Raw genomic sequence first — 52172 nt, forward strand, 5'->3', positions numbered from 1 at the left:
GCTGTAGTGCCGACCTTATTCGGTCATTATCTGTTTAACTGGCTGATGAAGTACATTAGCGCGGCGGCTGTATCTATGGCGGTATTAGGTGAGCCGGTCTTCGCATCGTTACTGGCCTGGTTATTGCTTAAAGAGAGCCTTGGTTCCCTCCAGCTAGGAGCTGGATTCGTTATATTATGCGGTGTGGCGATCTTTATCCGCTATGGGAAGGACGCACCGTCCGATCAGGTGGATCAAGCGCGGCAGGAGAAGGCTGCTTAATCCTCAAGACATTTCCCTTGATTCGTTTATATCATTTTTCAATTAACGGTGATTGGCTTATACCAATGCTTCTTTCTCTTAATAGGATAGATTAGCAAAAGAGAAGGGAGCATCAATATGAAAAAACAAGTACATGTATCGCAAACTTATCCGAGATTAACAGTTTACAGCGAAGAGAACTTCCGGGGAGCGAGGCGGGTTTACACAGGGAATTTAGGAATCCGTAATACGGATAATATCCTTGATGGAATCGAGAGCCTGCGCTTCTTCTCTACGAGCAGCAATGCTACGCTGGTGCTGTTCACCAGAACGCGGTTCAGAGGCAACTTCCGCGTCATCCGCGGCAACCGCAGCCTTGCTGATCTGGATGATCTGATCAACGGCAATGATGTGGAATCGATTATCTCCACTAACCAGCGTCTGACTTTGCAGCAAATTCGGAATATCCGCAGCAGCGGCAATCTTCCTCCCGGCTATAGATTAATTTAACTTATCATCAAAATATTAAGCTAGTACCCTACCATCAGGCGATCCGGGAGAGGAGTTTCCTTACCTGGACGCCTGATTTTTACATAGAGAAAATCGCTGTGCCTACCGTTATGACTTCTTCAATTCAAAAAACTCACATTCCAGACGTGAATGATACGTTAAATCGCTGACGCTGGATTGGGTAATAATCTTGTCCTCTGTGAAGCGGATGATGGTCGCCCCGCTCTCCACCATATGGCTATTGTGAAATACACGAATCCGCAGCTGACGGTCCAGCGCATCCTGGAAATCTCGATCGGTGGTGAGGCGTCTATTGATCGGCATGATGTCCGTTCTCCTTCTTTTTCCGGAATGAATACTTGAAATAGCATAGCAATCCAACCAGGTCGTTGTCCAGTCCCGGGATAATCAGGAAGTCTCTCCACAATGAGAGGAAAAAGCCCAGTCCCTTCTATAGGTCATTTCCATACACTATAACAGTCTAGAAGCGCCATAAGAACATTTGGAATAACTGCTATAAGGGGATGATGATATGGGGAAGCATAGAGGTAAGCAGCGGCACACCGCTCTCGCCCCGACGGGAACGATACTGCAGCGGATTGCGCGGCAGATGCTGCCTTTCTACAAAGCGATTGCCTGTAATCGAAAATATGCCGCAGCCTGGAGCAGAGCGATCGTCGCGGCTGATCTCGATGCGATGATTAAGCTGCTGCGCAAGGTATCACCTGTCTTAGGCAAGCAGGGGCTGGGGACGAATGCGATTGGTTACTTTATCTCTTTTGAATTTTGCAAGTTGGGCTATTCGAATGGTGTAACGATTCCGCCGGGAACGGTGCAATTCAAGTTCGAGACCCGGGTAAATCAGGCGATGACGAGGGCTTTTCTGCCGCTATATCGCAAACTGGCTTTGAGTCGCTCCTTCGCTGATAAGCTGGCCCGGGCGATCCGCAAGAAGGATCAAGCGCGGGTTATTGCCATCATCCGCAGTGTTGTGAAGTCACCGGCACTGAAGGCGGTCAGAATCGAAGATGCGGGCTTCGTACTCGTGTTCAAATTCCCTTTCAGTAAATTCCGCTATCAAAACTTATTATTCCTTGAATTCGAGCCGTTCCAATTCCCATTGGTAGAGCAAAGGTAGTTCATGTGGCTGGGTTGGCAACGGACCCCTGTTTCTAGACAGGTGGTCCGTTTTTCTTTGGAATGAGCACGAAATGACCGTTCGTCCAAGCCAAGCTCGCAATTTCTTCATATTTTATAGTAATTTTCTTGGAATGTAGGAGTCTTATAGAATGATAGGAGGGAATTACATGTCTGTGATTAAAATGAATTTGAATGCGCAGAGCACTGTCAGTGGAAATGTTACGGTTACTACAGCTACGAACACGGTACCGACCGTTCATCGCTATACCGCAGGAATTGTTCTGGGGAACATTATCGGCAGCACGACCGTAGTTCAGGCGACGAGCTTCACCGATGATGCAGGCAGCACGGTTCCTGCGAACGGGCTCGTTGTTCCGCCCGCAAATGGTTATTTCAATCTATATGTAAATGGTGTTCTGCAGCGGAGTGGCATGAGCACTCTGTCTGCGGCCAATTTAACGATCAATACGGCATTGCTGGTTGGCGCCAGCGTCGTTGTCGAAGTTGTTATCCTTAATTCCACCTCAACCTCGAACTCCACGAACGGATTGTCTGTCACCACTTCAATTTACTATTAAGAGCAGCTACAGTTTATATTCCTGGAGGATGAGATGTTATAATGAGGGGAGGAAGGGAGTGCATCTTTAATAATATGAAGACACTGGTATTGGCGGAGAAGCCCTCGGTTGCGAGGGAGATCGCACGGGTTATGGGCAGCCGCGATAAGCATAAGAGCTATTTTGAAGGAAGTAAATATGTAGTAACCTGGGCGCTTGGCCACTTGGTGGGTCTTGCGGAGCCTGAGGATTATGATAAAAAATTCGCCAACTGGGCGCTGGAGGATCTCCCCATCCTTCCGGGCAAAATGAAGCTGAAGGTGCTTAGAGAGACCAGCCATCAGTATAAGGTCGTTCAGCAGCTCATGCGCAGACAGGACATCGGGGAACTGATCATCGCCACCGATGCGGCGCGTGAAGGAGAGCTTCTGGCCCGATGGATTATGGATATGGCGAAATGGAACAAGCCGTTCAAGCGGCTGTGGATTTCGTCGCAGACGGATAAGGCGATTAAGGAAGGCTTCGCGTCATTGAAGCCGGGAACCCAGTTCGAACGGTTGTATCAATCGGCGCGCTGCCGGGCGGAAGCGGATTGGATGGTGGGACTCAATGTGACAAGAGCTCTGACCTGTAAATTCGGTTCGCCATTGTCGGCGGGGCGTGTGCAGACGCCAACCTTGGGCATGATCATGCAGCGGGAGAATGAGATTCTCAAGTTCCGTTCGGAGGAGTACAGCATTCTGCGTGCCGATCTTGGCAGCTTTGAAGCGACATGGCGGGCGGGTCATGGGGATTCGCGTATTTTTGATCAGGATAAGGTTCAGAGCTTGCAAAGTAAGCTGAGTGGACAATCCGGCCGGATCGTCAAGCTGAAGAAGACGGAGAAGCATGTACCTCATCCGCTTGCTTATGATCTAACCGAGCTGCAGCGTGATGCGAACCGCCTGCTCGGATTTTCGGCGAAGCAGACCTCGAATGTATTGCAGCGTTTGTACGAACAGCATAAGCTAGTGACTTATCCGCGTACGGATTCGAGATATCTGTCCTCGGACATGACGGATACGTTAAAAGAAAGGCTGACGAGCGTAGCCATCGGCCCCTATGCGGCGATAGCCCGGCCTCTGCTCCGCAAGCCGCTGCCATTATCGAAGCGGATCGTGGATGACAGCAAGGTCACGGATCATCATGCGATTATTCCGACCGAGCAGACGGTGCTGTTGAACGCGCTAAGCTCGGAGGAGCGCAAGCTGTATGATCTGATCGTGCGCAGGTTCATCAGCTTGTTCTATCCACCTGCTCGCTATGATAATGTTGCCGTGGAGCTGGAGATTGCAGGGGAGACTCTGCATGCCAAAGGTATCACGATGAAGGAGAGCGGCTGGAGAGCGGCGTATGATGCAGGGCTGCTTGAAGGTGATGAAGATGATGATGAGCTGGAGAGCGAAACAGCGCTTCCGGAATTGAAGGAAGGGGAAACGGTAACCGTTAAGCGTTGCATGATCCAGAACGGCCGGACTCAGCCTCCGAAGCGGTATACCGAGGCAGCGCTCCTGACCCAAATGGAGAAGCACGGTCTTGGCACGCCGGCCACTCGCGCCGATATTATCGAGAAGCTGGTGAACTCGGATACGATCGAGCGGCAAGGGAATTTGCTGCATCCGACGGGCAAAGGGAAGCAATTGATCGAGCTGGCTCCAGCAGACTTACGCAGTCCGGATTTGACGGCGCGCTGGGAGGCGGAGCTGGAGCGGATCGCCCGCGGTCAAGGCAAGCCAGATCCGTTCCTCGGTGGGATTCGCGAGATGGCGCAGACTTTGGTGAGGGGCGTCAAGAATAGCGAAGCCTCATACAAACCGCATAATGTCTCGAACAGCCACTGTCCGGATTGCGGGACGAGATTGCTGGAGAAGAAGACGAAGCGCGGGCTGCTGCTTATCTGCCCGAACGAGGATTGCGGCTATAAGCGTTCCGGGGAGAAGCGGTTGTCCAATCGTCGTTGTCCGCAGTGCCATAAGAAGATGGAGATGAAGGAAGGCAAGGCGGGACTGTACGTGCAATGTCTGTCCTGCGGGATAACCGAAGTGGTCAATAAGGATTCGAAGCATATGAATAAGCGGGAGCAGCAGAAGCTGGTCAAGCAATATGCGAAGCAGGAGCCGGCAGGCAATAATCTGGGCGAATTGCTGAAGGCTGCGATGGAGAAGAAAAATCAATAATTTTATGAGTGCATAAATCCTATGCCATCCCGGGATGCTATGCCTGGAGGTGGTGTGTGAATGCCGCATAATAAAGCGCAGAAAATCAAAAATCAGCAAAACAAGTCAAGCATCATGGAGGCCGCTGATGAGCTTCAACCCAAGAAGCAGGCGGTCAAGCCCTCCAGCTTGAACAAGATTCCGAAGCAGGAATCATAGCTGATCGGCGAAGTGCGTATAAAGTAAGTATAACGAAGCTCCCCGCTGCGGGAGCTTTTTCATTTTCAAACTTTTAGGTTGGCGTTATAATAGTATTAAGGTAGAAATTCACTTCTATCTTGAATTCGAAGGGAGCAATCGGCATGAGAATGGGCCTGTTGGTCTGGCTGATCTTTATTAATGTGGTGGCCTATCTGGTCATGTCCGACGATAAGCGGCGTGCCAGACAGAGAAAGGAAAGAACACCCGAGAAGACATTATTTCTACTGGCCTTCATCGGTGGGGCTTTGGGTATATTGATCGCCATGAATACGAAGCGCCATAAGACCAAGCATATGAGCTTTCGGATCGGAATTCCGCTATTACTCCTTTTGAATGCTGTGTTGTATGGTTATTTTTTAACTTGATTCATGTTTTGTACTTCTATTTCTAGTGTTTGAGATTGGCTGGTTGACGGTTGATAGGGTTAATACTTAGATGAGAGAGGTGCTCTATATGTTATTCTCCAGAATAGTAGCAGCATATGACGGTTCCAAGGCAGGTACCAAGGCGTTGGAAAAAGCGATTGAACTTACCAAATTGAACCGGAATGCGACGCTTGTTGTACTGCATGTGTTCGATTTCCCACGGTTCTATGTAGCGGATGGATTTGCCCCTGTGCCGGCGTCCGTTAATGAGGAATTCTATGATCTTGCTGAGAAAACGGTGGAGGAAGCAAAGAAGCGCATCGAAGAGGCTGGGGTTAATGCTACCGTTGAACTGGTGCAGGGAGCACCTGCTGAAGTGATTCTTGAATATACGAAGAAGCATAATAATGATCTGATTGTGATTGGCAGCCGCGGTCTGGGCGGCATTCGCGAGTTCGTGCTCGGCAGTGTCAGTCATAATGTTGTCCAGCATGCCAGAATCCCGGTTCTGGTCGTTAAATAAATCACTTTTTGCATTGGGCAAGGGCTAGCTCTTAGTGAAGGAAGGTTCGCTGAGAGTTGGTCCTTGTTTTTGTTAACGGGGGTAGTGAGCAAGCGTCATATCCCAGGCGGAGCTCTAACGAAACACCATATCGTTATTTCGGCGAAATCAGCACCAACTCAGATCTAACGAAACACCATATCGTTATTTTGATGAAATCCTGGGGTTAAGGCCGAAAAATGCCTCAATAGCGATCCCCAGTTTCGTTACATTTTGAAATCGTCCTTTTTGATGCAAATAGCAATACCTTGTTTCGTTAAAATGTGGGATAAGCACGAATTCACATTTATTCTCGTAATCTAGCAATTTGTTGGATAGTTTCGGCGAATTTTGGAAGGAATTAATCTATCCATGTCGAATTAATAGAGCAAGACTATCGACGTTGGGAGAGAATGTATTTTGCCTCGTTTCAAAATGTGGAAAGTAATGGTATGCTCCATTCTATTGTTGGGAAGTGCTAATGTTGTATATGCGTCAGGCCAGGCTCATGCGTCTAAGTCGCCAAAGGGTGGCGCAATCCAAATTAAAGCGGATCAGAAGCAATCGAATAAACAAGCTAATAAACAAACTCAAAAACAAACCAAGGTTGAATATGCCAGAAGTACGGTCGATCGGCTAAATGTGCGCAAGGAGCCCAGCTTGAAGGCATCCGTTATCCAGATGATCGGTAAGCAGAATACATATCAGGTGCTGGATAAGAATGATAAATGGGTGAAGATTAAGCTAGCGAAGTCGAACGGCTGGGTGCATAACGACTATGTTGAATTTGTGCAGGACGGGAATAAAACAGCGGCCAATGCTGGTAAGAGTGATACCAAAGCCAGTGAGGACAAGACTAAGGTCGTCGAGGAAGAGCTGGTTAAGTTCGAGAGCGGCAAGGATGAAAAGCCTCAGGGCGTAAAGGCGGATGAGCAGGATAAGCAGGATCAAGCTGCTGCACCTGATCAGGAGCCTGCGGATTTGAATGCTGCTGTTGCTAGCATTGTCGATGTGACTAATCTACGTGTCGGACCTGGATTGGACTTTGAAATTGTCGGAAAAGCTCAGCCAGGAGAGACTTATCCCATTGTGGAGACAGAAGGGGAATGGCATAAGATTACGCTGCAGGACGGTAATACAGCTTATATAGCAAGCTGGGTTGTAGAGACCGGAGCGGTTAATGATGCTCAGGATCCAACAGAGCAGACCGACGCGGAAGAAGTGAATTATGAGAATAAAGTGTTCATCTATTCCTCCCATAATCGGGAGTCCTGGAGAAATGTAGCCCGGAACACGAAGGGTTCCTCTTTTGATGATCGTGATGTTAATATTTCGATGGTCGGCAAGTATTTAGGTGATGTTTTGCAGGAGAAGGGTGTACCAACGGTTGTCAATCATATCGATATCGCGAGGCGGCTGGAGGAGCAGAGACTGAGCTATTCCAAATCGTATGAAGAATCGCGTAGAGCGATTAATTCGGCGCTGAAGAAGAATCCTTCGCTTACTTATTTCCTCGACATTCATCGGGACAGCGACGTGCCGAAGCAGACGACCACCACGGTTATTAACGGGGAGTCTTATGCCCGAGTTCTTTTCGTTATTGGAACGAATCACAGCAACCATGCTAAGAACAAACAGTTCGCGGATGCCCTGAACGAGCTGTTGAAGCAGAAGTATCCGGGCTTATCACGCGGTGTATTATTGAAGGGATCAAAGCAGGGTAACGGTGAATACAATCAGTCGGTATCCCCAGGCAGTCTGTTAATTGAAGTCGGCGGTGTCAACAATACGCTACAGGAGAGCAAGCTGGCCGCTGAAGCTCTGGCGGATGTGTTTACTGAATATTTGAGTTCAATGGAATAATCGTTGATTATCTTCAACAAGAAGAGACCGTCCCGTAATTGATGCTATCGGGGCGGTCTTTGTCGTCCAGGGATAGATTCTGAAAATATGGAATTACGCTTGCATGGATCGCACAATAGGAGTGGTTAGAACAGATGTATGGTCGAAAAACGAACATTATTTTAAACGGATTTTACATTGTTCGTGTTTTAGTTGACATATGATGTTGGAGATTGTTAAACTAGACATAGAGAGGGCGAAGAATTCGCCCCGCACAATCGCTCGTATAACCTTGGGAATATGGCCCGGGAGTCTCTACCCGATTACCGTAAATTATCGGACTACGAGTGAATACGTCATCTAGGTAGGTCATACCATTCTCCTTACGGATCATTGGAACAACGACATGCAGCATGCCGAGAACGGGTCTTGAGGATCTGACGATCCTTGCATGGGTTAATGAAGATGGGAATACGCCTTTTATGGGCTGAACCGCGGTGTGGCAAGGCCTAAGGGACGAATTAGCCACATTAGACATCATCATTAACATCATCAAACCGAATGTTCTGGTTCCCGCAGACCGCAGAGGGGCGTATTCACTTTTGGTCCGGATTTCTTGGAAATACTTTGTTATTTCTTGGAGTTTCCTGGACTTTTTTTGTCTTTAAATATCTCTGGTGACGTGACACTAGTCGCATTACAGCAGAAAATATTACCTTATAAGAAGAAAGTAGGTTATAGAATGTCAGCACAGGTTGCAGTGATCATGGGCAGCAAATCGGATTGGGACACGATGTCTCATGCTTGCGTCATTCTGGAGGAGCTTGGAGTCCCGTATGAGAAGAAGGTCGTCTCGGCGCACCGCACTCCGGACTTGATGTTCGAGTTCGCGGAGCAGGCTGCGGGACGTGGTATCAAGGTCATTATAGCTGGTGCTGGCGGGGCGGCTCATTTGCCCGGCATGGTTGCGGCCAAGACGACATTGCCCGTCATCGGTGTTCCGGTGAAATCCGCTGCGCTTAATGGACTTGATTCATTGCTGTCGATCGTGCAGATGCCTGGAGGCATCCCTGTTGCGACGGTAGCGATCGGCAAGGCGGGGGCTACCAATGCAGGTTTACTGGCGGCACAAATCCTCGGCGCCTTTGATCCTGAGCTTGCGCAGCGTCTGGAGCAGCGGCGTGCCGCATTGCGCGATGCGGTCATCGAGACCAGCGATGAGCTGGTGTTGGAGGAACAGCAATAATGGATAAAATAATCTCGGAGCGTAAGGCCGCCACTGAACATGATACAGGACGGGTCATCCAGCCAGGTGCTACCATCGGCGTGCTTGGCGGAGGGCAGCTTGGCAGGATGATGGCACTCGCGGGAAGCAATCTGGGCTACCGCTTCATCGCGCTTGATCCGACGCCTGCTGCGCCGTGTGGTCAGGTCGCTGAGCAAATCGTAGCTTCCTATAGCGATAAGAAAGCGGCGAAGTTGCTCGCAGAACGATCGGATGTAATCACCTATGAATTCGAGAACGTCGATGCAGAAGTAGCGGCTCTGTTGGAAGAGCAATCGTATGTGCCACAAGGAGCTCATCTACTGTATACCACACAAAATCGTCTGCGAGAGAAGAAAGCGGTGGAAGCTGCGGGCGTGCGGGTGGCTCCCTATGCGGAGGTTAGAAGTGAAGCCGAACTGAGGATGGCTGTGAAGAAGCTCGGCTTGCCGAGCGTTCTGAAGACGGCGACCGGTGGTTATGACGGCAAAGGGCAGTGGGTGATTCGCTCGGAAGAGGAAATTGTCACGGCCTATGCGGAGTTGAGTAAAGCTGGCACCGAGCTGGTACTGGAGCAATTCATCTCCTTTGAGAAGGAACTGTCGGTCATTGCCGCACGCAGCCCATGGGGCGAGATTAAGACATTTCCTGTTGCCGAGAACATTCACGTCGATAATATCCTGCATGTATCGATCGTCCCGGCCCGAGTGGCCGAGTCAATCCAGCGCGAAGCGGAGCGGCTTGCCGCTCGTATCGCCGAATCGATGGGCGCAGTCGGCTTGCTGGCCGTGGAGATGTTCCTCACGAAGGACGGAGAGCTGTACGTGAATGAATTGGCGCCGCGGCCTCACAACTCCGGACATTATACGATGGAAGCCTGCAATACCTCGCAGTTCGAGCAGCATGTCCGGGCGATATGCAATCTTCCACTCGGCGATCCTTCACTACGAACTCCTGTCGTAATGGTGAACATACTTGGGGAACATATGGATAGTATCGTCCAGGCGATGACAACAGATCAGTGGCATAGTGAAGGTTCAGGTTCATCGAGCACGACTGGATTTGCCGTCATTCCGAAAGTACACTTATATGGGAAGAGCGGTGCGGCACCTAAACGGAAGATGGGGCATATCAATTTGCTCTGTGAAGAGGTGTCGAACGGGCTCGATTGGATAGAGAAAACCAAAATATGGAGGAATCAACATTCATGATTGAACGTTATAGCAGACCGGAAATGAGAGCGATCTGGACGGAGGAGAATAAATTCAAGGCCTGGCTGGAGGTTGAGCTATGCGCTTGTGAAGCTTGGTCCGAGCTAGGTGTCATTCCTAAGGAAGATGTAGAACAACTGCGGAAGAACGCTTCGTTTGATATGAACCGGATCTATGAAATTGAGCAGGAGACACGGCATGACGTCATTGCATTTACACGGGCTGTCTCTGAGACATTGGGTGCGGAGCGGAAATGGGTTCATTACGGGCTGACCTCGACGGACGTCGTTGACACAGCTCTCGGCTATTTGTTGAAGCAGGCCAATGAAATCCTGGAACGGGATATTGTTAACTTTATTGAGATTTTACGTGATAAGGCGCTGGCCTATAAAGATACGCCGATGATGGGACGGACGCATGGGGTGCATGCCGAACCAACGACCTTTGGATTAAAAATGGCGCTCTGGCACGAAGAGATGAAACGCAATCTGGAGCGCTTCCGCCACGCGGCAGACAATGTGCAATACGGCAAAATTTCCGGTGCTGTAGGAACCTATGCGAATATCGACCCTTCAGTTGAACAATTCGTCTGCAAGAAGCTGGGGACGAAGGCCGCTCCAATCTCGACACAGACACTGCAACGCGACCGCCATGCTGAATATATGGCAACGCTGGCTTTGATCGCGACCTCGCTCGACAAATTCGCTACCGAGATCCGCGCATTGCAGAAGAGTGAGTTCCGTGAGGTGGAGGAAGCCTTCGCCAAAGGGCAAAAGGGCTCCTCAGCGATGCCGCATAAGCGTAACCCGATCGGCTGCGAGAATATCTCCGGCTTGTCCCGTGTCATCCGCGGTCATATGATCTCCGCTTATGAGAACGTGACGCTCTGGCACGAACGCGACATCTCGCATTCCTCGGTCGAGCGGGTCATTCTTCCCGATGCGACGATGCTGCTAAACTACATGCTGAACCGCTTCGGTAATATTGTGAAGAATCTGACAGTATTCCCTGAGAATATGAAGCGCAACATGGAGCGGACTTATGGCGTACCGTTCTCCGGCCGCGTCATGACGAAGCTGATCGATAAAGGCTTTAGCCGCGAGCAGGCCTATGATACGGTTCAGCCGCGGGCGATGCAGGCTTGGGAGACGCAGCGTCATTTCCGCGACATTATCGAGGAGACGCCGGAGATTACTGCGGTGTTAAGCAAGGAAGAGATCGAGGATGCGTTCAACCCGGCTTGGCATTTGAAGCATGTCGATACGATCTTCCGCAAGCTCGGCTTAATTGAAGGTTAAGGGAAGCTCATCGCCTCGTACAGGGGCTTAATCGATAGCGCCGGTTGACTATAGATGTTGAACTAGAGGGTAAGGGACTTGGCTGCCTGCTCCCAAACCCTCATTGAGTTGGACGAATATGGACAGCGGGCGCGCCACTAAGGAGGACAGTGAATATGTCAGCAAGAGCTATTTCTACGGCGGAGGGCCTCGTAAATGCCCCACTGCTGTACAAAGGTAAGGTTCGCGAACTGTATGATCTGAGCGAGCACTACTTAATCGTTGTGACCGATCGAATTTCCGCTTTTGACTATGTGCTTGAACCGGCCGTGCCTGATAAGGGTAATGTTCTGAACCGGCTCAGCACCTTCTGGTTTGAACAGACTGCGGAATTGATGGAGAACCATGTCGTGCATACCGATATTGAATTGCTAGGTGATGTGATCAGCGAAGAGAATAAAGATATTTTGCGCAAAAGAGTGATGGTTACTCGCGAGGCACAGCGCATCGATATCGAATGTGTGGTGCGTGGTTATGTTACCGGCGGGGGCTGGCGGCAGTATCAGAAGAACGGGGAGATCAATGGCATCTCGCTTCCAGCAGGCTTGCGGATGAATGATCAATTGCCAGAGCCGATCTTTACGCCCGCAGCCAAGAATGATGTAGGCCATGATGAGGATATCTCGTTCGAGGTGATGGCGGATAAGGTCGGAGCCGAACTCGCAGAGCAATTGCGCAGCCGCAGTCTGGAACTGTATGCCTTCGCTCGCGACTTCTGCGAGCAGCGCGATATCATACTTGCCGATTGCAAGCTGGAATTCGGCTTGATCGACGGCAAGCTGATCTTGATCGACGAGATTTTCACGCCGGATGCCTCACGTTTCTGGGCCAAAGAGAAATATGCACTCGACGTTGATATCGACAGTATGGATAAAGAGCCGGTGCGCAATTATCTGGCCCATTCCGACTGGGATAAGAATAGTCAGCCCGATCCGTTGCCGGCGTCGGTTGTCGAGGAGACTTCGCGCCGCTATCGCGAGATATACTCTCGTATTACCGGGCAGGAGCTATAGAACTAATATTTTCTATCATCCTGTGTTTCAAGCTTTTGTATTCATAGAGCAGTTCAAAAAGTAACCCAATACAAACCCTTAGGAGGAACATGAGAGATATGTTGAAAGCGAAGGTCTATGTCACCATCAAGCAAAGCGTACTTGATCCGCAGGGAGTGGCCGTGCAAGGTGCACTGCATTCTATGGGATTCCACGAAGTGGGAAGCGTTCGTATCGGCAAGTATATGGAACTCCAGCTTGACACGGAAGATCGCTTCGAAGCCGAGGCTCGCGTAAAGGCGATGTGTGAGAAGCTTCTGGCGAATACAGTCGTAGAAGACTACCGCTTTGAATTGGAGGGCTAATTCATGAAATTCGCAGTACTCGTATTTCCCGGTTCCAACTGTGACATCGACTGCTACAAAGCGGTGGAGGATACATTAGGCGAACCTGTTGATTATGTATGGCATACCGCTACGGATTTATCCGCCTATGATTGTATTCTGGTTCCGGGCGGTTTCTCATATGGTGATTATCTGCGCTGCGGCGCGATTTCCCGCTTTGCTCCAGTAATGGCTGAGGTGGCCAAAGCGGCAGAGGCTGGCAAGTTCGTACTCGGTATTTGCAACGGATTCCAGATTTTGACGGAGGCGGGGCTGCTGCCAGGAACACTGCGCCGTAATATGTCGCTGAAGTTCCGCTGCCATGACACGCTGCTGCGGGTTGAGAATAATGGCAATCCGTTCACGAAGGAGTATGCGCTTGGCGAGGAGATTAACATTCCAATCGCTCATGGGGAAGGCAATTATTATTGTGATGAGACGACTCTCGCGAAGCTGCAGGCGAACGGGCAAATTATTTTCCGCTATGTGAATAATCCGAATGGCTCGCTGGATGATATCGCAGGTATTTCCAATGAACGCGGTAATGTGGTCGGCATGATGCCGCATCCAGAGCGTGCCGTTAGCAGTCTGCTTGGATCAGAGGATGGCAAGAAAATGTTCACATCGATATTGAAGACTTGGAGGGATCAGCATGAGTCAGCAAGTGTCCGCTAAGGAACCGAATGCAGAGCAAATCGCGGAGCAGCAAATTTATAAGCAAATGGGCGTTTCGGATAGCGAGTATGAACTGATCTGCGGGTTTCTCGGCCGTAAACCAAACTATACGGAGATCGGCGTGTTCAGCGTCATGTGGTCGGAGCACTGCGCGTACAAGAACTCCAAGCCGCTGCTGAGAAGATTTCCGACAAGCGGCCCGCGCGTATTGATGGGTCCCGGGGAAGGTGCAGGGATCGTTGATATCGGCGACAATCAGGCAGTTGTTTTCAAAATTGAAAGTCATAACCACCCTTCGGCTGTAGAACCTTATCAAGGTGCGGCAACTGGAGTGGGCGGCATTATTCGCGATATTTTCTCGATGGGGGCCAGACCGATCGCTTCTCTGAACTCTCTGCGGTTCGGTAAGCTGGAGAGTGACCGCGTTAAATATTTGTTCGAACACGTGGTATCCGGGATTGCTGGTTACGGCAACTGTATCGGGATTCCGACGGTTGGGGGCGAGGTCGTCTTCGACGAATCCTATGACGGCAATCCGCTCGTGAATGCGATGTGTGTCGGCTTGATCGATCATGATAAAATCCAGCGCGGTGTCGCCAAGGGCGTAGGTAACCCGGTGTTCTATGTGGGTCCGCCAACAGGCCGCGATGGGATTCATGGCGCGACCTTCGCCTCCGAGGAACTGACTGAGGAGTCAGAAGCGAAGCGGACGGCGGTACAGGTCGGCGATCCGTTCATGGAGAAGCTGGTAATGGAAGCTTGTCTGGAACTGATCGATACGGGCATCGTGCTCGGTATTCAGGATATGGGGGCGGCGGGCCTTACTTGCTCTAGCGCGGAGATGGCTAGTAAAGCCGGCAATGGTCTGGAGTTGTACCTGGACGCAGTCCCGCAGCGAGAGGAAGGCATGACGGCTTATGAAATGATGCTGTCGGAGTCGCAGGAACGGATGCTGTTCGTGGTAGAGCCGAAGGATGAAGCTCAGGCGCGAGAGATCTTTGAGCGCTGGGGCGTGATTTGCGCCAAGGTCGGTAAAGTTACCGATGACGGTCGTCTGAAGCTGATTCATCACGGCGAGGTTGTTGGTGATATGCCAGTGACAGCGCTGGTTGATGAATGTCCTATCTATAATAAACCATCTAGCGTACCTGCTTACTATGAAGAGAATGCAAATATAGATACTTTAAGATATGAAGAGGTTCGTGATTTGAACGGTGCCTTGGATCAAGTGTTATCTTCGCCTTCTGTAGCCAGCAAGGCTTGGGTTTATAACCAATACGACTACATGGTGCGTACGAGTACGGCGGTGCGTCCGGGTTCAGACGCTGCCGTCGTAACGGTGCATGGAACACGCAAGGCACTGGCTATGACGACGGACTGTAACGGACGGTTCGTGTATCTCGATCCTGAGATCGGCGGCAAGATCGCGGTGAGTGAAGCAGCGCGCAATATCGTCTGCTCCGGCGCAGAGCCGCTGGCGATTACGGATAACCTGAACTTCGGTAGCCCGGAGAAGCCGGATATTTTCTGGCAGATGGAGAAAGCGGTCGATGGGATGGCAGAAGCCTGCCGCGTATTGGATACTCCGGTCATCGGCGGGAATGTCAGTCTCTATAACGAGAATTCCAAAGGTGCGATTTATCCGACACCAGTGGTCGGCATGGTCGGTCTGGTACATGATACGGATCATATTACGACCCAAGGCTTCAAAAATGAGGGCGATGTTGTACTTCTGCTTGGTGACACTTACGGAGAACTGGGCGGCAGCGAATTCCAGGCGGTTGTGCATGGAGTTACGGAAGGACGTCCGCCGCAGCTTGATTTAAATAAGGAAAAATCACTGATTAACGCGGTTCTTAAGGCAACGCAGAGCGGGCTCGTTCAATCAGCTCATGACCTCTCTGAAGGCGGCCTTGCTGTCGCACTGGCAGAATCCTGCATCAGCGGCGGTTTGGGCGCTCAAGTGGAGCTGCATGCATCGGATCTGCGAGCCGATATCGCGCTATTCAGTGAGTCCCAATCACGCATCCTACTCTCGGCTTCGCCAAATCAAGCGGATGAGCTAGAACAGCTGATCATTCAGCACGGTGTGCCAGTGCGGGTAATCGGGCGCGTGGAAGGCAAGGATCTTGTCATTCATGCAGGCGGTGCTGCTGTGGTGAATAGACCTGTACAAGAGCTGAAGCAGGTCTGGGAGGATGTCATTCCATGTCTAATGAAATGATGCCTTTCTGGACAGGTGATTATTACAATGAGGGCAGCGGCCGTGACGGCATATTCGACAAATTAAAAGAGGAATGCGGCGTGTTCGGGGTGTTTGGTCATCCCGAGGCCGCTTCCTTATCTTATTACGGTTTGCACGCGCTGCAGCATCGTGGGGAAGAGAGCGCCGGGCTCTGTGTGACGAATGGAACAGAGTTCAATTATCACCGCGGGATGGGGCTAGTCAAGGAAGTATTTGACCGTGACAAGCTGTCTTCCTTGCAGGGAGAGTGCTCGATCGGCCATGTCCGCTATTCGACAAGCGGGGATAGCCGGCTGACGAATGCTCAGCCGCTTATTTTCAAGTATCGCGATGGCGATCTTGCGGTGGCGACGAACGGCAATATCGTCAACGCTCCGAAGATTCGCCGCGAGCTGGAGCAGTCCGGCTCGATCTTCCAGACAACAAGCGATACGGAAGTGATCGCTCATCTGATCGCCCGTTCCTCGAAGGAATTCGTGGAGGCGGCGAAGGATGCGCTCAGCCAGTTGGTCGGCGGGTTCGCCTTCCTGTTGATGACGAATGACAAGCTGCTCGTCGCCAGTGATCCGAACGGGCTGCGACCTATCTCGATGGCTCGCCTTGGCGATGCTTATCTGTTCTCGTCCGAGACCTGTGCCTTTGAGGTTGTCGGGGCTGAGATTATTCGCGACATCCGTCCTGGTGAATTGCTGGTGCTGGATGCGAAGGGTCTGCGTGAAGACCGATACGCTGAACCGCAGCGCAAAGCGCTGTGCGCGATGGAGTATATCTACTTCGCTCGACCGGATAGTGATCTGAACGGCTCGAATCTGCATTCTGCCCGCAAGCGGATGGGCCAGATGATGGCTCAGGAGTCTTTTGTCGATGCGGATGTCGTTACCGGCGTGCCGGATTCAAGCATCTCTGCGGCGATAGGCTATGCGGAGCAGACCGGGATTCCGTACGAGCTTGGCTTGATCAAGAATAAATATACGGGCCGGACCTTTATCCAGCCTAGTCAAGAGCTGCGCGAGCTTGGTGTAAAAATGAAGCTTAGCGCGGTACGCCGCGTTGTAGAGGGCAAGCGTGTCGTGATGATCGATGATTCGATTGTGCGCGGAACGACCTCTCGGCGGATTGTAAATTTGCTTCGCGAAGCGGGCGCAACCGAGGTTCATGTCCGCATTACCTCACCACCATTCAAGAATCCATGCTTCTATGGGATCGATACGCCGGATCGCGGCGAACTGATCGCTTCCTCTCGGTCCATCGAGGAGATGCGGCGGGAGATCAATGCTGATTCGCTGGAATTCCTCAGTGCGGAAGGCCTGATTCAGGCGGTTGGCGGCGACAATAAGGATGACTATAAAGGCGGCATGTGTATGGCCTGCTTCGACAATGACTACCCTACACGCACCGACTTTAATGGTGAAGAGAAGTACGGCTGTATTAGTTAGTAGTGTGATTAATGATGTGAAATATCAAATCAAGTTATAAGGAGTGTTTCCTTCGTGTCAGAAGCATATAAGAACGCCGGGGTGGACATCGCGGCCGGCAATGAAGCGGTAGAACGGATGAAGAAGCACGTCAAACGGACGTTCCGTCCGGAGGTCATGACCGATCTGGGTGGGTTCGGCGCTTTATTCGGCTTGAACAAGGATAAATATGAGGAGCCGGTGCTCGTCTCGGGAACCGATGGTGTGGGAACGAAGCTGAAGATTGCCTTTGCGATGGATAAGCATGACACGATTGGCATCGACGCGGTGGCGATGTGTGTGAACGACGTCGTTGTTCAAGGCGCGGAGCCGTTATTCTTCCTCGATTATCTGGCCTGCGATAAGGTGGTACCAGCCAAAATCGAAGCGATCGTTGCCGGAATTGCCGAGGGCTGTCATGAATCCGGCTGTGCGCTGATCGGCGGAGAAACCGCTGAGATGCCGGGCATGTACGCAGAAGGTGAATATGATATCGCTGGATTTACCGTAGGCGTTGTGGATAAAAGTAAAATTGTGAACGGCAGTCAGATCGCTTCTGGTGATGTAGTGCTCGGCCTCACTTCCAGTGGAGTTCACAGCAATGGCTTCTCGCTGGTGCGCAAGCTGTTATTAGAAGATGGCAGTTACGGTTTGCAGGATGAAGTGACGGAGCTAGGTGGTGCGAAGCTAGGTGATGTATTGCTTACGCCAACGAAGCTGTATGTGAAGCCTGTGCTTGCCTTACTGGAGAAGGTACAGGTGAAGGGCATGGCCCATATTACTGGCGGTGGCTTCATCGAGAATATTCCGCGCGTACTGCCGGAAGGAGTTAATGTAGAAGTCGATTACGGCTCCTGGCCGATTCAACCAATCTTCTCCCTGCTTCAGCAGCAAGGCAATGTCAGCAACCGTGATATGTTCACGACCTTCAATATGGGGATCGGTCTGGTGATTGTCGTTGCCGCGGATCAGGCAGAAGCTGCTCTTGCCGCACTTCGTGCTGCTGGAGAACAACCGTATACCATCGGCCGAGTTACTGAAGGCAATCGGGAAGTGACCTTCAAGGGAGTCGAAATCTGATGGCTTCAGCTCTTCGAATTGCCGTATTTGCTTCAGGTCAGGGAAGTAACTTTCAGACGCTGGTAGAGGCGACACAGAGCGGAAGGATCGATGCCGAGATCGTGTTGCTGGTCAGCGATAAGGCGAAGGCACCGGTTGTCGAACGAGCCCACAAGGCTGGCGTAGACAGCTATGTATTCAACCCGAAGGCTTATGCGAAGCGCGAGGATTATGAGCTGGAGATTGCCGCTGAGTTGGAGCGCAGGCAGGTCGATTTGGTGGTTCTGGCCGGTTATATGCGTCTGCTGACGCCGGTCATGGTCGATCGGTATGCGGGGAGAATGATTAATATTCATCCTTCGCTACTGCCAGCTTTTCCGGGTAAGGATGCGATTGGACAGGCTTGGAATTATGGGGTCAAAATAACCGGCATTACCGTCCATCTGGTAGACGGAGGCATGGATACTGGTGCTGTCATCGCCCAGAAAGCGGTTGAGATCAGGAACGAGGATAGTCGGGAATCCCTGGAAGAGAGGATTCACGCCGCCGAGAAGGAACTGTACCCAGAGGTCGTCTCATGGTTCGCCAAAGGACGGGTTCATGTTGAAGGCCGCAAGGTATCAATTTTACAGAAATAATGGTTGTCATCAATGTAATTTCGATATTTCCCGAGAAATATCGTGTCTATATTCGCCATTAAAGAGGAGGAAGCAATTCGTGGGTATCAAAAGAGCGTTGGTAAGTGTGTCGGATAAGACAGGCATCGTAGATTTTTGCCGGGAGCTGTCTCAGCTCGGCGTAGAGATTATTTCGACAGGAGGAACGAAGGGCCTGTTGTCGAAGGAAGGGGTTCCGGTCATCGGCATTTCCGATGTCACAGGCTTTCCAGAAATTCTGGACGGGCGTGTCAAGACGTTGCATCCGGCCGTTCATAGTGGATTGTTAGCGATTCGGGACAGTGCGGAGCACCAGACGCAAATGAAGGAGCTTGGTCTTGATTATATCGATCTGGTCGTTGTCAATCTGTATCCATTCCAAGAGACGATTGCTAAGCCCGATGTTGCTTATGAGGAAGCGATTGAGAATATCGATATCGGCGGTCCAACTATGCTGCGTTCAGCGGCCAAGAACCATGCCTTCGTCAGCGTAGTCGTTGACGCGAACGATTATCGTCAAGTGCTGGACGAGATCCGTGCTGGTGGAGACACAACGCTTGAAACCCGTAAACAGCTGGCGGCAAAAGTATTCCGTCATACCGCAGCCTATGATGCTCTTATTTCCGACTATTTGTCCAACAAGCTGGGAGATCCGCTTCCGGAACGTCTTACCGTTACCTATGAGAAGATCCAGGACCTTCGTTATGGCGAAAATCCGCATCAAAAAGCCGCTTTCTACCGTAAGCCGCTGGTAGCTGTCGATTCGTTGACGAATGCGGAGCAGCTCCACGGCAAGGAATTGTCCTATAACAATATCAATGACGCCAACGCGGCGCTGCAAATCGTGAAGGAATTTACGGAGCCAGCTGTCGTGGCGGTGAAGCATATGAATCCTTGCGGCGTAGGCATCGGCGCGAGCATCTATGAGGCTTACCGTAAAGCTTATGATGCCGATCCGGTGTCGATCTTCGGTGGTATTGTCGCTGCAAACCGCATGATCGATGAAGATACGGCCAATTTGCTAAAAGATATTTTCCTGGAGATCGTGCTTGCACCAGGCTTCACAGATGAAGCGCTGGCCTTGCTGACGAAGAAGAAGAATATCCGCCTTCTGAAGATCAGCGGTCTGGAGCTGGCTGCGGATCGCAAGAGTCAATACGTGGTCACTTCCATCGATGGCGGCATGATCGTGCAAGAGAGCGATATTCACTCTTTGACGGAGGCGGACTTGCAGGTTGTAACGGATCGTAAACCGACGGAAGAAGAGTTGAAGCAATTGCTATTCGGTTGGAAGGTTGTTAAGCATGTTAAATCTAATGCGATTGTTCTGGCGAAGGATGACATGACGGTTGGCGTTGGTGCGGGACAGATGAACCGCGTCGGCTCAGCCAGAATTGCCATCGAGCAAGCGGGTGAGAAAGCCAAGGGCAGCGTACTTGCTTCCGATGCATTCTTCCCGATGGGAGATACGCTTGAGGAAGCGGCCAAAGCGGGAATTACCGCGGTCATTCAGCCAGGCGGCTCAATTCGCGATGAGGAATCGATTAAGGTAGCTAATGAGTACGGAATCGCGATGGTATTTACCGGAGTGAGACATTTTAAACACTAAGAGGCCTGAAGACGGCAGACCGCTGCGGCGGCCTGTCGTTTTTGATAGATGTGCTCGAATGTAGCTGGTATGAGTACTGATAAATTCAGTGTTCCACCATTGATGCGGTACCTTTTCACGGCTCGTGGCTGTAAAAGCCTGCAAATATGCAGGCTTTTGGAATCAAATCGACTGTTTTTGTAGAATACCTGCAAATGTGCAGGCTTTTACCCTCGTTTCTGTGGAATCGGGCCAAAATCCGGAAAAAGGATGCATTATCGCAGGAATTTTCTAATATCGGTGGGTTGGACGCGCAAAAGCCTGCATTTTTGCAGGAATTGACGTATTGGCATGGCATAGGTGGAGAGGCGCGCCGGAGGTTTGCATCGGGAGGCTTTTGCCAAAGGTTACACGGTCTGCGCTTAAGGTTTACGCCAAAGGTTACTAGGAGGCATGCGGTTAAAGCTTACGCAAGGACTTAGACTAAATGCTTAAGCTTACATCAAGGTGCGCCAGCAGATGGCTTACGGAAAGAACGCAGTTGCGCACTAATTCACGTCTTTAGTGAACAAAATAAGCAGTGGTAGAGGAGGAATCGGAATGGATATTCTAGTGATCGGCGGCGGCGGTCGTGAGCATGCGATCTGCTGGGCGCTGGCTAAGAGCCCGAAGGCAGACCAGATCTATTGCGCACCGGGGAATGCTGGGATCGGACAAATTGCTGAGCTTGTGCCGATTCAGGTAGGAGAATTCGAGCGCCTGGTCGCTTTTGCGGAAGAGAAGAAGGTCGGCCTCGTTGTGGTAGGGCCGGATGATCCGTTGGCGGACGGGATCGTGGATGCCTTCGAAGCGAAAGATATCTCGGTCTTTGGACCGCGCAAGAATGCGGCACATATTGAAGGCAGCAAGACCTTCATGAAGGATTTGCTCCATAAATACAACATCCCTACCGCAGCCTACGAGAAATTCGACAGCTACGAAGCGGCCTTAAGTTACTTGCGCAGTCAGCCGGTGCCGATCGTCATCAAGGCGGACGGATTGGCAGCGGGCAAAGGGGTAACCGTAGCCTTTACACGTGAGGAAGCAGAGCAGGCCCTAAAGAACATTATGGTCGACAAGGTGTTCGGCGAATCGGGTAGCCAAGTCGTCATTGAAGAGTTCCTCTCCGGTCAGGAAATGTCAATCCTCTCTTTTGTCGACGGGGAAGTCGTACGTCCTATGGCGGCGGCCCAGGATCATAAGCAGGTCTATGACCATGATAAAGGGCCCAATACCGGCGGGATGGGCACGTATTCCCCGCTGCCGCATATCGCAGACAGTATCATTGAGGAAGCGATCGAGACGATCATCAAGCCTACAGCCAAGGCGATGGTAGCGGAGGGGCGTCCATTCCGTGGCGTACTGTTCGCGGGTCTGATGATCACGCCGGAGGGCAAGCCGAAGACGATTGAATTCAATGCGCGATTCGGTGATCCCGAGACTCAGGTCGTTCTGCCACGCTTGAAGAGCGATTTGCTCGATATTTTCTTGGCGGCGGTAAACGGTACATTGGATCAGGTGGAAATGGAATGGAGCGACGAGGCGGCGGTCTGTGTCGTGCTGGCTTCCGGCGGCTATCCCGCTTCTTATCCGAAGGGGCTACCGATTCATGGACTGGAGGATGCTGGGCAGGAGCAATCCCAATCTCTAGTCTTCCATGCCGGAACCTCAAAAAATGCCGCAGGGCAATGGGTCACGAATGGTGGTCGTGTGCTTGGAGTCGTGGGGCTAGGGAAAGATATCGCCGAAGCTCGCGAGAAGGCTTATGCCTCCGCCAAGCAGATTACTTTTGAAGGTAAGCATAACCGCAGTGATATTGCGATGAAGGCATTGCGATAAGTAGTAGATAACCATTTTATTACACACAGTTGAAAGGCTGAAATTGGCCCTTCAACTGTTTTTTTAACATGATATTTTGTCCCAGGAGTAGAAAAAAGAACGCCCCATCCTTATTAAGATGTATTATATTAAAAATATGCGGTTATATATTACGCATGATTTATTTATTGTGATATACTTTATTGTGGAAATAAACCAATTAGGGGTCTACTCTGAAGGAGGAATTCGACAATGGCTTTACCTGTTGCCATCAACGGCATGGGCCGCATCGGCCGTCTCGTACTGCGCCGCGCTATGGATGAAGCGCATTCCCCGTTTGCTATCCGGGCCGTGAACACTCTTTATCCCGCCGCTACCATCGCACATCTGCTCAAGTACGATTCCATTCACGGAAAATGGAAAGCGAACATCGCTGCTGAAGGCAATACGCTCCTTATTAATGACACGCCCATTCAAGTCGTCGCAGAAGCCGATCCGGCCCGGCTGCCTTGGCAGTCGCTCGGCGTTCATACCGTCATCGATGCCACTGGAAAGTTCAACGATCGTCCAGGCGCTTCCAAACATATTGAGGCTGGCGCGGAGAAAGTCGTCATTACCGCTCCAGGCAAGGATCTCGACCTGACGATCGTGATGGGCGTCAACGAGCATATGTACAACGATAACAGCCATCATCTTGTCTCGGCCGCATCCTGCACGACAAACTGTCTTGCGCCACTACTTCATCAGCTCGATCGCTCGTTCGGCGTCGTATCCGGCTGGATGACCACCATTCATTCCTACACCAATGATCAGAATCATCTCGATAATCCGCATAAAGATTTGCGCCGCGCGCGGGCGTGCACGCAGTCCATCGTCCCGACGACCACTGGCGTAGGCAAAGCGTTGGGCGGCATTCTGCCGCATCTGGCGAACTCGGTGCAAGGCATCTCGGTGCGTGTGCCGACGCCGGATGTCTCGCTCGTGGACTTGACGGCCGAAGTGAAAACTTCCGTGACCGCGGACGATGTCCGGCTCGCTTTCCTTGATGCGATCCGCGACGGGCATGATCGTTATCTCGAATGGTGCGACGAGCCGCTCGTCTCTACCGACTTCATCGGCAACGATAAATCGGCCATCGTCGATGGGATGTCGCTTATCGCCCATGATCGCCATATTAAGCTTCTCGCCTGGTATGACAACGAATGGGCCTACGCGGCCCGGGTCGTCGACTTGACCCGTCACGTTGCGCTGGAGGGAGTGAAAGGCTCACGTAAAACGGCAGTTGCCCAGTAATACTGGTCATGCCGGATGCGAAGGATAATTCTCAAACCTTTGGCAAATGTTAAAGCAGAAAGTTCTGCATTATTCCAAGCATTCTGTCAGGAGGCGACCTAGCGGATGAGTAAAGAGAAGAAGGATATGCTGCCGGTATCCCGAGAGCAGGTAGAGGTTGAGGGCGTCTATACAGATGAACTCGGCCGGGAGGAGTATCTGCATAAGGGGGAAGAGTTCCCTGCGGATCTGGTACATGGCACAGTGGAGTGGAAGCTGACCGAGCTGGCGCAGATCAAGCATGCGGAGGGGCAGACGAGTCCAGAGTTTGATCCTGAAGAAGATTAGAGTTGTGAAGTGTAATCGAACGTCCTTATGGTCCGGCGACCGGAGGGGCGTTCGATTTGTTTTCATCACGGACAGATGAATTAAGCACGGATGTTCCGTATAATGGATAATTGAGGAGAGGTAATAATCGGGAGGACAAGCGATGAGCGTTACGACAGGAATTCATCATATTACGGCTTTTGTAGGCGAGGTTCAGGAGATTGTTGATTTTTATGCCGGAGTTCTCGGCCTAAGGCTGGTGAAGAGAACGGTAAATTATGATACACCGGATTTATATCATCTATATTTCGGCAATGAGAACGGGGACCCGGGGACGATTATAGACTTCTATCCGCTGAATCAAGGCCAGCAGGGGATTCTGGGCGGCGGCCAGGTCGGAGTCATCGTCTTCGCGATTCCACCAGGGAGTATGCTCTTTTGGCGTCAGCGGTTGAAGGATTTCGGAATTACATATATGGATTTGATTCGATTCGAGGAGGAATATGTTCGGTTGGCCGATCCGTCCGGCTTGCTCATCGATTTGGTGGAACGCAGAGAAGGCCCGTTCAGCTTATGGCAATTCGGCGATATCCCGGAGGGTTATGCGATCAAGGGCTTGGCCGGTGCTCAGCTATTCAGCTGTAACAGTCTGAAGACGGTTGAGGTTTTGCAGGAGGTGCTGGGGCTGGATTATGTGGGCGAGGATGAAGGACTGCTGCGATTCAGAGCCTCGGATAGTCTCGGCAATATTGTCGATGTGAATGCGGAGAATATACATAAGGGCTACGGCGGGGCCGGAACGGTTCATCATCTGGCCTGGCGTACGAAGGACAAAGAGGAGCAGATGAAGTTCCATGAGCTGCTTGAAGCGAGTGGTCTGAACCCCGCTCCAGTCATTGACCGCCAGTATTATAAATCATTATATTTCCGCGAGCCGGGGGGAATCCTGTTCCAGATTGCTACAGATGGGCCGGGCTTCGATGAGGATGAGCCACCTGAGACGCTAGGGGAAGATCTGATGCTACCGGATATATATGAGGAGCAGAGAGAGAAGATCGAGAAGCGGCTGAAGCCGTTTCAGGTGAGAGTTGTGAAGCCGGCTGGGAAATAAGGCTTGATCGAATCGTTGTTCAGGTGTAATTTTATTAAAACGATAAGAAGAGATCGAGATAGAAGCGAGGAGAAGAGGATGAACCAAACGGAACGGCAAGCAGTAGGGATGGAGGATATCGTACGTGCACATCATGTACTGAAAGAGGTTGTCAAGCGCACCCCACTGCAGCTGGATGCGGCGCTGTCAGCCAAATATGAGTGCAATGTCTATTTGAAGCGTGAGGATTTACAGGTCGTTCGTTCTTTTAAAATTCGTGGTGCCTATAATATGATCCGCAGTCTGAGTCAGGAAGAGCTGAGCAAGGGCATTGTCTGTGCCAGTGCGGGTAATCATGCGCAGGGAGTAGCCTTCTCATGTAATGCGTTAGGAATTCAGGGGAAAATATATATGCCAAGCACAACGCCCAATCAGAAGATCAAGCAAGTGCAGCGCTTCGGCGGCCCTGCGGTAGAGATCATCTTGGTCGGCGATACTTACGACGATGCTTATGCAGAAGCGATCAAGGCCTGTGAGGAAGGCGGAATGACGTTCATCCATCCTTTCGATGACGCGAAGATCGTGGCCGGTAATGGCACGATTGGAATGGAGATCATGGAGAGTCTGGATGCGCCGGCGGATTACCTATTCGTGACGATCGGCGGCGGCGGGCTGATCTCGGGAGTGAGTACGTATATCAAGACAGTCAGCCCGGAGACCAAGGTCATCGGCGTAGAGCCGGCAGGGGCTGCGTCCATGTCCGAAGCGCTGCAGCAGAAGCAGGTCGTTACCCTGGAGTCGATTGAGAAATTCGTCGACGGAGCCGCGGTCAAGCGGGTTGGAGATCTGAATTATGCGATCTGCGCCGAGCTGCTCGATGATATTGTCAAAGTCCCTGAGGGAAAGGCCTGTACGACAATTCTCGAGCTGTATAATGATAGTGCGATCGTGGTAGAACCCGCCGGGGCCTTGCCTGTGTCCGCGCTGGATATGTACCGCGATCAAATCCGCGGCAGGACGGTGGTCTGTATCATTAGCGGTGGCAATAACGACATCGACCGGATGCAGGAAATGAAGGAGCGCTCGCTGATCTATGAGGGCCTCAAGCATTATTTCCTGATCAACTTCCCACAGCGTGCCGGAGCCCTGCGCGAGTTCCTGGAGGATGTGCTGGGGCCGAATGATGATATCGCCCGCTTCGAATATACGAAGAAGCACAACAAGGAGAACGGCCCGGCATTGGTCGGGATCGAGCTGAGCGACCCGGCGGATTATGAGTCGCTGATCAACCGGATGAAGGCGAAGAATATCGCTTATACCGAGCTGAACCGCGACTTGAATCTGTTTAATTTGCTGATTTGATGATAGTGAAGCTATAAAGAAGCGTATCAGAGCAGTTCATGGCATGAATGATGCCGGGACTGCTCTTTTTTGTGTTTGTGTATAAAAAGGGCTTTACAATACCTCTTAACTAGTGTACTATTCAACTATAACACTAATACAAATAAGGAGTGGCCGTTATGAACGAGGCTATGAACAAGGTTGCTACAGGACCTGTTAAGGGTGCGGGTCAAGTTGTTCTCCAAGTAAATGGAGTGACGAAGCAGATAGGACAGAAGAAGATTGTCGATCGTCTTTCTTTTGATATACAGCAAGGTGAAATCGTGGGTCTGCTCGGGCCGAACGGAGCCGGGAAGACGACGACGATCCGTATGATTGTCGGGTTGATCAGAATGTCTGAAGGAGATGTGCTGATTAAAGGGGAGAGCATCAAGCGAAACTTCGCCAAGGCGATCTCCCATGTCGGTGGGATTATCGAGAATCCGGAATTCTATCCTTATATGACAGGCTACGATAATCTGAAGCAGTATCAGCGGATGACCAAGGGCATCACAGAAGAGAGAATTGCCGAGGTTGTGAAGCTGGTCGGGCTGCAGGATGCGATGAAGAAGAGAGTGAAGGCCTATTCGCTCGGGATGCGTCAGCGTCTGGGGATTGCCCAAGCTCTCCTGCATAACCCGTCGATCCTGATCCTGGATGAGCCGACGAATGGGCTTGATCCAGCGGGGATTCGCGAGATGCGCGATTATCTGAAGCGGATTGCCCGTGAGGAAGGGATCGCTATTCTTGTCTCCAGTCACCTGTTAACCGAGATGGAATTGATGTGCAGCCGGGTTATCGTCATTCAGGAAGGCAAACTGGTTACGGTAAGAACGTTAGGCGAATCCACAGTGACGGAGAACAAGACCGAGCAGGTTCAAGTCATGCTCCGTGTTAATGATGCCGAGCAGGCGAAGCTCAGACTGGTGCGTATGGAGGAAATTCGCGTTATGGGGATGGCACCTGAGCGGGATCAAATTACGATTTCGGTCCGTGACAGCTATATCCCGCGGATGATTGACACTTTGCGCAATGAAGGGATTGCCATCTATCGGATCGAGGAACTGAAGGAATCGCTGGAGGATGAGTTCTTGAAATGGACAGGGGGAAACCGCAGTGCATAAATTAATCTTTAATGAGTGGTTGAAGTTGTTTAAGAAAAGAAGCTTTTTCATATCCTATCTGGTCATGATGGTCGTGATCGGTGGGGCGGCTTATTTTATGAAAATCCTGGCTGGAGGCGAGAAGTTCGCCATGCGGGACTTCGTATTTCTGGGCCTGTCCCCGAGCGGATTTGGGGCGCTTACAGCGTTGCTAGTCATGATCTCTACGGCGGGTGCGGTCTCCAAAGAGTTCAGTCAGGGTACGATCAAGCTGCTATTAATCCGTGCTCAGAGCCGTAGTAAAATACTGTTGTCCAAATATATTGTTATCTTTTTGTATACCGTATCGCTTATGCTTACCTCTTTTGTAGTATCCTTCATTGCCGGGAGTCTCGCGTTCGGGGCTGGAACCCCGAGTGCAAGCTGGCTTGATGTTGGCAAGGTGGCGCTTAGTACACTCGTCTATATCGAGATTTTTGCGACGATTACGTTCATGCTCGGAGTGCTTACTCGCTCTACGGGGATCACAGTCGGGATTACGATGCTGCTGATTATGATGAAGGATATGACGGTGGCTCTACTCTCGAAGTACGCTTTTACCAAGTATCTGATTTTTACAAATGTGGATCTATCCATATATGCGGGAGGCGGTTCGCCGCTGCCGGGGATGACGCTTGGCTTCTCATTGGCGGTTATTGCGGCATATATGGTGTTGTTTCTTCTGTTAAGCTTTGTTACGTTTAAAAAACGAGATGTTGCATAAGACCCTGATCACCCCCTTATGAACATCACGGAGGAAAGGAGCCAGCGGATCGTGAGCATAGAATTTGATAATAATCTGCCGATTTATCTACAGATCATGAATTATATCAAGAGAGAGATTGTGACTGGAAAGTTGAAGGCCGGGGATAAGATCCCTTCGGTTCGTGAGCTTGCGGCCGAGCTGCAAATCAATCCGAATACGGTACAACGAACATTTCAGGAACTGGAGCGTGAGGAAGTCGTGGAGACAAGACGCGGGCTTGGAAGATATGTAACGAGTGAGGAAGCGAAAATCATGTTGATCAAGAAGGAAATGGCAGGAGATCTGCTGGACCATTTCATTAATGGAATGCAGGAGCTAGGCTTCTCCAATCGAGATATAGCGAGCATTGTCGCGGAAGCGGTAGATGCTAACAATGAGTGAGAGGAGTGAGAGCATGGATAATCTGTTACAGTTCGAGAAAGTGTCCAAATCATATGGTTCCCGGAAGGCCTTGAATGATGTTACCTTCAGCATAGCCCCAGGTAAAATTGTCGGTCTGCTCGGTACGAACGGAAGCGGCAAAAGTACGCTGATGAAGATTACCGCCGGCCTGCTCCCGGTATATTCGGGAAATGTAAAGGTGAACGGTCATCCACTGGAATTGAACACCAAGTCGATCGTCTCGTTCATGCCGGATCGTCCGATGACAGAATCGTGGATGAGGGTCAGGGACGCGATAGACTTCTACAGTGACTTCTACCCGGACTTCGATCTGGATAAATCATTGCAAATGCTTGATTTCATGAATCTGAAGCGCGAGGAGCGGATCAGTTCTCTCTCCAAGGGGATGAATGAGCGCCTGCAATTAACGCTCGCCCTGTCACGGAATGCGAAGCTGTACTTGCTCGATGAACCGATCGGCGGGGTTGACCCGGTAGCCCGGGCGAAGATTCTGGACGCGATTGTTGAGTTCTATAGTGAGGAGAGCAGCTTGATCATATCCACGCATCTGGTGAAGGATATCGAACGGATTTTCGATGAGGTTATTTTTATCAAGGATGGGGAATTGGTGTTACAAGCGGAAGTGGAAGAGCTGCGACTCAAACATGGTAAAGGTGTCGATGAGATGTTCAGGGAGGTGTATGCGGAATGATGAGGCTGCTCAAATATGATTGGAAGAAGAATGGGACGATGCTGCTGAGCACAGCGGTCATCTTGATCCTGACAGAAGCAGCCCTCCTGATCGCCGGTTATTCCCGGGGGTGGGATGAAGCCTTCATCGTAGCTATGTCCATTATGTTGTACGTTTTCGCCTCTATGCTGGCGGTAATCATGTCCTATAAGACCTTCCACAGCAATATTAAATCGTACAGCCGCCGCCTGCTTCCGGTTCGCACGGTGTGGAGTGTACTCTCTCCAATGGCTTTGGGAATTCTTATATTGGTGGGGCTCTTGATTATCATCTGCCTCCATATCTTGATATTTAGCTGGCTCTATAGTGAACCGAATGTCTCGGAGTTGTTGAAATATTTCTTCACCACCGAATTGGCGATTGTGATATTCCAGCTGTTCTTTGCTTACATGTATTCTTATATGGCGGTTGCTCTGTCTATAGCCATTGCCTGCACCTTCCGTAAGTGGCGGGTATGGATCGGAATCCTGAGCTTCATCCTCATTCAGAATGTCATTAGCTGGCTGATCTTCAAGCTGTTCGACAGCGGCTTGGGGAAATCATCCTTCTTGAATGTCGGCGTTACTTCACATTTTGATATCAATGGCGAAGTGTTCATTCCGCCCGATGTTACGATCATCAATTGGGGAGAGACCCTGGTCGAATTAGCTATTGCCGGGCTGATGCTGGGGGCGACGGTTCTGCTGCTGAACCGTAGGGTAGAGGCTTAACGGAAGAAATTGGTAGTCATTTGCCAGGACGGGAAATCTATGTCAGTATAGTATAATATGTTGCTTCTACTGCTAGAGTTACATGTGCAACTGACAATGATGAATGGAGGACATGAAGCTATGCCTTTCCCGAATTGCCCGAAATGTAATTCTGAGTACACGTATGAGGACAGAGATATGCTAGTCTGCCCGGAATGCGGTCATGAGTGGTCACCTGACGCAGCTGCTGCGGGGGATGACAATGCCAAGGTTGTGAAGGATGCCCACGGTAATATTCTGAGTGACGGTGATACGATCACGGTCATTAAGGATCTCAAAGTAAAAGGAAGTTCATCAGTCATCAAAATCGGTACTAAAGTGAAGAACATCCGTTTGATTGATGGCGATCATGATATCGACTGCAGGATTGACGGTTTCGGTGCGATGAAATTGAAATCGGAATTTGTTAAGAAGGTATAATGAGATGTAAAAATACAGTCCGTTCCTTATAGGAATGGGCTGTATTTTTTGGTGCTGATTATTTGCTGCGCCGTCCGAAGATGAAGACCTGCCCCAGCAGACCGATGACGAAGATAATCAGGCTCTGCCATGGGGTTACGGTGAAGGATGGCATGATGCGATTAAGGAGCAAGCCTGCGGCAACTACGATTAGAGCAATGATTAGATAAAGACCGAAGGCTCTCATATCAAAAAACTTGCGCGGCTTCAACGGGTCTGGTGACTCTGCTGCTGCTGGTGTATCGTCATTGTTATTCTGGCCAGGGCCGAGAAACCGGGTGAGCGATTCTATCAATACGATGGCCAGGCCGGCGATAAGCAGCAGCGTACCGCTATTGATCGTCGTGTTCGCCAGCTTGTCCCCACCGAACCATTTGGCGAAGAAGCCGGTAATCATAAAGATGAAGAAGACCCAAGTGACCGTGGCCCATGGAATCATAATGTAATATTTGATCTTCTCCTTCAAAGTACGGGGGCGGCGCATCTTCACATCATCTATGAGCTGGACGCAATAGACGAACGGGCTTGCACCGAATAATTGCTCGGCACTGATACCTTTTCGCTCATTCTTGATGATTCTCTGGGCCAGCTCAAGCAGAAGCTCTTCCTTCCTGGCGGCGCTGATTTCATCCTCTTTGCGAATATACTGGCTCATTTCCTGGAAATAAGCTGTATTCCCCTGATTCATTTGCTGGCTGAGCTGTGTGACTCTAGCCGCTTTCTCCTGAGTGTTCAATCATGACCCTCCAAATATGCTGATATTGTTGAGTAGTATACTGCAAGATTTGATTGTACTGCAAGACGGTTGCTCGTTTAGCCAGCTCAATTTCAGAATAATTGTATACTATCATGGTTGTATGAGTATAAATATATATTGATTATATAATTATTAGGTATATAATGTACTCATAATTAATGTTGAGTACAATTGGAGGTTGGGGATATGGACGCGATCTCGGTATCTGGTCTGTCGAAGTTCTATGGTAAGAAGCTCGGTGTAGAGCAGGTCTCTTTTACAGTGTCTAAGGGGGAAAAGTTCGGTTTCATTGGCCCTAATGGCGCGGGCAAGTCTACTACGATCCGTATGCTGATGCAGCTGCTTCATCCGTCCGCGGGTGAGATTACACTGCTGGGCAAATCGCTTGGCCAGGAGGACCCGGAGCTACGCAGCAAGATCGGCTATTTGCCTTCAGAGGTGGAGTATGATGGGGATATGAATGGACATCAGGTGCTGAAATTTGCGGCTCACGCCTATGGGTTGGATCTGAAGGATACGATGGCGCAAGAGATCGCGGAACGGCTGCAGCTTGACCTGAGCCGCAAGGTTCGGGATTATTCGTTGGGGAACCGCAAGAAGCTGGGAATCGTCCAATGTCTCCAGCATCGTCCGGAGCTGGCGGTGTTGGATGAACCCACCTCCGGTCTTGATCCGCTCATCCAGCATGAATTCTTCCATCTGCTGAGTGAGCTGAACAGCGCAGGAATGACGATTTTCTTCTCAACGCATGTGTTATCCGAGGTGGAGAAGTTCTGTGACCGGGTTGCCTTTATTCGCGAGGGGCGTCTGTTAAGAGTATCCAGAGTAGATGAAATCGCAGAGCGGATGCTGCGTAAGTTCACAGTTACTTTCCGGGAATCCGGCGACTTGATCGAACGATTAACACTCAATAAGCTGGACCCGGAGGCCAGGTATGAGCATGGCGAGCATATTTTTCAGGTGTCGGGCCCGATTGAACCCGTGCTGCGGATGCTAGCTGATGCTGGGGTGAATGACCTTCGGGTCGAGCGGCCTTCACTGGAGGAAATATTCATGAAGGACTATTCGGAGCATACTGAGGGAGAGGAGTGAGAGTCATGATGGGAAATTTGATCAGGAACGAATGGTGGGTCAATCGCCGCAATTTCGTGATCGCTCTAGTCATTATCGTCGGCTTCCAGGTTCTGTTCGCAGGTGTGTCGGATATCTACCTTAATAATGAGGATATTGTAAAATTGCTGGAGACGATTCCTTCTGCGATGCTGGAAGCATTCGGCATGCATCCTGAGCAGATGACCAGCTTCGAAGGCTGGATGAGCAGTGAGCCGTTATTGTTCTATCTGATGTTGTTCGGCGGCTTTGCAGCGGTTTGGGGCAGCCAGACGATCGCACGTGAACGGGGAAATAAAACACAGGATTTCCTGTTCTCACTGCCCTATTCCCGCACACAGATATTCCTGTCCCGAGTGCTGGCGCAGTGGGTCATGATGGCTATCGTATTCCTCATCGTGCTAGGCTCCGTCTATCTGTTCGGTTCTCTATTCAGTACGATCGGCGATTCAGGAGCTATCTTCATCATGATGCTCTCCGGTATGCTGATTGCGATGGCCTTCGCTGGCATCGGTTATCTCTTCACGACACTGGTGCGGACAGAACGGGCGGCGATGACGATTAGCATCGGGATCGTGATGGTGTCCTTCCTGCTGAAGATGCTATCCGGGCTTGACGACTCTGTAGCCTGGTTGTCTGAATTGAGTTTATTTAATATATTTGACAGTGTGAGGATGGCCACGGAGGCCTCCCTATCCTGGACAGGGGTGGCGATCTGTCTGTTCATCTATGTGCTTGGAATTGCGGTCGGTGTACTCTCACTTCGCCGTCAGGACATCTAAGATTTAACGAAGCGCTTGCTATATAGTGTAATAGAAGAAAGATGAAGGGGGCGTACTGTCCATGGTTAACGGAAAAAAAGAGCAAATCATCCGGACGGCACGCGAGCTGTTCTATCGAAATGGGATTGTTAATACGAGTATGGATCAGATTGCCGAGGCTGTGCCTGTATCGAAAATGACCATTTACAAATATTTCGGCAGTAAGGATGGACTGATCGAGCAGGTGATCACAGCGATCAATGAGGGAACCCATGCCGACTTCGTCAGCATGATGGAGCAGTCCGACGACGCTATCGATCTGATGCATCACCTGCTTCGGTACCAGAATATGAATGATTACTCGGCGGAGTTCATCAATGATCTGGTCTCGGTATATCCCGAGCTGACTCGGCAGATGATAGAGTACAATGAGCAGCATAATATGCCGTTGTTCGAAGAGATGGTATTCCGCGGTCAACAGAACGGACAAATCCGCAAGGATATTTCGCCGCATTTGCTGGTGTTGTATTTATCCTCCATGAAGGAGTTCATGGCGAAGCCCGGTCGACTGGAGCCATTCACGAATATGAATGTGCTGGCCGATCAATTCATATCGCTGCTGATCCATGGGATTTCAAATACGCCCAGTTCCAGGCCGCCGATAGAATCGGATTTCTGATTTTATATTTGATTGTGTGGAAAGGTCGAGTTCGGTACATAGATGGTACCTGGAGCTCGGCCTTTTTTATGTAATTTTCGTGAACATCGCATAAAAGGGAGCCCTTCCAGACGAAACTACAACAACGCCTATATACGGTAAACAAACAATACACAGAAAGGAAGGGTAGTAGCTATGGAGAATGAGGCAGATTTAACGCGCCGTTATTTGCTGAACAGTCACTCTCGGGGAAGTCTGGAGGAGGTTATAAGCGTGGATGAGCCCGTTGAACTGGAGAGTGGACTGGTGGGGCTAGTAGATGGGGATTCCTCCGGAAATCAGCTTATGAATCTGTTCGAAGGGGAGCAGGCCGGCAAGGCGAAGACCGCCGAGTATCTGCGCCAATATTACAGCTAATAAATGAGTGATTGACACCCTGTGATCGGCGATGATAATATAAAACCAATAATTCTTATTAAAATTATCGGAATAATATTTTATCGCAGTACGGGGAGGAATTCGGATGGAACGGCAAATCATTATTCAGCATGGGGCGGAGGAAATCGCGGCAAGTGTTCACTACCCGGTCTCGGTAAAAGCAGGGGCGAGGTGCAAGCAGCGGATTCCGCTTGTTGTTATTTGCCATGGGTTCGTAGGCAGTCGGATCGGTGTGGACCGTTTGTTCGTCAAGACCGCGCGGGAGCTTGCGGAGGCAGGGGCGCTAGTCGTTCGGTTCGATTATCTCGGCTGCGGGGAGAGCAGCGGTAATTACGGGCAAGAGAGCGTGGATTCCATGATAGCCCAGACTAGATATGTGCTTGATTATGCGCTCGGATTGGGCGATATTGACCCAGAGCGGGTTACGCTGATCGGCCATAGTCTGGGCGGGATGATCGCTCTATTGACGGCAGCCCGGGATCGGCGCGTGAAGAATCTGGTGCTGTGGTCCGCTGTGGGCTATCCCTTCAATGATATCGTCAAGATTACGAGCCGCAGGCTGTATGATGAAGCGATGACACGCGGTGAAGCCGATTATTTGGGATACAGTCTTACGCCGCAGTTCTTCGAATCTCTGGGGGGATATCAGCCTTTCCAGGAAGCGAAGAAGTTCGCCGGGGATGTACTTGTCGTTCATGGCACATCTGATGATACCATTCCGGTCGATTATGCCTTTTTGTACCAGAAGGTATTCTGGTTACGCTCCGAGGGCCGCTGTGACAAGGAGATTATCTTTCAGGCGGATCATACGTATTCAAGCGGAGAGCACCAGCAGCAACTGATCCATAAGACCAGGGATTGGCTTGGCGGGCTTGAGAATGCACATCGCGAATGGCAGGATTGGATGATCTAATCCGCCTTATCCAGCCAGGGTCACTGGTAAATACCCGCATCTGGGGATACAATGAAGGTGTAACCATTTTGGAGCCCTGGAGGTATGTATGATGACTCAGCCTGCCATGTTTCTCGCGCACGGGTCCCCGACACTAGCTATCGAAGACAATGCTTACACCCGATTTCTGAAGCAATTAGCACAGCAATTGCCGCGTAGACCTAGAGCTGTCGCTGTGTTCTCAGCACATTATGACTCTCCTGTTCAGGCTGTAAGCGATGATGAAGTTCATGAGACGATTCATGATTTCTACGGGTTTCCTGAAGAGATGTATACAATAAGCTATCCTGCTCCCGGAGATCGGGAATTAAGCCGACAGATCGGAGATCTGTTCAGAGCGAATAACCTCCCGTTCGAGCTGTCAGCGGGTAGGGGATTGGATCATGGAGCCTGGGTTCTTCTGCGCGCGATGTTCCCTCAAGCGGATATGCCCATCGTAGAGCTATCGGTCGATTCCAGACGTACACCGGCAGAACAGTATGCGATCGGCAAGATGCTGACCGGGTTGCGCCAGGATAATGTACTCGTGATTGGAAGCGGCGGACTTGTGCACAATTTGCGTCTGCTGGAGGCGGAGGCCTCAGCGCCATCCAACTGGGCGGTGGAATTCGATAATTGGATCGGCGATCAGCTGAAGACCTGGAATTTGCGGATGCTGTTCGACTATAAGCAGAGAGCCCCGCATGTACGTGATGCAGTACCTTTCTACGCCAAGGAGCATTTCGCTCCGCTATTGTACGCGATGGGCGCGGCAGATGACGAACGAACGGCAAGCAAACCGTTCCAGGATTATCAATATGGTAGCATCAGTCTGAATTGCTGGATGTTCGGCGGAGCGGGGAACGGTCCGATCGATTAATTGGATATTTATACATTTAGGATTTGTCAAGGATTGTCGTTTTTGATCTATGGATCTTAAGCGACAGTCTTTTTTTGTCTTTTCCCGGCGAGTCTATTCAACGTATAATAGAGGGAACGAGAGCTAATTGATGAAAATAATGGAGGAATTATGAGACGATATCTATCCAGAATTAGTATGTCCCTACTGTTAGCCGCCTGCTTGCTGATCGTTCCTGCTTGCGGGAAGGAGCCTGCGTTGAACGGAGCGTCGAATCAAATCCCGAGCGGGAATGTTACCCAGGAACTGCCGGAAGAGGAGCCGCCGGAAAGCGTTGCTCCGTACAGATCCCCTCTGACAGGACTGCCTTTGGAAGAGCAGCCTACACAAAGGCCGCTTGCTATTATGATTAATAACGCTCCTGCGGCCAGGCCGCAATCGGGGCTGGGCGGAGCGGATATTGTGTATGAGGTGCTGGCGGAAGGCGGGATCACGAGGCTGGTGGCTATATACCAGAGCGGCGGAGAAGTAGCCAAGATCGGACCGATCCGCAGCATTCGCCCTTATATGATCGAGCTGGGTGAGAGCTATCATGGCATCACGGTGCATGCCGGTGCCAGCAATGCCGCCTTCGCGATTTTGCAGCGTCAGCATAAGGATGATCTGGACGAGATCACCAATGCAGGCCCTTATTTCTGGCGCGACAAGTCGCGGAAGGCACCGCATAATTTGTATTCTAATGTGGCGAAGCTGCTCGAAGGTGCTGAGAAGCGGAAGTATGCGATCGAGGATCTGGCGGTTCCATCCTACACCTTCCGTGATCCAGAGGATTCAGGGGAAGGCGATCTGGCCAAGTCTGTAGAAGTGAAGTTCCAGCTGGAGAAGTACAGGGTCTCATACGTTTATGATGAAGAGAGTAAGCTGTACAAGCGCTATATCAATGGTGAGCCGCATAAGGACCTGGATACTGGGGAACAGTTAGCCTGTACGAATGTTGTGGTGCTCGCTACTCAGCATAAGGTGCTGGATGATGTCGGGCGTCTCGCTGTAGACCTGGATATGGGGGGAGAGGCGATTCTGCTGCAGGGTGGCAAGGTGATTCGCGGCAATTGGATTCATAAATCGGGAGATGTGATCCGTTTTATTAAAGATAATGTCGAAGTACCATTCTATCCTGGTAAAACTTACTTTAATATTGTCCCTAATCACCCCGATTTCGAGAGCCATATCAAGGTCGAATAGACACTGGTGATGACAGTGCTTTCTTGGTTCGAAATGGTTATTCGATTGGAGGAATATGGGGCAATAAGGATAGAGTTGGGAACCGTGGGACAAAAATAATATATATAGTTGAAATGTTTTCGACAAAATGATCTAAACCCACCCGAGTTATGATAATATATTGTGGGTTAGTAATAGGAGTGTAAGGGGCATAAACAAACGTAAAAGAGAAGAGAGGCTACCAAATGCGAGTTAAGAAGAAGGATATCTTTTTCCAGACGTTGGAGAATATGGCGGATACGATTGTGCAATCAGCCGACTATTTCGCTCAGCAAGTTACAGAGTTTAAAGACGTAGATCAATTCGCGAAAAAAATGAAGGAGCTGGAGTCCCAGTGTGATAATTACACACATACGATCATCGTCGAGCTTAACAAGACGTTTATTACCCCGATCGAACGTGACGACATCATGGGACTTACGACTACTCTGGATGATGTAATCGACGGTCTTGAGGCGACGACATCCCGCTTCGTTATGTATCATTTGCATGAACCAGACAAGTATATTACCCAATTTGCTGAAATCATGCGTAATTCCGCTTATGAGATTCAGAAGGCGATTCACTTGCTCTCAGCGAAGAAGTTGCTGCCTATTCGCGAATATACAATTCGCTTGAATGATTTGGAGAATCAAGGTGATGAACTGTTGCGTATTTGCATTAAAGACTTATTCGCTACTGTCACTGACCCCATCACTTTGATCAAGAAAAAGGAAATCTACGAGCGGCTCGAGACGACAACGGATGCGTGCGAGCACGTTGCCAATATGCTTGAATCCATTATTATGCGCAATTCATAAGATTAAGCTATTCATTTGATATTCGGGAGGTTGGGAATTGCGCGGATTCCTGTAAAGAGAATACTCAATCTGTGCAATAATAAGAACAATGGATACGAGTCTACTAATAATTTTTGTCGTTATCATACTGGCGTTGGGCTTCGATTTTATTAACGGCTTCCATGATACAGCCAACGCGATTGCAACATCGGTCTCTACAAGAGCCTTGAAACCGCGGACGGCAATTATGATGGCTGCCGGGATGAACTTCCTCGGAGCCTTGTTATTTACTGGAGTAGCTGAGACGATCGGGGGCAGTGTGGCGAATCCTGCCGAACTGGATAATGGGCTAGAGATCCTGATTGCGACTCTGCTTGCTGCTATTATCTGGAACCTGATCACCTGGTGGTTCGGCATACCTTCATCTTCATCCCACGCCCTGATCGGTGCGTTGGCGGGTGCGGTGTTTGTCGGTGCAGGTTCGGACAAGCTGAATTGGGGCGGCTTCACGAAGATTGTCGAAGCGTTGATTATTTCCCCATTCCTGGCTTTCGGTATTGGTTACATCGTCATGACGGTCCTGAAATGGATCTTCGCCAAGAAAAGTCCACATACGGTCAATAAGGGATTCCGTTCTGTTCAAGTCTTGACGGCGGCGATTCAGAGCTTCTCTCACGGCACGAACGATGCTCAGAAAGCGATGGGGATCATTACTTTCGCGCTCGTGACGGCCAAGTTTCAGGATAACATGGAAGTACCGCTATGGGTTAAGATTGCTGCTGCATCAGCGATGGCTCTCGGAACATCTCTCGGGGGCTGGAAGATTATTAAGACGATGGGTACGAAAATATTCAAGATCGAGCCGATTAACGGTTTTGCAGCTGATATCTCGGCGGCCTCGGTTATCTTTGGGGCGACCCTGATTCACTTACCAGTCAGCACTACGCATGCTATTACGTCATCCATTCTTGGCGTTGGCGCTGCGAAACGGTTCTCTGCGGTTAGCTGGGGGCTAGCCGGTCGGATTGTTATCGCTTGGGTGATTACGATTCCTATCGTAGCTGTGCTTTCGGGTTTGATTTACGTTGTGTTGTTCTAGAGATGAATCCAATATCAATGATGCCAATCTGCAGAAAAGATTGGCTTTCTTTATAAGGAATAGACATTTGAACGTTATTACTTTATATGGTGGGGGGGCTAAAGTACATGATTCGGGTGATGGGAATTACGCATGATCACCAGGTCAGAACAGATATCGCACTGGACGACATTCATAATCATCAGAACTATTTATGGAGCTGGGTCGATTTCAGCAGCCCTACGGAGGAGGAGGCTGAATTGCTTGGCTCCTTCTTTCAATTCCATCCGCTGGCGATTGAAGATTGCTTGCTGCATGTCATGCAGCGCCCTAAGATCGATTTCTATGATGACAATGACTTTCTCGTCCTGCATGCGCTGGACCCGGATACGCTGGAGTTGGTGGAGGTTAATCTGTTCATTGGCGAGAGCTGTTTGGTATCGTTCCACCACCGGGAACTGCAGGAGATTGATGTGGCCTGGGAGAGTATCCAGAAGCGGGCATTGAACCGGAAAATGTGGGAGCGTGGCCCTTTTACCGCTGCTTATCTAGTTATCGACAATCTGGTCGATCAATACTTCCCTTGCGTCTATGCGGTTGAGGATGAACTCGATGAGCTTGAAAAGCTGGGGGGCCGGGAATCGATCGAACAGCTGATGAACCAGGTTTTTGATCTGCGGAGCAGACTGCTTAAGCTGCGCCGCACCATTGTGCCGATGCGCGACCTCATGTACCATATTCTGAATTCCAAGCATATTCAGGCGCAGAAGGAAGCAGGAGCCTATTTTTCAGATATCTATGACCATCTACTGAAGCTGTCGGAGATGGTCGAGTCCGATCGCGAAATGACGGCCGATCTCCGCGACTCCTATCTCTCGCTCAATTCTAACCGGATGAACGGTATCATGAAGACCTTAACCGTCATCACCAGCGTATTCATGCCGCTGACCCTCATCGCTGGCATATATGGCATGAACTTCATCAATATGCCGGAGCTGCATTGGCGCTACGGTTATTTCGGCGTGCTTGGACTGATGGGCGTGCTCAGCATCTGGATGATTCTGAGCTTCATGCGGCGGGGCTGGTTCAAATAAAGAATATATCTGAGTCTACATATTCGTAATGTATTATTTATGCATATTACTGATTAAATTAGTCATCTGGATTAGGCGGCGTTCATTTCCCCATTTTCTTTGGGAGGGTGAGCGCCTTTTTTGCTGTCTAGATCGGACAAGTCATGAATTATTTTTTGCCCATTGGGATAGATGTCCACTATTCGCAGCTTCCTCTGGCATACGATGACATCATATACGACTGTATCATAAGGAGGAGGACCACTTGAAGATTCGTAAGGCGATCATACCGGCAGCAGGTTACGGAACGCGGCTTCTTCCAGCTACCAAAGTAATGCCCAAGGAAATGCTTCCGATTATTGATAAACCGACGATTCAATTTATTATCGAGGAAGCGGCGGCTTCTGGAATCGAAGAGATTCTGGTCGTCACTGGAAAGGGAAAAAAGGCCATCGAGGATCACTTCGACTCAGCGCATGATCTGGAATATTTCCTGGAGCAGAAGGGGAAATACGAGGAGCTGCGCAAGGTGACGGAATTCACCAGCCTCGCAGATATTCATTATATCCGCCAATCCGATCGCAAAGGACTTGGGCATGCCATAAATGTGGGCAGGAGATTTATCGGAGATGAGCCCTTTGCCGTTCTGCTTGGCGATACCTTCTTCGAGGCAGAGCCTCCGGCGCTGAAGCAGTTGATCGAAGGATTCGAGAGGTTCCACACTACGATTCTGGGGGTCCAGACGGTACCAGAGGACAAAGTATCCAGTTACGGGATCGTCGATGTCAAGCCGTTGATTGAGTCCTTTGCCTATGTAGATCAATTAGTTGAGAAGCCTCCGGTGGGTGCAGTACCTTCGCGCTTGGCTATGGTAGGGCGTTATATTTTGACGCCATCGATCTTCGATATTCTGGAGAATCAGCCACCCGGCGTAGGGGGTGAAATCCAGCTTACTGATGCGTTGAACCGGCTCTTGATCAAGGAAGCCGTCTATACTTGTGAAATTAACGGCCGCTGGCATGATGTAGGAGACCCGCTTGGTTATCTCAAAGCAATTCTGGCTATTACAGGCCATCGAGGAAATCTGAAGCACAATCTGCAAGAAGAAGTCACCATGCTATTACAACAAGAAGATAAGGATATCCCTAGTTCCGAGCAATAATGATGCTTGATCTACTATTTCTTAATAACCAGGGAGAGGTGTTATACGCAAATGATTGAATTAGCTTTGGGCTTTAGAGATAAGGATGGAAGCTATGCGGAGCATGCCGCTGTCGTTCTTACTTCAGTCTTTCGCAACACGAGCTCGCAGATTAATGTCCACATTCTTCATGATGAGACCTTGACCGATGATAATCGGCTGAAAATTACACAATTGGCTACCAGCTACAATCACACGGTTAATTTCTACTCTGTAGGATTGCCTGGCGATCTTGCCGAAGTATTGGAGGGCGCGAGTTCGGTAAATATTTGGACCTGGGGTAGTATGTACCGCCTGTTGCTGCCTTCGTTAGTCAGCTCCGACAAGATCATTTATCTGGATTGCGATGTGCTCGTCAATCTCGATATTAAGGAGCTGTGGGATATTGAGCTGAATGGCCGCTATCTGGCGGCAGCTCACGATCAAGGTGCGGTAGGGATCGCAGATGTGATCAGATCCTTCGGTATGAATCCGGATACTTACTTCAATTCGGGAGTTATCTTATTCGGACTAAATAATATCCGCCAACAGACGAACTGGTACGGCAAAATGCTGGAATTCCTGCGGCATCATCCCGGTACAACCTTGCCGGATCAGGATATTCTCAATCATATTTTTGGTCATAATTATATTCAGCTCGATGAGCGCTTTAACTCTTTTTGCTTATATAACCAGTCTCTCGACTTCAATAATCGCATTGTGCACTTCGCCGGAGAGTTGAAATGGTGGGAGCCCTCTTCTCCAGGCTATGCTCTGTATCAGGAGTATCTCAACCTAACCCCTTGGAGATTGCCGCTATCGCATTTCATGCCGCCTGCGCATACGGAACCGATCCAGCAGATAGAGCCGGCTGTTCCGCTGCAAGCTTTGCAGATTGTGGAGCCTGTGGAACCAGCCAAGCATGAGAAGCCATTGCCGTCCGTGGAGCCGGTGAAGCATCATGGGACACCGATGCATTTCGTGCTGCCTAAGGAGCCAGCAGAGGACGCTGTGCCAGTGAAGCACGCTCATCCTGTGAAGCGTAAATCGATAAGATTCAAGCGAGACAGGAAGCGCAGACGTATGGTGAAGCTTGTGAGACATCAGCATTCAATCCGGCATGCATGCCGGGTGAAGCCATTACGCTCCAGACGGAAATCCAGACACCACCTTTACAGAAGACATCTGCCCTCTGCTTCCTGCCGCTTCTTAATCCTCAGACGAAGGGTATGGGGCTATAACCCCGATAAAATATCGAGAATGAGAAGAAGCCGGCGAGTGGTCTTGCGGCACAGGAGGAAGATCGTCAGGAAGCCTTGGAGATTAGCGCATTGCCATACGAAGAGAAGAACGATCAGAAGAGTCGTTTACAGTGCTCCAAAGATATATAATCGTTCGATACCTATTAAATATATAAGCCAGCGTGTTCATAAACCATCTGTACTGTATATCAAGCCCAAGCTTAAGTGGACAGAGCGCTATCGGCCCTACGCGAGCGTTAAATAATAATCGCAAGTGGTTAGTCCCCATAAATTCACAGAGATAGAGCTGCCGAGATGTTCTCGACAGCTCTGCTGCACCTGCCTCTGCTTTAGCGGCGTTTTTTGGCAGGTGCTTTGCCATTGCGAGGGCGGGAGGATGGGCGTTTGCTGCCTTTCCTTCCGCTCTTCCTTCCGCTTCCTTTGCGGCGCGGTTTGTATTCGTCCAGATTGTCGTCGCTCTTGCCCTTGGCTCCTGGAAGCAGGCTGGTGAACATTTTGGCCATTGGCGCGAATTGCTGAACGGTTTGCATAATTTTTTGTACCTTGCCCATTGTGGCGACGATTCCGTCGATTCCACCCATGCGGTCGATCATGCCTTTCAGATCGCCCAGATTCGGAATGGAGAATCCGCCTCCAGCCTTGGCTGCCGAATTGGTAGCAGCGGGGAGCGGATCGGTCGGCTGTGAATAAGGAACAAGCGCAGAAGCCTCGACGATCTCGGATGGATCGGAATCATACGGCGTAATCCCTGGATAATTGTGCGAGTAGGGATACGAAGGGGGCGTCGCACTTCGCCGTGGAGGAGTGTAATGCGGCATCATATCACTTTCCTTTACATAGTATTGTGTCAGGAGGTGGGCAGCAGCCTCCGGCGCTTCTCCCATTCCTGGTTATGCATATAAACCGTTAGTGTGACTAGGATAATTCTTTAGTAAATAGGCATTTGCAATAATACAATGTATGTATCTACCCAGATTTTCGTCTGGACGAATGTCCCGGTTTTGTGGGCATTTGCGGAAAATGGGCGTTCTTTCTGTGATGCGTGAAATCGTTAATGCTTGAAAAAGGTGACCTTACTCGGGTACAATGGTGGTGTGGTACAGTAACGGTAGGGGATGATGATTCAGTGCAACTTAAGAAGTTGAATGATAAGACGATCGATCAATTGTTTGAAGCGATACTTTCTTTAAAGAATGTTGAGGAGTGCTACGTCTTCTTTGATGATCTTTGTACAGTTAACGAAATACAGTCGCTCTCCCAGCGTCTGGAAGTAGCGAGAATGCTTGGCAAAGGTTCTACATATAATCAGATCGAAGCTGAGACTGGAGCTAGTACGGCAACGATTTCACGCGTTAAGCGCTGTCTTAATTATGGCAATGACGGGTATAAAATGGCGCTTGAGCGCATCAACCTGTAATTGTGAAGACAGGGCCAGGGACATCACAGGATTGGATAGTCGGTCAGGGGGCATATGGCATAAAGAGTTCTCCGGGGAAGCCAGGGGTACTTGTTATTAGTCACGGGTCCCCTGATTCGGACTGGGTAGCCTTCGTTGACGAAGCGGTTGCAGGTGCGGCGGGTGAACTGCAGGCAAGTATTCCAATCGTATCCTCCTTCCTGGAGATTGTGGAAGGACGGCTGATCCAAGATGGAATCGATCAGCTGGAAGCCTGGGGAGTGACAGATATTATCGTCATTCCGTTATTTGTCTCGTCGGGCAGTACTCATATCGATGAGATTTCATATGCACTTGGCATGAAGAGCACGCCGGAGAAGGAAACGGATCTAGAGCCTTTTTCCTTATCTGCCCGCGTGTTTTTTGGCGATCCCATCGACGATGATCCGATCGTGGCCGAGATCGTCTGGGATAAGGTGAAGGAGCTATCTAGCAGGCCGGAGAGGGAGGTGCTGCTTCTCGTTGGTCATGGCAGCCGGCATGAGGGCTTCCGGCAGCGCTGGGAGCGGGGGATCGCGGGACTATCCGCGCGTGTTGGCCGCCTTGGCGGGCTGGCTCATGCGGATTATGCGCTTCTTAGTCCGGATAGCTTGCGCAGCAAGGTAAGCTATTGGCAGGAAGAGCGGGGCTATGAGGTGATCGTTGCTCCGCTTTTTTTGAGCAAGGGCTACTTCACCGGCACAGTGATTCCAACTCGTCTTGAGGGACTATCTTATCATTACCTGGGAGAGGCTTTGTTGCCGCATTCCAGGTTGTCCCGCTGGATATCTTATCAGATATTGAATATAATGGGATCATTGAAATTATGATAAACAGGTGGCGTTCAAGTAATGAAAAAAGCTAGGCTTATCTATAATCCTACTTCCGGAAGGGAAGAAATGCGGAGATTGCTCCCATCTATTCTGGATCGGTTGGACCAGGCCGGTATAGAGACGTCTTGTCATGCGACGACGGGAGACGGCGATGCTACACGTGAGGCCGCTGAATCCGTGCAGCGTGGCTATGACATTCTTATTGCTGCCGGCGGCGATGGGACGCTGAACGAGGTCGTGAACGGGATGGCAGGGTATGATGATTTGCCGCCATTAGGTATTTTTCCGCTTGGAACGACCAATGACTTCGCGCGGGCCATGAAAATTCCGAAGCGCTGGGAAGATTTCTGTGATCTGGTGATTGAGAACAAGACGAGACCGATTGATATCGGCAAGGTGAACGGACGACATTTTATAAATATTGCTGGCGGCGGCTCGCTGACGGAATTAACCTATGAGGTTCCAAGCCGCCTGAAGACGATGATCGGTCAATTGGCCTATTACATGAAGGGTATCGAGAAGATGATCAATCTCTCGCCAACGGAGCTGGTTATCCGTGCCGAAGGGATCGGCGAGGTAGAGGGCGAGTTCATGATGTTCCTGATCGCGAACAGCAACTCGGTTGGCGGCTTCGAGCGGCTGGCGCCGGACGCCAGAATCGATGACGGCTTGCTTGACGTCATTGCCGTGAAGAAATGCAATCTGGCAGAGTTTATCCGCCTGGTCAGCATGGCACTGCGAGGCGATCATTTCAATGATCCGCGGATTATGTACTTCAAGACCGAACGGATGGAGGTTACCTCCCCAGGACATGTCTTGCTTAACCTGGATGGTGAGCTCGGCGGCGAGCTCCCAGGCGTTTTCGAGATTTTGCCGCGGCATTTGCATATTTTTTCGCATGAGTAGAAGAAGATTTAGGCGTGGTTCGTTTGCGGATATGACCGTTAGGTAGTCGTTTGAAGCTCTAACGATGGATGCCAATCGTTTGGGGCTCTAACGAAGTTAGCCAATCGTTTGAAGCTCTAACGAAACTACAGATCGCTATTTCCGCATTAGTAGTGGCAATTTTAATCTAACGAAACTCTGGATCGTTATTAGGGAGAAATAGGGGCTTTAAGCTCCTGATTTGAGCGAATAGCGATACCTAGTTTCGTTAGAATTTGCCGAAGCTTTTTTGGGTCCAAATAACGATACCCAGTTTCGTTAGAAACGGGAATCAGCGTTCCCCTGCCTTATTGGCGGGGGTTTTGCATGAGGTGAGAGAGTGTACGTCGTAACATGAAATAGACTTAGACTTAAGTGGAAAGAAGTGAAGCGGTAGCCATGAGGAAACAGCGGGATCGGGCAAGAGGCAGGAAGGCAGCGGATACAGGTAATAAGGAAGCGCTAGCCGGATTGCCGGTTGCCAAGAACGACGAGGTAATGATCGACATCATCGGGATGAACCATGACGGTGAGGGTGTAGGCCGTGCCGAAGGCTACACGCTGTTCGTCGCAGGGGCGCTCCCGGGTGAACAAGCGCGGGTCAAGGTGCTGAAGACGAAGAAGCAGTATGGTTACGCCAAGCTGCTTGAGCTGCTTCAGACCAGTCCGCAGCGTGTAGCAGCGCCTTGCCCGATCTATCATCAATGCGGCGGCTGCCAGCTTCAACATTTGAGCTATTCTGGCCAATTGGAGTGGAAGCGTCAGCATGTTGTAGATGCCCTGGAGCGGATCGGGAAACTGACGGTGGTGAAGGAAGCCGGGAGCTCTGGAGTGCCAGATGAGCGAAAGAATGCTTGGAACTCTGAAGGAGCGGACCTGGCCAAGCAAGTTGATTCAGTTCCTATTAAGGTGCTTCCGACCTTGGGGATGTCCGAACCATGGCGTTATCGCAACAAAGCTCAAGTACCTGTTGGTGTGACGGATGGGGCTTTAGTCGGCGGTTTTTATGCCCGTGGCAGCCATCGCATCATCGACATGGAGACCTGTCTCATCCAGCATGAGAGTAATGACGATGTAGTGGCTAGGGTGAAGGAGATCGCTCGTCGTCTTGGTATCACAGCCTACGATGAGGAATCCGGACAAGGTTTGCTTCGCCATGTTGTCGTGAAGGTAGGCTTCCGTACGGGCGAAATGATGCTCGTCCTTGTGACGAACGGGGACAAGATCCCCCATGTTAAGGAGTGGATCGAAGCGATCCGCAATGAAATTCCAGCGGTCGCAAGCATTTGTCAGAACGTGAATAAGAGACAGACGAATGTCATCTTTGGCGATGTCACCCGCGTCCTGTGGGGGCTTGAGACGATCTATGATTATATCGGAGATGTGAAGTTCGCCATTTCGGCGCGTTCTTTTTATCAAGTGAACCCTGTGCAGACTGAGGTGTTGTACGGGAGAACTGTGGAATATGCCGGACTCACCGGCCAAGAGACGGTGATCGATGCTTATTGCGGAATTGGCACCATTTCCTTGTTCCTGGCGCAGCATGCCGCTAAAGTATATGGAGTCGAAATTGTACCGGAAGCGATTGAAGATGCGCGTCGCAATGCGGAGCTGAACGGCATGAATAACGTGACCTTTGAGGTCGGCGCTTCCGAGGATGTCATCCCGGCCTGGAAGGAACAAGGCGTCGAAGCTGACATCATCGTCGTCGACCCGCCGCGCAAAGGCTGTGATCCTCGCCTGTTAGAGACGATTCTCGAAATGAAGCCGAAGCGAGTGGTCTATGTATCGTGCAACCCTTCCACGTTGGCACGGGATTTGCGTGTACTGGAAGACGGCGGCTACCGCACCGTTGAGGTGCAGCCAGTGGATATGTTCCCGCATACGGTGCATGTGGAGAGCGTAGCATCACTGCACTTGAGTTAATCATTAACAAAGGTTCCATGCCGTTGTTATTATCAATAGCAATAGCCCATTTTTGCAGTTTTTATTTTTCGGGATGAAGATTTATCCTGGTATTGATAGAGAGGTTTTTGATATGACAGAACATTTTTGGCGTGATTTGCCACGGCCTTTTTTTATACTGGCGCCGATGGAAGATGTGACGGATGTTGTTTTTCGCCATGTCGTCAGTGAGGCGGGCAGACCGGATGTGTTTTTTACGGAGTTTGCGAATACAGAGAGTTATTGTCACCCGGAGGGAAACCAGGCTGTGCGCGGGCGTCTGACTTTTAAAGAGGATGAACAGCCCATTGTGGCTCACATCTGGGGAGATAAGCCGGAATACTTCCGTCAGATGAGCATCGGCATGGCGCAAGAAGGATTCAAGGGCATCGATATTAATATGGGTTGTCCTGTAGCAAATGTAGCAGAGAACGGGAAGGGAAGCGGGCTGATCTGCCGTCCCGAACTCGCAGCGGAGATCATCCAGGCTGCCAAAGCCGGGGGATTGCCCGTCAGTGTAAAAACCAGGCTCGGTTTCAGCAGTATAGACGAATGGTGCGGCTGGTTAACCCATATCCTGAAGCAAGACATTGTGAATCTGTCCATTCATCTGCGTACAAGAGAGGAAATGAGTAAAGTAGATGCTCACTGGGAACTGATACCGGAGATTAAAAAGCTTCGTGATGAGGTGGCCCCTGATACTCTGCTAACCATTAACGGGGACATCCCGGACCGTCAGACCGGACTGAGGCTCGCCGAGCAATATGGTGTGGATGGCATTATGATCGGGCGCGGTATTTTTCATAATCCATTTGCTTTTGAGAAGGAGCCGAAGGAACATAGCAGTGAGGAATTGCTGGGTCTGCTGCGGCTGCATCTGGATCTCTATGATGAGTATTCGGGACAGAAACCACGTTCGTTCAGCCCGCTTCAACGCTTCTTCAAAATCTATGTCCGCGGATTCCGAGGGGCAAGTGAATTAAGAAATAACCTAATGAATACAAAGTCAACAAATGAAGTGCGTGCGCTGCTTGATGAATTTGACAGCAAGGAGCATGATGGGGTGGAGGAACCCGAAAATTAAGTTCAGATTCTCTACTACAGCCTAGGTATTAAACGAGTATAGGCATCCCATTAGCTGTTATTGATCTATGTTGATTTTGCTTGTACGACATATGTAAAGGCTATAGCGTTGCTACCGGGACGAAATAGAAATTTAGCGTTATTGTTTGGCCAAGTCTGGTCTTGAAGTTGTCGGCAGACCCTTACTGTTCCACTGCACTTCTATAAGTCATGTCATGGTAAGTCTGAAGGTCGGAAGTTGATTTGGGATGGAAGAATTGGAGCTTTCGGAAGGAAGTAACATTGATATAGAGACAAATTCGTGATAGTTATGAACTAAGAACTAAGCATAGAACGGAAAGGACAAATCATGACCAAACATCGGATTTTCACAACAAGTGTTGCAAGTGTCTATCCCCATTATGTTACGAAGGCGGAGAGAAAAGGGCGTACGAAAGCAGAGGTTGATGAAATTATCCGTTGGTTGACAGGGTATAGCCAGGAAGAGTTTGAAGGGCAACTGGAACAAACGACGGACTTTGAGACTTTTTTTGCGAATGCTCCCCAACTAAATCCTTCGCGGGAGTTGATCAAAGGCGTGGTCTGTGGTGTCCGTGTGGAAGACATCGAAGAACCAACGATGCGGGAAATTCGTTATTTGGATAAGCTGATCGATGAGTTAGCCAAGGGAAAAGCAATGGAGAAGATTTTGCGGAAATAATATAAAGAAACCGAAGTGAATGCGCAAAGCTAAATAAATGAAGTCATTTTATCGAATGAAGCTAGTTAATCAAATATTTGTATTTAAGATGGACGTAGGAAACTGCGTCTTTTTTTATGTAGCAAAGGGATTTACGGCCATAACATGTTTTATTACAAATAAGTAATGTTAGTGTAAGTTGGGTAGATCGTAAGATTTTACATAGATCACTATAATCGATATAGAACAATAAGGAGGAAAGAGGGAGAAAGGAGATCAATATGCAAACAATGAGGCTTAACGGATTTCAAATTAAATTAATTATGGCGTGTTTAATGGTGCTGGATCATATCGCTTATTTTATACCTGGAATTTGGGTAATGATCTTCCATGTTGTCACAAGAGTGGTTGGAGTATGGTTTGCTTATATCGCTGTGGAAGGTTTCATGTATACTAGCAATCTGAGAAAGTATTTTACAAGATTGTTCTCATGGGCAGTCATGATGTTTGCAGGCAACTATGTGCTGAACTTAATGTTTGAGGATCGCGGTATTGCCATTCATAACAACATATTTTTAACCTTGGCTATCGGTGTATTCATGCTAACAGTACTAACCCGAATTAATAATAAAATATGGGGGTTCATCTGCTCCGTTGTTTTGCTGGCGGTCGGAATATTGATAGCTGAAGGCGGCATGGTCATTCTACCGTTTATGCTTATAACCTATTTCACCTACGGTAAAAACAAATACAGAAATATTGGTTATTTATGTTTATCGCTTATTTTGTTCTTGATGTCATTTGTAAATTACGGAGATGTGTTAACAACAATCGAAATGCTGGCATTTAATTCGGACTTCATGTTTATTTTCGTTATCCCGTTTTTGTATATATATAATGGTAAAAGAGGAAGCAACTCTAGATTTGCGAAGTATTTCTTCTATGTTTTCTATCCGGCTCATTTATGGATAATTACAACGATTGCGTATATCGTTTCGGATTAGCTGCCTTTCATTTGGTTTTTTCAAAATTTGATCCTTGGGGGGCGAATGTGTACTTAATCTTCCATCCCGTTGGTTCAACTCTTGCAATTGATCGGTTGACTCTATTAACGGGGCAAAATCCGGTGTCAGAATTCAAAGCAATGAGAGGTTATAGGTACGAAGCGGATAATTTTGGCGCCGCATGGCTAACCTCTCTTTCAACACAGCTAGTTCATGCATCACGTGTCAAAGAGTGCCTCGTCCATCTGGAAGCCAGGTTTGTGGAGATTACATCCATTCGAAGAACCAAGCTCGCTGGTTGCTATTGAAGTACGCATCGAAAAAGTTCATATAGAAGATTCCCTTCTTATGGATGTGAACTCGAATGATGTGGATCCTTCCAAATGGAGTCGGATCGTGAGTTTCTGTGAATACTTTGGCCTTAGTGAACAGTTAACTGTATCAAAATTAACACCAGGATTTGGGCCCTATTCTGTATAATAGAGTTATAATAACGAATATGGAATATTTTGTGTTTAAGAGAATTGAAAATAATCGAAGGGAGAGGAAGAATGAAAATAAGCTCACAAGCATATGTAAGGGGAAGTATCGAAGCGGTTGATATGTATTGTTCAGCATTTGGATTAGAGAAAAGCCTGGAGATTAAGGATGAAACACAGAACGCTTATGCGCATTGTGAATTGACTTTAAATGGCGAGCTGTTTATGGCAGTGAGTGAAGCGCCAAAAGATTGCGATGTTCATAAAAAAACAACTTGGCAGACCATGGCATTTAATGTATACGATATGGGAACTGAGGAAGCCGTCCGCAAAGCTTATAATGTACTGAGCAATGGAGGCACTGTCATTGATCCCATCGGCTCTTGTGATTGGAATCCGTGTTGTTCTAATCTCATCGATAAATTCGGTGTGTTTTGGTGGATAGCTATTTAGAGGAATTGGAATATTTTACGTGTTGTAATGGGCGGATAACCGTGGTACATTATTAGTCCGGTCGTTAATTTGAAGCGTTGTTGACAGCTTCTAAAAAGGAAAAGGAAAATAATGCTTGCATTGATGAACTGGACATGATATATTATAAGAGTTGCTGATGAGAACGCAGCGACGCTAAAAACGAAGTTGATCTTTGAAAACTGAACAACGAGTGAGCGGGTTTCACGTCAAGTGAAATCTAAGAAATAAGTCAGATTCAAAATGAGCTAATCGCTCTTTTCAATGAGTAACACTTTATTGGAGAGTTTGATCCTGGCTCAGGACGAACGCTGGCGGCGTGCCTAATACATGCAAGTCGAGCGGACTTGATGGAGAGCTTGCTCTCCAGAGAGTTAGCGGCGGACGGGTGAGTAACACGTAGGCAACCTGCCTGTAAGACTGGGATAACTAGCGGAAACGTTAGCTAATACCGGATAATTTAT

General features: G+C 49.7%; 54 protein-coding genes and 1 riboswitch. Of the genes, 51 read left to right on the forward strand and 3 right to left on the reverse strand.

Translation table 11 applies throughout. The features are described 5' to 3' along the window. Positions 1-261: EamA family transporter (locus tag BFJ94_RS23250; protein WP_162944421.1), on the forward strand; the 261-nt coding region annotated here is incomplete at its 5' end. 117 nt (positions 262-378) lie between these two features. Further along, a complete protein-coding gene (locus tag BFJ94_RS23255) occupies positions 379-750 on the forward strand; it encodes a hypothetical protein (protein WP_120464770.1) in 372 nt (123 codons plus the stop codon). Between the two features lie 108 nt (positions 751-858). On the opposite strand, the gene BFJ94_RS23260 is transcribed toward BFJ94_RS23255, so the two are convergent. Then, a complete protein-coding gene (locus BFJ94_RS23260) occupies positions 859-1074 on the reverse strand; it encodes a hypothetical protein (protein ID WP_120464771.1) in 216 nt (71 codons plus the stop codon). Between the two features lie 208 nt (positions 1075-1282). On the opposite strand from BFJ94_RS23260, the gene BFJ94_RS23265 reads away from it, so the two are divergent. The 29 genes from BFJ94_RS23265 to BFJ94_RS23405 all read left to right on the forward strand — a co-directional run bounded on the left by BFJ94_RS23265 (position 1283) and on the right by BFJ94_RS23405 (position 30650). Continuing rightward, positions 1283-1888 (forward strand): hypothetical protein, encoded by a 606-nt coding sequence (locus tag BFJ94_RS23265; RefSeq protein ID WP_120464773.1) that lies wholly within the window; start codon positions 1283-1285, stop codon positions 1886-1888. A gap of 169 nt (positions 1889-2057) precedes the next feature. Next, positions 2058-2468: a DUF4183 domain-containing protein gene (locus BFJ94_RS23270; protein ID WP_120464774.1), complete on the forward strand. Its 411-nt coding sequence runs from the start codon at positions 2058-2060 to the stop codon at positions 2466-2468. A 74-nt stretch (positions 2469-2542) separates the two neighbouring features. Continuing rightward, a complete protein-coding gene (locus tag BFJ94_RS23275; RefSeq protein WP_120464775.1) occupies positions 2543-4663 on the forward strand; it encodes a DNA topoisomerase III in 2121 nt (706 codons plus the stop codon). Between the two features lie 60 nt (positions 4664-4723). Further along, entirely contained in the window at positions 4724-4861 is a 138-nt protein-coding gene (locus BFJ94_RS25520; RefSeq protein ID WP_162944385.1) for a hypothetical protein, read from the forward strand. Between the two features lie 143 nt (positions 4862-5004). Beyond that, complete coding sequence (locus tag BFJ94_RS23280; RefSeq protein WP_120464776.1) at positions 5005-5268, forward strand: DUF1294 domain-containing protein; 264 nt, start codon at positions 5005-5007, stop codon at positions 5266-5268. 88 nt (positions 5269-5356) lie between these two features. After that, positions 5357-5791 carry a universal stress protein gene (locus BFJ94_RS23285; protein ID WP_120464777.1) on the forward strand — a complete coding sequence of 145 codons (435 nt, stop codon included), beginning with the start codon at positions 5357-5359 and terminating at the stop codon, positions 5789-5791. A gap of 438 nt (positions 5792-6229) precedes the next feature. Next, a complete protein-coding gene (spoIIP, locus tag BFJ94_RS23290) occupies positions 6230-7672 on the forward strand; it encodes a stage II sporulation protein P (protein ID WP_120464778.1) in 1443 nt (480 codons plus the stop codon). A gap of 241 nt (positions 7673-7913) precedes the next feature. Beyond that, a riboswitch (purine riboswitch) is annotated at positions 7914-8015 on the forward strand. A gap of 378 nt (positions 8016-8393) precedes the next feature. Next, positions 8394-8897 carry a 5-(carboxyamino)imidazole ribonucleotide mutase gene (gene purE / locus BFJ94_RS23295; RefSeq protein ID WP_120464779.1) on the forward strand — a complete coding sequence of 168 codons (504 nt, stop codon included), beginning with the start codon at positions 8394-8396 and terminating at the stop codon, positions 8895-8897. Beyond that, positions 8897-10126 carry a 5-(carboxyamino)imidazole ribonucleotide synthase gene (gene purK / locus BFJ94_RS23300; protein ID WP_120464780.1) on the forward strand — a complete coding sequence of 410 codons (1230 nt, stop codon included), beginning with the start codon at positions 8897-8899 and terminating at the stop codon, positions 10124-10126. Before purE ends, purK begins: the two co-directional genes overlap by 1 nt. After that, on the forward strand, positions 10123-11424 hold the full coding sequence (gene purB, locus BFJ94_RS23305) for an adenylosuccinate lyase (RefSeq protein WP_120464781.1): 1302 nt from the start codon (positions 10123-10125) through the stop codon (positions 11422-11424). Before purK ends, purB begins: the two co-directional genes overlap by 4 nt. A 155-nt stretch (positions 11425-11579) precedes the next feature. After that, complete coding sequence (locus BFJ94_RS23310) at positions 11580-12476, forward strand: phosphoribosylaminoimidazolesuccinocarboxamide synthase (RefSeq protein WP_120464782.1); 897 nt, start codon at positions 11580-11582, stop codon at positions 12474-12476. A gap of 98 nt (positions 12477-12574) precedes the next feature. Then, positions 12575-12820, forward strand: coding sequence for a phosphoribosylformylglycinamidine synthase subunit PurS (purS, locus tag BFJ94_RS23315; RefSeq protein ID WP_120464783.1), 246 nt, complete (start codon positions 12575-12577; stop codon positions 12818-12820). 3 nt (positions 12821-12823) lie between these two features. Next, positions 12824-13513: a phosphoribosylformylglycinamidine synthase subunit PurQ gene (gene purQ, locus BFJ94_RS23320; RefSeq protein ID WP_120464784.1), complete on the forward strand. Its 690-nt coding sequence runs from the start codon at positions 12824-12826 to the stop codon at positions 13511-13513. Beyond that, positions 13491-15737, forward strand: a complete 2247-nt coding sequence (gene purL / locus BFJ94_RS23325) for a phosphoribosylformylglycinamidine synthase subunit PurL (protein WP_120464785.1) — start codon at positions 13491-13493, stop codon at positions 15735-15737. The genes purQ and purL overlap by 23 nt, the downstream gene beginning before the upstream one ends. Beyond that, positions 15722-17194, forward strand: coding sequence for an amidophosphoribosyltransferase (gene purF / locus BFJ94_RS23330; RefSeq protein WP_120464786.1), 1473 nt, complete (start codon positions 15722-15724; stop codon positions 17192-17194). The genes purL and purF overlap by 16 nt, the downstream gene beginning before the upstream one ends. Positions 17195-17248: 54 nt before the next feature. Continuing rightward, positions 17249-18292: a phosphoribosylformylglycinamidine cyclo-ligase gene (gene purM, locus BFJ94_RS23335; RefSeq protein WP_120464787.1), complete on the forward strand. Its 1044-nt coding sequence runs from the start codon at positions 17249-17251 to the stop codon at positions 18290-18292. Continuing rightward, positions 18292-18909 carry a phosphoribosylglycinamide formyltransferase gene (purN, locus tag BFJ94_RS23340; RefSeq protein WP_120464788.1) on the forward strand — a complete coding sequence of 206 codons (618 nt, stop codon included), beginning with the start codon at positions 18292-18294 and terminating at the stop codon, positions 18907-18909. The genes purM and purN overlap by 1 nt, the downstream gene beginning before the upstream one ends. Before the next feature lie 79 nt (positions 18910-18988). Continuing rightward, positions 18989-20536, forward strand: coding sequence for a bifunctional phosphoribosylaminoimidazolecarboxamide formyltransferase/IMP cyclohydrolase (gene purH / locus BFJ94_RS23345; protein WP_120464789.1), 1548 nt, complete (start codon positions 18989-18991; stop codon positions 20534-20536). Positions 20537-21115: 579 nt separating this feature from the next. After that, positions 21116-22393: a phosphoribosylamine--glycine ligase gene (gene purD, locus BFJ94_RS23355; protein ID WP_120464791.1), complete on the forward strand. Its 1278-nt coding sequence runs from the start codon at positions 21116-21118 to the stop codon at positions 22391-22393. A 231-nt stretch (positions 22394-22624) separates the two neighbouring features. Next, positions 22625-23665 (forward strand): type I glyceraldehyde-3-phosphate dehydrogenase, encoded by a 1041-nt coding sequence (gene gap, locus BFJ94_RS23360; protein ID WP_120464792.1) that lies wholly within the window; start codon positions 22625-22627, stop codon positions 23663-23665. Positions 23666-23770: 105 nt separating this feature from the next. Then, positions 23771-23992, forward strand: coding sequence for a hypothetical protein (locus tag BFJ94_RS23365; RefSeq protein ID WP_120464793.1), 222 nt, complete (start codon positions 23771-23773; stop codon positions 23990-23992). A 142-nt stretch (positions 23993-24134) separates the two neighbouring features. After that, positions 24135-25082 (forward strand): ring-cleaving dioxygenase, encoded by a 948-nt coding sequence (locus BFJ94_RS23370; protein WP_120464794.1) that lies wholly within the window; start codon positions 24135-24137, stop codon positions 25080-25082. A gap of 78 nt (positions 25083-25160) precedes the next feature. Continuing rightward, the gene (gene ilvA, locus BFJ94_RS23375) at positions 25161-26423 is read left to right on the forward strand and encodes a threonine ammonia-lyase IlvA (protein WP_120464795.1); all 1263 of its coding nucleotides are present in this window, start codon (positions 25161-25163) and stop codon (positions 26421-26423) included. A 158-nt stretch (positions 26424-26581) separates the two neighbouring features. Then, positions 26582-27565, forward strand: a complete 984-nt coding sequence (locus tag BFJ94_RS23380) for an ABC transporter ATP-binding protein (protein WP_120464796.1) — start codon at positions 26582-26584, stop codon at positions 27563-27565. After that, a complete protein-coding gene (locus tag BFJ94_RS23385; RefSeq protein WP_120464797.1) occupies positions 27558-28307 on the forward strand; it encodes an ABC transporter permease in 750 nt (249 codons plus the stop codon). Before BFJ94_RS23380 ends, BFJ94_RS23385 begins: the two co-directional genes overlap by 8 nt. 51 nt (positions 28308-28358) lie before the next feature. Beyond that, on the forward strand, positions 28359-28730 hold the full coding sequence (locus tag BFJ94_RS23390) for a GntR family transcriptional regulator (RefSeq protein WP_120464798.1): 372 nt from the start codon (positions 28359-28361) through the stop codon (positions 28728-28730). Positions 28731-28743: 13 nt separating this feature from the next. After that, complete coding sequence (locus BFJ94_RS23395) at positions 28744-29442, forward strand: ABC transporter ATP-binding protein (protein ID WP_120464799.1); 699 nt, start codon at positions 28744-28746, stop codon at positions 29440-29442. Beyond that, positions 29439-30191, forward strand: a complete 753-nt coding sequence (locus BFJ94_RS23400) for a hypothetical protein (protein WP_120464800.1) — start codon at positions 29439-29441, stop codon at positions 30189-30191. The genes BFJ94_RS23395 and BFJ94_RS23400 overlap by 4 nt, the downstream gene beginning before the upstream one ends. A 120-nt stretch (positions 30192-30311) precedes the next feature. Further along, entirely contained in the window at positions 30312-30650 is a 339-nt protein-coding gene (locus tag BFJ94_RS23405; protein ID WP_162944386.1) for a zinc ribbon domain-containing protein YjdM, read from the forward strand. A 58-nt stretch (positions 30651-30708) separates the two neighbouring features. Here BFJ94_RS23405 and BFJ94_RS23410 read toward each other — a convergent pair whose 3' ends face one another. Beyond that, on the reverse strand, positions 30709-31425 hold the full coding sequence (locus tag BFJ94_RS23410) for a DUF1129 domain-containing protein (RefSeq protein WP_162944387.1): 717 nt from the start codon (positions 31423-31425) through the stop codon (positions 30709-30711). A 207-nt stretch (positions 31426-31632) separates the two neighbouring features. On the opposite strand from BFJ94_RS23410, the gene BFJ94_RS23415 reads away from it, so the two are divergent. The 12 genes from BFJ94_RS23415 (at position 31633) to BFJ94_RS23470 (ending at position 43100) form a co-directional block, all read left to right on the forward strand. Next, the gene (locus BFJ94_RS23415) at positions 31633-32538 is read left to right on the forward strand and encodes an ABC transporter ATP-binding protein (protein WP_120464801.1); all 906 of its coding nucleotides are present in this window, start codon (positions 31633-31635) and stop codon (positions 32536-32538) included. Between the two features lie 5 nt (positions 32539-32543). Continuing rightward, complete coding sequence (locus BFJ94_RS23420) at positions 32544-33338, forward strand: DUF2705 family protein (RefSeq protein ID WP_120464802.1); 795 nt, start codon at positions 32544-32546, stop codon at positions 33336-33338. Between the two features lie 61 nt (positions 33339-33399). Beyond that, positions 33400-33996, forward strand: a complete 597-nt coding sequence (locus BFJ94_RS23425; RefSeq protein ID WP_120464803.1) for a TetR/AcrR family transcriptional regulator — start codon at positions 33400-33402, stop codon at positions 33994-33996. Between the two features lie 174 nt (positions 33997-34170). Then, on the forward strand, positions 34171-34392 hold the full coding sequence (locus BFJ94_RS23430; protein WP_120464804.1) for a hypothetical protein: 222 nt from the start codon (positions 34171-34173) through the stop codon (positions 34390-34392). Positions 34393-34498: 106 nt separating this feature from the next. After that, positions 34499-35326 carry an alpha/beta hydrolase family protein gene (locus tag BFJ94_RS23435; RefSeq protein WP_120464805.1) on the forward strand — a complete coding sequence of 276 codons (828 nt, stop codon included), beginning with the start codon at positions 34499-34501 and terminating at the stop codon, positions 35324-35326. A 91-nt stretch (positions 35327-35417) separates the two neighbouring features. Next, positions 35418-36224 carry a DODA-type extradiol aromatic ring-opening family dioxygenase gene (locus BFJ94_RS23440; RefSeq protein WP_120464806.1) on the forward strand — a complete coding sequence of 269 codons (807 nt, stop codon included), beginning with the start codon at positions 35418-35420 and terminating at the stop codon, positions 36222-36224. A gap of 150 nt (positions 36225-36374) precedes the next feature. Further along, the gene (locus BFJ94_RS23445) at positions 36375-37445 is read left to right on the forward strand and encodes a DUF3048 domain-containing protein (RefSeq protein ID WP_120464807.1); all 1071 of its coding nucleotides are present in this window, start codon (positions 36375-36377) and stop codon (positions 37443-37445) included. Between the two features lie 224 nt (positions 37446-37669). Continuing rightward, positions 37670-38284, forward strand: coding sequence for a DUF47 domain-containing protein (locus BFJ94_RS23450; protein WP_120464808.1), 615 nt, complete (start codon positions 37670-37672; stop codon positions 38282-38284). Positions 38285-38372: 88 nt separating this feature from the next. Beyond that, positions 38373-39362: an inorganic phosphate transporter gene (locus BFJ94_RS23455; protein WP_120464809.1), complete on the forward strand. Its 990-nt coding sequence runs from the start codon at positions 38373-38375 to the stop codon at positions 39360-39362. Between the two features lie 107 nt (positions 39363-39469). Continuing rightward, entirely contained in the window at positions 39470-40435 is a 966-nt protein-coding gene (gene corA, locus BFJ94_RS23460; RefSeq protein ID WP_120464810.1) for a magnesium/cobalt transporter CorA, read from the forward strand. Positions 40436-40679: 244 nt separating this feature from the next. After that, positions 40680-41576 carry a UTP--glucose-1-phosphate uridylyltransferase GalU gene (galU, locus tag BFJ94_RS23465; RefSeq protein WP_120464811.1) on the forward strand — a complete coding sequence of 299 codons (897 nt, stop codon included), beginning with the start codon at positions 40680-40682 and terminating at the stop codon, positions 41574-41576. 51 nt (positions 41577-41627) lie between these two features. Continuing rightward, positions 41628-43100 carry a glycosyltransferase family 8 protein gene (locus tag BFJ94_RS23470; RefSeq protein ID WP_120464812.1) on the forward strand — a complete coding sequence of 491 codons (1473 nt, stop codon included), beginning with the start codon at positions 41628-41630 and terminating at the stop codon, positions 43098-43100. 85 nt (positions 43101-43185) lie between these two features. On the opposite strand, the gene BFJ94_RS23475 is transcribed toward BFJ94_RS23470, so the two are convergent. Further along, entirely contained in the window at positions 43186-43677 is a 492-nt protein-coding gene (locus tag BFJ94_RS23475; RefSeq protein ID WP_439116400.1) for a hypothetical protein, read from the reverse strand. A 305-nt stretch (positions 43678-43982) separates the two neighbouring features. Here BFJ94_RS23475 and BFJ94_RS23480 point away from each other — a divergent pair, with 305 nt between their 5' ends. From BFJ94_RS23480 to BFJ94_RS23520, 8 genes are all read left to right on the forward strand, one after another. Beyond that, the gene (locus tag BFJ94_RS23480) at positions 43983-44273 is read left to right on the forward strand and encodes a YerC/YecD family TrpR-related protein (RefSeq protein ID WP_068778211.1); all 291 of its coding nucleotides are present in this window, start codon (positions 43983-43985) and stop codon (positions 44271-44273) included. Between the two features lie 59 nt (positions 44274-44332). Next, positions 44333-45121, forward strand: coding sequence for a sirohydrochlorin chelatase (locus BFJ94_RS23485; RefSeq protein WP_120465384.1), 789 nt, complete (start codon positions 44333-44335; stop codon positions 45119-45121). A 21-nt stretch (positions 45122-45142) separates the two neighbouring features. Further along, the gene (locus BFJ94_RS23490; protein ID WP_068778210.1) at positions 45143-46030 is read left to right on the forward strand and encodes a diacylglycerol kinase; all 888 of its coding nucleotides are present in this window, start codon (positions 45143-45145) and stop codon (positions 46028-46030) included. 417 nt (positions 46031-46447) lie between these two features. Continuing rightward, positions 46448-47974, forward strand: a complete 1527-nt coding sequence (gene rlmD, locus BFJ94_RS23495) for a 23S rRNA (uracil(1939)-C(5))-methyltransferase RlmD (RefSeq protein ID WP_120464814.1) — start codon at positions 46448-46450, stop codon at positions 47972-47974. A gap of 112 nt (positions 47975-48086) precedes the next feature. Next, complete coding sequence (locus tag BFJ94_RS23500) at positions 48087-49076, forward strand: tRNA dihydrouridine synthase (RefSeq protein ID WP_120464815.1); 990 nt, start codon at positions 48087-48089, stop codon at positions 49074-49076. Positions 49077-49424: 348 nt separating this feature from the next. Beyond that, positions 49425-49775 carry a DUF2200 domain-containing protein gene (locus BFJ94_RS23505; RefSeq protein WP_068778188.1) on the forward strand — a complete coding sequence of 117 codons (351 nt, stop codon included), beginning with the start codon at positions 49425-49427 and terminating at the stop codon, positions 49773-49775. A gap of 260 nt (positions 49776-50035) precedes the next feature. Further along, the gene (locus BFJ94_RS23510; RefSeq protein ID WP_068778187.1) at positions 50036-50758 is read left to right on the forward strand and encodes a TraX family protein; all 723 of its coding nucleotides are present in this window, start codon (positions 50036-50038) and stop codon (positions 50756-50758) included. 551 nt (positions 50759-51309) lie between these two features. Continuing rightward, complete coding sequence (locus BFJ94_RS23520; protein ID WP_120464816.1) at positions 51310-51690, forward strand: VOC family protein; 381 nt, start codon at positions 51310-51312, stop codon at positions 51688-51690. Positions 51691-52172 lie beyond the last annotated feature (482 nt).

Origin of the sequence: Paenibacillus aceti (assembly GCF_003614185.1) — a bacterium.
In the GTDB taxonomy this organism is placed as follows: domain Bacteria; phylum Bacillota; class Bacilli; order Paenibacillales; family Paenibacillaceae; genus Fontibacillus; species Fontibacillus aceti.

Coding starts and splice junctions, on each gene's coding strand:
- BFJ94_RS23255 (WP_120464770.1), top strand. CDS start 379: ATGAAAAAACAAGTACATGTATCGCAAACTTATCCGAGATTAACAGTT.
- BFJ94_RS23260 (WP_120464771.1), bottom strand. CDS start 1,074: ATGCCGATCAATAGACGCCTCACCACCGATCGAGATTTCCAGGATGCG.
- BFJ94_RS23265 (WP_120464773.1), top strand. CDS start 1,283: ATGGGGAAGCATAGAGGTAAGCAGCGGCACACCGCTCTCGCCCCGACG.
- BFJ94_RS23270 (WP_120464774.1), top strand. CDS start 2,058: ATGTCTGTGATTAAAATGAATTTGAATGCGCAGAGCACTGTCAGTGGA.
- BFJ94_RS23275 (WP_120464775.1), top strand. CDS start 2,543: ATGAAGACACTGGTATTGGCGGAGAAGCCCTCGGTTGCGAGGGAGATC.
- BFJ94_RS25520 (WP_162944385.1), top strand. CDS start 4,724: ATGCCGCATAATAAAGCGCAGAAAATCAAAAATCAGCAAAACAAGTCA.
- BFJ94_RS23280 (WP_120464776.1), top strand. CDS start 5,005: ATGAGAATGGGCCTGTTGGTCTGGCTGATCTTTATTAATGTGGTGGCC.
- BFJ94_RS23285 (WP_120464777.1), top strand. CDS start 5,357: ATGTTATTCTCCAGAATAGTAGCAGCATATGACGGTTCCAAGGCAGGT.
- purE (WP_120464779.1), top strand. CDS start 8,394: ATGTCAGCACAGGTTGCAGTGATCATGGGCAGCAAATCGGATTGGGAC.
- purK (WP_120464780.1), top strand. CDS start 8,897: ATGGATAAAATAATCTCGGAGCGTAAGGCCGCCACTGAACATGATACA.
- purB (WP_120464781.1), top strand. CDS start 10,123: ATGATTGAACGTTATAGCAGACCGGAAATGAGAGCGATCTGGACGGAG.
- BFJ94_RS23310 (WP_120464782.1), top strand. CDS start 11,580: ATGTCAGCAAGAGCTATTTCTACGGCGGAGGGCCTCGTAAATGCCCCA.
- purS (WP_120464783.1), top strand. CDS start 12,575: ATGTTGAAAGCGAAGGTCTATGTCACCATCAAGCAAAGCGTACTTGAT.
- purQ (WP_120464784.1), top strand. CDS start 12,824: ATGAAATTCGCAGTACTCGTATTTCCCGGTTCCAACTGTGACATCGAC.
- purL (WP_120464785.1), top strand. CDS start 13,491: ATGAGTCAGCAAGTGTCCGCTAAGGAACCGAATGCAGAGCAAATCGCG.
- purF (WP_120464786.1), top strand. CDS start 15,722: ATGTCTAATGAAATGATGCCTTTCTGGACAGGTGATTATTACAATGAG.
- purN (WP_120464788.1), top strand. CDS start 18,292: ATGGCTTCAGCTCTTCGAATTGCCGTATTTGCTTCAGGTCAGGGAAGT.
- purD (WP_120464791.1), top strand. CDS start 21,116: ATGGATATTCTAGTGATCGGCGGCGGCGGTCGTGAGCATGCGATCTGC.
- gap (WP_120464792.1), top strand. CDS start 22,625: ATGGCTTTACCTGTTGCCATCAACGGCATGGGCCGCATCGGCCGTCTC.
- BFJ94_RS23365 (WP_120464793.1), top strand. CDS start 23,771: ATGAGTAAAGAGAAGAAGGATATGCTGCCGGTATCCCGAGAGCAGGTA.
- BFJ94_RS23370 (WP_120464794.1), top strand. CDS start 24,135: ATGAGCGTTACGACAGGAATTCATCATATTACGGCTTTTGTAGGCGAG.
- ilvA (WP_120464795.1), top strand. CDS start 25,161: ATGAACCAAACGGAACGGCAAGCAGTAGGGATGGAGGATATCGTACGT.
- BFJ94_RS23380 (WP_120464796.1), top strand. CDS start 26,582: ATGAACGAGGCTATGAACAAGGTTGCTACAGGACCTGTTAAGGGTGCG.
- BFJ94_RS23395 (WP_120464799.1), top strand. CDS start 28,744: ATGGATAATCTGTTACAGTTCGAGAAAGTGTCCAAATCATATGGTTCC.
- BFJ94_RS23400 (WP_120464800.1), top strand. CDS start 29,439: ATGATGAGGCTGCTCAAATATGATTGGAAGAAGAATGGGACGATGCTG.
- BFJ94_RS23405 (WP_162944386.1), top strand. CDS start 30,312: ATGCCTTTCCCGAATTGCCCGAAATGTAATTCTGAGTACACGTATGAG.
- BFJ94_RS23415 (WP_120464801.1), top strand. CDS start 31,633: ATGGACGCGATCTCGGTATCTGGTCTGTCGAAGTTCTATGGTAAGAAG.
- BFJ94_RS23420 (WP_120464802.1), top strand. CDS start 32,544: ATGATGGGAAATTTGATCAGGAACGAATGGTGGGTCAATCGCCGCAAT.
- BFJ94_RS23425 (WP_120464803.1), top strand. CDS start 33,400: ATGGTTAACGGAAAAAAAGAGCAAATCATCCGGACGGCACGCGAGCTG.
- BFJ94_RS23430 (WP_120464804.1), top strand. CDS start 34,171: ATGGAGAATGAGGCAGATTTAACGCGCCGTTATTTGCTGAACAGTCAC.
- BFJ94_RS23435 (WP_120464805.1), top strand. CDS start 34,499: ATGGAACGGCAAATCATTATTCAGCATGGGGCGGAGGAAATCGCGGCA.
- BFJ94_RS23440 (WP_120464806.1), top strand. CDS start 35,418: ATGACTCAGCCTGCCATGTTTCTCGCGCACGGGTCCCCGACACTAGCT.
- BFJ94_RS23445 (WP_120464807.1), top strand. CDS start 36,375: ATGAGACGATATCTATCCAGAATTAGTATGTCCCTACTGTTAGCCGCC.
- BFJ94_RS23450 (WP_120464808.1), top strand. CDS start 37,670: ATGCGAGTTAAGAAGAAGGATATCTTTTTCCAGACGTTGGAGAATATG.
- BFJ94_RS23455 (WP_120464809.1), top strand. CDS start 38,373: ATGGATACGAGTCTACTAATAATTTTTGTCGTTATCATACTGGCGTTG.
- corA (WP_120464810.1), top strand. CDS start 39,470: ATGATTCGGGTGATGGGAATTACGCATGATCACCAGGTCAGAACAGAT.
- BFJ94_RS23470 (WP_120464812.1), top strand. CDS start 41,628: ATGATTGAATTAGCTTTGGGCTTTAGAGATAAGGATGGAAGCTATGCG.
- BFJ94_RS23475 (WP_439116400.1), bottom strand. CDS start 43,677: ATGATGCCGCATTACACTCCTCCACGGCGAAGTGCGACGCCCCCTTCG.
- BFJ94_RS23490 (WP_068778210.1), top strand. CDS start 45,143: ATGAAAAAAGCTAGGCTTATCTATAATCCTACTTCCGGAAGGGAAGAA.
- rlmD (WP_120464814.1), top strand. CDS start 46,448: ATGAGGAAACAGCGGGATCGGGCAAGAGGCAGGAAGGCAGCGGATACA.
- BFJ94_RS23500 (WP_120464815.1), top strand. CDS start 48,087: ATGACAGAACATTTTTGGCGTGATTTGCCACGGCCTTTTTTTATACTG.
- BFJ94_RS23505 (WP_068778188.1), top strand. CDS start 49,425: ATGACCAAACATCGGATTTTCACAACAAGTGTTGCAAGTGTCTATCCC.
- BFJ94_RS23510 (WP_068778187.1), top strand. CDS start 50,036: ATGCAAACAATGAGGCTTAACGGATTTCAAATTAAATTAATTATGGCG.
- BFJ94_RS23520 (WP_120464816.1), top strand. CDS start 51,310: ATGAAAATAAGCTCACAAGCATATGTAAGGGGAAGTATCGAAGCGGTT.